This is a genomic window from Sphingopyxis indica, assembly GCF_032879645.1.
Taxonomy (GTDB): Bacteria; Pseudomonadota; Alphaproteobacteria; order Sphingomonadales; family Sphingomonadaceae; genus Sphingopyxis; species Sphingopyxis indica.
On sequence record NZ_CP076394.1, the window covers coordinates 2075734 to 2131736 of the forward strand.

The 56003-nt window shown below is 65.6% G+C and carries 55 protein-coding genes and 1 tRNA gene (2 of these 56 only partly in view); 30 read left to right on the plus strand and 26 right to left on the minus strand.

Annotation, left to right across the window (positions count from 1 at the left end; genetic code table 11):
* On the minus strand, positions 1-135 hold the beginning of the coding sequence (locus KNJ79_RS09800) for a helix-turn-helix domain-containing protein (protein WP_317153801.1). The gene continues 654 nt to the left of window position 1, outside the view; only the first 135 of its 789 coding nucleotides appear in the window; the start codon lies at positions 133-135; its stop codon lies beyond the left edge, outside the window.
* A 119-nt stretch (positions 136-254) separates the two neighbouring features.
* On the opposite strand from KNJ79_RS09800, the gene KNJ79_RS09805 reads away from it, so the two are divergent.
* Both KNJ79_RS09805 and KNJ79_RS09810 read left to right on the plus strand, forming a co-directional pair.
* Complete coding sequence (locus KNJ79_RS09805) at positions 255-650, plus strand: hypothetical protein (RefSeq protein ID WP_317153802.1); 396 nt, start codon at positions 255-257, stop codon at positions 648-650.
* Between the two features lie 146 nt (positions 651-796).
* Complete coding sequence (locus KNJ79_RS09810; protein ID WP_317153803.1) at positions 797-2746, plus strand: CocE/NonD family hydrolase; 1950 nt, start codon at positions 797-799, stop codon at positions 2744-2746.
* A gap of 230 nt (positions 2747-2976) precedes the next feature.
* Here the strand turns inward: KNJ79_RS09810 and KNJ79_RS09815 are convergent, their stop codons facing one another.
* Positions 2977-3432, minus strand: a complete 456-nt coding sequence (locus tag KNJ79_RS09815) for a universal stress protein (protein ID WP_089214405.1) — start codon at positions 3430-3432, stop codon at positions 2977-2979.
* Positions 3433-3590: 158 nt separating this feature from the next.
* Between KNJ79_RS09815 and KNJ79_RS09820 the strand changes: the two genes are divergently transcribed.
* The 6 genes from KNJ79_RS09820 to KNJ79_RS09845 all read left to right on the plus strand — a co-directional run bounded on the left by KNJ79_RS09820 (position 3591) and on the right by KNJ79_RS09845 (position 9546).
* Positions 3591-4880: a pyruvate dehydrogenase complex dihydrolipoamide acetyltransferase gene (locus KNJ79_RS09820; RefSeq protein ID WP_317153804.1), complete on the plus strand. Its 1290-nt coding sequence runs from the start codon at positions 3591-3593 to the stop codon at positions 4878-4880.
* A gap of 5 nt (positions 4881-4885) precedes the next feature.
* On the plus strand, positions 4886-5314 hold the full coding sequence (locus KNJ79_RS09825) for a hypothetical protein (RefSeq protein ID WP_317153805.1): 429 nt from the start codon (positions 4886-4888) through the stop codon (positions 5312-5314).
* Complete coding sequence (lpdA, locus tag KNJ79_RS09830; RefSeq protein WP_317153806.1) at positions 5311-6723, plus strand: dihydrolipoyl dehydrogenase; 1413 nt, start codon at positions 5311-5313, stop codon at positions 6721-6723. Before KNJ79_RS09825 ends, lpdA begins: the two co-directional genes overlap by 4 nt.
* Before the next feature lie 32 nt (positions 6724-6755).
* Entirely contained in the window at positions 6756-7439 is a 684-nt protein-coding gene (locus KNJ79_RS09835) for a hypothetical protein (protein ID WP_317153807.1), read from the plus strand.
* 41 nt (positions 7440-7480) lie between these two features.
* A complete protein-coding gene (locus tag KNJ79_RS09840) occupies positions 7481-8119 on the plus strand; it encodes a phosphatase PAP2 family protein (protein ID WP_317153808.1) in 639 nt (212 codons plus the stop codon).
* A 95-nt stretch (positions 8120-8214) separates the two neighbouring features.
* Entirely contained in the window at positions 8215-9546 is a 1332-nt protein-coding gene (locus KNJ79_RS09845) for a Xaa-Pro dipeptidase (protein WP_089214411.1), read from the plus strand.
* 70 nt (positions 9547-9616) lie between these two features.
* Here KNJ79_RS09845 and KNJ79_RS09850 read toward each other — a convergent pair whose 3' ends face one another.
* From KNJ79_RS09850 to KNJ79_RS09885, 8 genes are all read right to left on the minus strand, one after another.
* Complete coding sequence (locus KNJ79_RS09850) at positions 9617-10396, minus strand: tyrosine-protein phosphatase (protein WP_317153809.1); 780 nt, start codon at positions 10394-10396, stop codon at positions 9617-9619.
* 2 nt (positions 10397-10398) lie between these two features.
* Positions 10399-11202: a crotonase/enoyl-CoA hydratase family protein gene (locus KNJ79_RS09855; protein WP_317153810.1), complete on the minus strand. Its 804-nt coding sequence runs from the start codon at positions 11200-11202 to the stop codon at positions 10399-10401.
* A 25-nt stretch (positions 11203-11227) separates the two neighbouring features.
* Positions 11228-12358: a CaiB/BaiF CoA transferase family protein gene (locus KNJ79_RS09860; protein WP_317153811.1), complete on the minus strand. Its 1131-nt coding sequence runs from the start codon at positions 12356-12358 to the stop codon at positions 11228-11230.
* A 16-nt stretch (positions 12359-12374) separates the two neighbouring features.
* Positions 12375-13625, minus strand: a complete 1251-nt coding sequence (locus KNJ79_RS09865) for an acetyl-CoA C-acetyltransferase (protein ID WP_317153812.1) — start codon at positions 13623-13625, stop codon at positions 12375-12377.
* A 24-nt stretch (positions 13626-13649) separates the two neighbouring features.
* A complete protein-coding gene (locus KNJ79_RS09870) occupies positions 13650-14432 on the minus strand; it encodes an SDR family NAD(P)-dependent oxidoreductase (RefSeq protein ID WP_317153813.1) in 783 nt (260 codons plus the stop codon).
* Between the two features lie 12 nt (positions 14433-14444).
* Positions 14445-15650, minus strand: a complete 1206-nt coding sequence (locus KNJ79_RS09875) for an acyl-CoA dehydrogenase family protein (protein ID WP_317153814.1) — start codon at positions 15648-15650, stop codon at positions 14445-14447.
* Positions 15647-16741, minus strand: coding sequence for an acyl-CoA dehydrogenase family protein (locus KNJ79_RS09880; RefSeq protein WP_317153815.1), 1095 nt, complete (start codon positions 16739-16741; stop codon positions 15647-15649). Before KNJ79_RS09880 ends, KNJ79_RS09875 begins: the two co-directional genes overlap by 4 nt.
* A gap of 97 nt (positions 16742-16838) precedes the next feature.
* The gene (locus tag KNJ79_RS09885) at positions 16839-18008 is read right to left on the minus strand and encodes an acyl-CoA dehydrogenase family protein (protein ID WP_317153816.1); all 1170 of its coding nucleotides are present in this window, start codon (positions 18006-18008) and stop codon (positions 16839-16841) included.
* Positions 18009-18130: 122 nt separating this feature from the next.
* Here KNJ79_RS09885 and KNJ79_RS09890 point away from each other — a divergent pair, with 122 nt between their 5' ends.
* The 3 genes from KNJ79_RS09890 to KNJ79_RS09900 all read left to right on the plus strand — a co-directional run bounded on the left by KNJ79_RS09890 (position 18131) and on the right by KNJ79_RS09900 (position 20774).
* On the plus strand, positions 18131-19111 hold the full coding sequence (locus KNJ79_RS09890) for an NAD(P)H-dependent flavin oxidoreductase (RefSeq protein WP_317153817.1): 981 nt from the start codon (positions 18131-18133) through the stop codon (positions 19109-19111).
* Between the two features lie 82 nt (positions 19112-19193).
* Positions 19194-20417, plus strand: a complete 1224-nt coding sequence (locus KNJ79_RS09895) for an alpha/beta fold hydrolase (RefSeq protein ID WP_317153818.1) — start codon at positions 19194-19196, stop codon at positions 20415-20417.
* A gap of 117 nt (positions 20418-20534) precedes the next feature.
* Complete coding sequence (locus KNJ79_RS09900) at positions 20535-20774, plus strand: hypothetical protein (protein ID WP_317153819.1); 240 nt, start codon at positions 20535-20537, stop codon at positions 20772-20774.
* 34 nt (positions 20775-20808) lie between these two features.
* Here the strand turns inward: KNJ79_RS09900 and KNJ79_RS09905 are convergent, their stop codons facing one another.
* The 3 genes from KNJ79_RS09905 to folK all read right to left on the minus strand — a co-directional run bounded on the left by KNJ79_RS09905 (position 20809) and on the right by folK (position 22402).
* Entirely contained in the window at positions 20809-21693 is an 885-nt protein-coding gene (locus tag KNJ79_RS09905) for a Rossmann-like and DUF2520 domain-containing protein (RefSeq protein ID WP_317153820.1), read from the minus strand.
* Positions 21694-21760: 67 nt separating this feature from the next.
* Positions 21761-21836, minus strand: a tRNA-Lys gene (locus KNJ79_RS09910).
* A 44-nt stretch (positions 21837-21880) separates the two neighbouring features.
* Positions 21881-22402 carry a 2-amino-4-hydroxy-6-hydroxymethyldihydropteridine diphosphokinase gene (gene folK / locus KNJ79_RS09915; protein ID WP_317153821.1) on the minus strand — a complete coding sequence of 174 codons (522 nt, stop codon included), beginning with the start codon at positions 22400-22402 and terminating at the stop codon, positions 21881-21883.
* Between the two features lie 23 nt (positions 22403-22425).
* On the opposite strand from folK, the gene KNJ79_RS09920 reads away from it, so the two are divergent.
* The gene (locus KNJ79_RS09920; RefSeq protein WP_317153822.1) at positions 22426-23115 is read left to right on the plus strand and encodes a uracil-DNA glycosylase; all 690 of its coding nucleotides are present in this window, start codon (positions 22426-22428) and stop codon (positions 23113-23115) included.
* Here the strand turns inward: KNJ79_RS09920 and KNJ79_RS09925 are convergent.
* Positions 23076-23552 carry an RNA pyrophosphohydrolase gene (locus KNJ79_RS09925; RefSeq protein ID WP_089214437.1) on the minus strand — a complete coding sequence of 159 codons (477 nt, stop codon included), beginning with the start codon at positions 23550-23552 and terminating at the stop codon, positions 23076-23078. The two genes, KNJ79_RS09920 and KNJ79_RS09925, sit on opposite strands and share 40 nt — an antisense overlap.
* On the minus strand, positions 23549-24490 hold the full coding sequence (locus KNJ79_RS09930) for an alpha/beta hydrolase (protein WP_317153823.1): 942 nt from the start codon (positions 24488-24490) through the stop codon (positions 23549-23551). Before KNJ79_RS09930 ends, KNJ79_RS09925 begins: the two co-directional genes overlap by 4 nt.
* 200 nt (positions 24491-24690) lie before the next feature.
* Here KNJ79_RS09930 and KNJ79_RS09935 point away from each other — a divergent pair, with 200 nt between their 5' ends.
* The 6 genes from KNJ79_RS09935 (at position 24691) to KNJ79_RS09960 (ending at position 31585) form a co-directional block, all read left to right on the plus strand.
* Positions 24691-26553 carry a 2-oxoacid:acceptor oxidoreductase subunit alpha gene (locus tag KNJ79_RS09935; protein ID WP_317153824.1) on the plus strand — a complete coding sequence of 621 codons (1863 nt, stop codon included), beginning with the start codon at positions 24691-24693 and terminating at the stop codon, positions 26551-26553.
* The gene (locus KNJ79_RS09940; protein WP_089214440.1) at positions 26550-27596 is read left to right on the plus strand and encodes a 2-oxoacid:ferredoxin oxidoreductase subunit beta; all 1047 of its coding nucleotides are present in this window, start codon (positions 26550-26552) and stop codon (positions 27594-27596) included. Before KNJ79_RS09935 ends, KNJ79_RS09940 begins: the two co-directional genes overlap by 4 nt.
* A 6-nt stretch (positions 27597-27602) precedes the next feature.
* Entirely contained in the window at positions 27603-28040 is a 438-nt protein-coding gene (locus tag KNJ79_RS09945; RefSeq protein WP_317153825.1) for a GxxExxY protein, read from the plus strand.
* A gap of 38 nt (positions 28041-28078) precedes the next feature.
* On the plus strand, positions 28079-29026 hold the full coding sequence (locus KNJ79_RS09950; protein ID WP_317153826.1) for a metal-dependent hydrolase: 948 nt from the start codon (positions 28079-28081) through the stop codon (positions 29024-29026).
* Between the two features lie 86 nt (positions 29027-29112).
* On the plus strand, positions 29113-30393 hold the full coding sequence (locus KNJ79_RS09955; protein WP_089214442.1) for an SAM-dependent methyltransferase: 1281 nt from the start codon (positions 29113-29115) through the stop codon (positions 30391-30393).
* Positions 30394-30412: 19 nt separating this feature from the next.
* The gene (locus KNJ79_RS09960; RefSeq protein ID WP_317153827.1) at positions 30413-31585 is read left to right on the plus strand and encodes a serine hydrolase domain-containing protein; all 1173 of its coding nucleotides are present in this window, start codon (positions 30413-30415) and stop codon (positions 31583-31585) included.
* An 89-nt stretch (positions 31586-31674) separates the two neighbouring features.
* Here KNJ79_RS09960 and KNJ79_RS09965 read toward each other — a convergent pair whose 3' ends face one another.
* The 3 genes from KNJ79_RS09965 to purF form a co-directional block, all read right to left on the minus strand.
* Complete coding sequence (locus KNJ79_RS09965; protein ID WP_317153828.1) at positions 31675-32067, minus strand: hypothetical protein; 393 nt, start codon at positions 32065-32067, stop codon at positions 31675-31677.
* Between the two features lie 63 nt (positions 32068-32130).
* Complete coding sequence (locus KNJ79_RS09970) at positions 32131-32865, minus strand: SDR family NAD(P)-dependent oxidoreductase (protein ID WP_394357165.1); 735 nt, start codon at positions 32863-32865, stop codon at positions 32131-32133.
* Between the two features lie 4 nt (positions 32866-32869).
* The gene (gene purF, locus KNJ79_RS09975) at positions 32870-34327 is read right to left on the minus strand and encodes an amidophosphoribosyltransferase (protein WP_089214445.1); all 1458 of its coding nucleotides are present in this window, start codon (positions 34325-34327) and stop codon (positions 32870-32872) included.
* Positions 34328-34472: 145 nt separating this feature from the next.
* Between purF and hisI the strand changes: the two genes are divergently transcribed.
* The 5 genes from hisI to KNJ79_RS10000 all read left to right on the plus strand — a co-directional run bounded on the left by hisI (position 34473) and on the right by KNJ79_RS10000 (position 39556).
* A complete protein-coding gene (hisI, locus tag KNJ79_RS09980; RefSeq protein WP_317153829.1) occupies positions 34473-34853 on the plus strand; it encodes a phosphoribosyl-AMP cyclohydrolase in 381 nt (126 codons plus the stop codon).
* Complete coding sequence (locus KNJ79_RS09985; protein ID WP_089214447.1) at positions 34840-35379, plus strand: hypothetical protein; 540 nt, start codon at positions 34840-34842, stop codon at positions 35377-35379. The genes hisI and KNJ79_RS09985 overlap by 14 nt, the downstream gene beginning before the upstream one ends.
* A 68-nt stretch (positions 35380-35447) precedes the next feature.
* On the plus strand, positions 35448-35879 hold the full coding sequence (locus tag KNJ79_RS09990) for a MerR family transcriptional regulator (RefSeq protein WP_089214448.1): 432 nt from the start codon (positions 35448-35450) through the stop codon (positions 35877-35879).
* A 334-nt stretch (positions 35880-36213) separates the two neighbouring features.
* On the plus strand, positions 36214-38013 hold the full coding sequence (locus KNJ79_RS09995) for an acyl-CoA dehydrogenase C-terminal domain-containing protein (protein ID WP_317153830.1): 1800 nt from the start codon (positions 36214-36216) through the stop codon (positions 38011-38013).
* Between the two features lie 46 nt (positions 38014-38059).
* A complete protein-coding gene (locus KNJ79_RS10000; RefSeq protein ID WP_317153831.1) occupies positions 38060-39556 on the plus strand; it encodes a phospholipase D-like domain-containing protein in 1497 nt (498 codons plus the stop codon).
* 18 nt (positions 39557-39574) lie between these two features.
* Here the strand turns inward: KNJ79_RS10000 and KNJ79_RS10005 are convergent, their stop codons facing one another.
* The 5 genes from KNJ79_RS10005 to KNJ79_RS10025 form a co-directional block, all read right to left on the minus strand.
* Complete coding sequence (locus KNJ79_RS10005) at positions 39575-40426, minus strand: HpcH/HpaI aldolase/citrate lyase family protein (RefSeq protein WP_089214451.1); 852 nt, start codon at positions 40424-40426, stop codon at positions 39575-39577.
* Complete coding sequence (locus KNJ79_RS10010; protein ID WP_317153832.1) at positions 40426-40878, minus strand: MaoC family dehydratase; 453 nt, start codon at positions 40876-40878, stop codon at positions 40426-40428. Before KNJ79_RS10010 ends, KNJ79_RS10005 begins: the two co-directional genes overlap by 1 nt.
* Positions 40879-41047: 169 nt before the next feature.
* Positions 41048-42886, minus strand: a complete 1839-nt coding sequence (locus tag KNJ79_RS10015; RefSeq protein WP_317153833.1) for an acetyl/propionyl/methylcrotonyl-CoA carboxylase subunit alpha — start codon at positions 42884-42886, stop codon at positions 41048-41050.
* Positions 42883-43722, minus strand: a complete 840-nt coding sequence (locus tag KNJ79_RS10020; RefSeq protein ID WP_317153834.1) for a hypothetical protein — start codon at positions 43720-43722, stop codon at positions 42883-42885. Before KNJ79_RS10020 ends, KNJ79_RS10015 begins: the two co-directional genes overlap by 4 nt.
* A gap of 6 nt (positions 43723-43728) precedes the next feature.
* Positions 43729-45327: a carboxyl transferase domain-containing protein gene (locus KNJ79_RS10025; protein WP_317153835.1), complete on the minus strand. Its 1599-nt coding sequence runs from the start codon at positions 45325-45327 to the stop codon at positions 43729-43731.
* Between the two features lie 142 nt (positions 45328-45469).
* Between KNJ79_RS10025 and KNJ79_RS10030 the strand changes: the two genes are divergently transcribed.
* The gene (locus KNJ79_RS10030; RefSeq protein ID WP_317153836.1) at positions 45470-47560 is read left to right on the plus strand and encodes a M13 family metallopeptidase; all 2091 of its coding nucleotides are present in this window, start codon (positions 45470-45472) and stop codon (positions 47558-47560) included.
* 108 nt (positions 47561-47668) lie between these two features.
* Here KNJ79_RS10030 and KNJ79_RS10035 read toward each other — a convergent pair whose 3' ends face one another.
* Genes KNJ79_RS10035 through KNJ79_RS10045 form a run of 3 tightly spaced genes read right to left on the minus strand, consistent with a single transcriptional unit; the run spans position 47669 to position 49580 of the window.
* Complete coding sequence (locus KNJ79_RS10035) at positions 47669-48067, minus strand: VOC family protein (protein WP_317153837.1); 399 nt, start codon at positions 48065-48067, stop codon at positions 47669-47671.
* Positions 48064-48414: a hypothetical protein gene (locus tag KNJ79_RS10040; RefSeq protein WP_317153838.1), complete on the minus strand. Its 351-nt coding sequence runs from the start codon at positions 48412-48414 to the stop codon at positions 48064-48066. Before KNJ79_RS10040 ends, KNJ79_RS10035 begins: the two co-directional genes overlap by 4 nt.
* Positions 48411-49580, minus strand: coding sequence for an isovaleryl-CoA dehydrogenase (locus tag KNJ79_RS10045; RefSeq protein WP_317153902.1), 1170 nt, complete (start codon positions 49578-49580; stop codon positions 48411-48413). The genes KNJ79_RS10040 and KNJ79_RS10045 overlap by 4 nt, the downstream gene beginning before the upstream one ends.
* Before the next feature lie 103 nt (positions 49581-49683).
* Between KNJ79_RS10045 and KNJ79_RS10050 the strand changes: the two genes are divergently transcribed.
* From KNJ79_RS10050 to KNJ79_RS10075, 6 genes are all read left to right on the plus strand, one after another.
* On the plus strand, positions 49684-50586 hold the full coding sequence (locus tag KNJ79_RS10050; RefSeq protein ID WP_317153839.1) for a LysR family transcriptional regulator: 903 nt from the start codon (positions 49684-49686) through the stop codon (positions 50584-50586).
* 76 nt (positions 50587-50662) lie between these two features.
* Positions 50663-51568, plus strand: coding sequence for a sulfate adenylyltransferase subunit CysD (cysD, locus tag KNJ79_RS10055; RefSeq protein ID WP_089214461.1), 906 nt, complete (start codon positions 50663-50665; stop codon positions 51566-51568).
* Positions 51569-51698: 130 nt separating this feature from the next.
* Positions 51699-53633 (plus strand): sulfate adenylyltransferase subunit CysN, encoded by a 1935-nt coding sequence (gene cysN, locus KNJ79_RS10060; RefSeq protein ID WP_317153903.1) that lies wholly within the window; start codon positions 51699-51701, stop codon positions 53631-53633.
* A gap of 9 nt (positions 53634-53642) precedes the next feature.
* Positions 53643-53924 (plus strand): DUF2061 domain-containing protein, encoded by a 282-nt coding sequence (locus tag KNJ79_RS10065; protein ID WP_317153840.1) that lies wholly within the window; start codon positions 53643-53645, stop codon positions 53922-53924.
* Complete coding sequence (locus KNJ79_RS10070; protein WP_317153841.1) at positions 53917-54660, plus strand: 3'(2'),5'-bisphosphate nucleotidase CysQ; 744 nt, start codon at positions 53917-53919, stop codon at positions 54658-54660. The genes KNJ79_RS10065 and KNJ79_RS10070 overlap by 8 nt, the downstream gene beginning before the upstream one ends.
* Before the next feature lie 404 nt (positions 54661-55064).
* Positions 55065-56003, plus strand: the 5' portion of a protein-coding gene (locus KNJ79_RS10075; protein WP_317153842.1) for a zinc-binding dehydrogenase. The gene runs 198 nt beyond the window's last position; only the first 939 of its 1137 coding nucleotides appear in the window; its start codon is at positions 55065-55067; the stop codon falls past the right edge of the window.

A 56003-nucleotide genomic window follows, 5' to 3' on the forward strand; every position in this document is an offset into this window, starting at 1 on the left:
CGGCCGCGACCGTCCCGTTTCGATGAAGCTCAGATGACGCGTCGAGATGTCGGTTTCGAGCGCGAGGTCCATCTGGCTCATCCGGCGCCGCGTGCGCCATTCGCGCAGCTGTTCGCCCAGGGGTGCGACCTGCATTCCACGTCTCCTTCACCCTGTCGGCTAGCGCGCCAGCGTTCCGATTTCCATTACCTCGCGCGTAATCGACGCCATGTCGATTCGGGTTCAATTGGAACGGGTTCGAAAGGAGATCCGTCATGCCCAGCTTCAACCTCAAGACCACGCTGATCGTCGATGCCGTCACCTGCACGGCTCTTTTCCTGCTTTGCGTCTTCGCAACCGTCACGGTCGCCGCGCTGCTCGGCCTCCCCTCCGATGTGGTGACCGTGGCGGGATGGATCGGGCTGCCGTCGGCGGCGCTGATGCTGCTCGTCGCCTTTCAGAAGGAGCCGAGCAAGGGGCTCGCCAATCTGATCGCGGTCGGCAATCTGGGCTGGGTCGCGGCGAGTTTCGCCGTGATCGCCATTTTCGCCGCGCAGATGACGTGGCTCGGCATCGTCGTCGTCGCCGTTCAGGCGCTCGTCGTGCTCGAAATGGCGCTGCTCGAAGCGAAAGGCGCGGCGGCGCTGCCGCGCCCGGCGGCGACCGCCTGACCTCTCCCGGCCCTCGCCGGAACCTGACGGAGCGGTCGCGCGCCGCTCCGTTCCTCTTGCGTAATAACATTACATCGAACGGTTGCATTGCTTCGCGCGCCGCCCCAAAGTCCGCGCCTGCCAAATCGACACGCAAAGGGGTTCGCATGGTCCGCTCGTTCCTGTTCGTCACTTTGTCCGCGGTTGCGCTGACCGGCGCCTCGATCGCCGGCGCGACCACAAATGTGGCACCCAAGGCGGCGCAGATGCGGGCGGATATTCCCGACAAATTCTCGGTCCCGAACGAAGACGCCGACTATGACAAGCGCGTCGAAATGATCCCGATGCGCGACGGCACAAGGCTCTATACGGTGATCGTCGTGCCGAAGGGGGCGAAGAACGCCCCGATCGTGCTGACGCGCACCCCCTATAATGCGAAGGGCCGCGCGAACCGCATGGACAGTCCGAGCATGTTGTCGACGCTGCCGCTCTCCGACGAGATTTTCGTGAAGGACGGCTATATCCGCGTCTATCAGGACATTCGCGGCAAATATGGGTCGGAAGGTGACTATGTCGTCAATCGCCCGCCGGTCGGCCCGCTCAACCCGACCAAGGTCGATCACACCACCGACGCGTGGGACACGATCGACTGGCTGGTGAACAAGAAGAACCTGCCCGAATCGAACGGCCGCGTCGGCATGATCGGTTCGTCCTATGAAGGCTTCACCGTCGTGATGGCGCTGCTCCACCCGCACCCCGCGCTGAAAGTCGCGGCGCCCGAAAGCCCGATGGTCGACGGCTGGATGGGCGACGACTGGTTCCATTACGGCGCGTTCCGCCTCGCCAATATCGCGTGGATCGGCGCGCAGACCGGCTACAAGGGCGAAGGCAAGGCGCCGCCGACCGGGGGCTATGACGATTACGACAATTTCCGCCACGGATCGGCGAACGATTGGGCGCAGAAGCAGGGCTATGCCCAGCTTCCCTTCTGGCAGAAGATGCTCGACCACACCGCTTACGATGAATTCTGGCAGCAGCAGGCGCTCGACAAGCTCGTCGCCGCCAATCCCTCGAACGTCCCGACCTTGTGGGAGCAGGGTCTGTGGGACCAGGAGGATATGTACGGCGCGATCATGAGCTGGGAAGCGCTGAAGGCCAAGGGCAAGATGGGGAACAACTTTCTCGTCATGGGTCCGTGGCGGCACAGCCAGATCAATCGCGAAGGGCGCTCGCTCGGCCCGTTCGAGTGGAATGGCGACACTGCGGCGCAGTTCCGCAAGGAGATGGTGCTGCCGCTGTTCAACCAATATCTGAAGGACGGGCCGCCCGCGAACCTGCCCGCCGCGGCGATCTACAATAGCGGCGAGAACCGCTGGGATCGCTTCACCACCTGGCCGCTCGCGTGCGAGAGCGGATGCAGCGCACCGCTGACCCCGATCTATGTGGGTCCCGACGGCGACCTCGGCTTTGACAAGCCTGCTTCGAGCAGCACCAGCTATGTCTCCGACCCTGCGAAGCCGGTGCCGCACCTGCCGCGCCCGGTGAACTTCCGCGACGGGCGCTGGGGCGACTGGCTGGTCAGCGACCAGCGCCACGCCGACGGCCGCCCCGACGTGCTGACCTTCCAGACCGACGTGCTCAAGGAACCGGTGCGCGTGTCGGGTGCGCCGATCGCGAACATCTTTGCGAAGATCACGGGATCGGACGTCGATTTCGTCGTCAAACTGATCGACGTCCTGCCTGCCGAGAATGCGATCGATCCCGAAATGGGTGGCTATCAGCTGCCGATCAGCCTCGACATCTTCCGCGGCCGCTATCGCGACAGCTTCGCAAAGCCGACCGCGATTCCGTCGGGGGTGACGCAGAATTACAAATTCCGCCTGCCGACGGTGAATCATGTGTTCCAGCCGGGGCACCGGATCATGATCCAGATCCAGTCGAGCCTCTTCCCGCTCTATGACCGCAATCCGCAGACCTTCGTTCCCAACATCTTCCTCGCCAAGCCCGAGGATTACAAGAAGGAGGAGGTCACGATCCTGCAGGGCGGCGATACGCCGAGCGGCGTTTTGCTGCCGGTGGTGGCGGTCGACCAGTCGGCGGTGAAGGCGGGGCGGTAAACTTCCAAAGCTGTGTGCTCCCGTGGAGCCGAAGGCGGCGCGGGGACACACGGCTTCTTCGAAAATGGCGCTAGAACAAATTGCGCGAAATCTGAATCATCCGCATCCCCGAGCGAAGACGAGGGGCTCTGCCGAGCGAAGTCGAGGCGGCGACGCTGCGGTTCTCGCTCCGCTCGAACGAGCCCCTCGTCTTCGCTCGGGGAAACGGTGCAGATTTCCGGCACGATGCTCTAACTCACCGCATCGAGCCGTTCGATATCGATTCCGCCCGGCACCAGCATAACCGGGCAGGGCAGGGTGCCTGCATCATTCCCGGTGAAGTGCGAAACCAGCGGCCCCGGCGCGCCGCTCGGCGCGGTGGCGAGCACCAGCGCGGCGATGTCGTCGCTCGCGCCGATCACTTCGCGCACCACTTCGGCGGGCTTTCCCGATTTGACGAGGATTTTGGGCGAGACATTGGCTTCCTGCGCGATGGCGTTCGCCGCGGCTTCGGCGAGCGCCTCGGCCTGCTCGCGTGCCTCGGCCTCGATCGTCGCCTGAACGCCGCCGAAGGCAAGGAAATCCTGCGGCTCGACGATCGCAAGCACCATCACCCCGCCACCGGTGCGCGCGGCGCGCCGCGCCGCGAAGCGCAGCGCCAGCGTCGCTTCCGGACTGTCGTCGATCACGACCAGATATGTCCGCATAACCCCCGACCCCTCTCGTCATTTTCGCGCGAGAGTGCGTCACATTCGTATGAAAGGCAAGCGTGCCCCGCTGGACCTTGACCCGGCGAATGCTTATGGCGAGGGGGAATCCGTAGCGGCACATAATGCCTCCCCACGAGACAGGAACGAAAAGCCCGATGCCCATCGAACTCAAGATGCCCGCCCTCTCGCCGACGATGGAAGAGGGCACGCTCGCCAAATGGCTGGTCAAGGAAGGCGACAGCGTCCAGTCGGGCGACCTGCTCGCCGAGATCGAGACCGACAAGGCGACGATGGAGTTCGAAGCGGTCGACGAAGGCACGATCGCTCAGATCGTCGTTCCCGAAGGCACCGACAATGTGAAGGTCGGCACGGTGATCGCGGTCATCGCCGGCGAGGACGAGGATGCGAGCGCAGCCAAGGCAGCACCGGCGCCTGCACCGGCACCCGCCGAAGCGAAGAAAGAAGAGCCTAAGGCGGCTCCTGCGCCCGCCGCTCCGGCGCCTGCGCCTGCGCCGGCTCCCGCTCCCGCTCCCGTCGCTTCGGGCGAGCGCATCAAGGCCAGCCCGCTCGCCAAGCGCCTCGCCGCCGAGCAGGGCATCGACCTTGCGACGCTGACCGGCAGCGGTCCCGGTGGCCGCATCGTCAAGGCCGACCTCGAAGGCGCACCGACGGGCGCCGCTACCCCCGCGGCCGTGAGCGCCGCGCCGGCACCCGCACCTGCCGCCGCCGCTCCCGCGCAGCCCTTCGAAACCGAGATTCCGCACAGCGCCGACAAGCTCAGCAATATGCGCAAGACGATCGCCCGCCGCCTGACCGAAGCGAAGCAGACGATCCCGCACATCTATCTCACGGTCGATATTCAGCTCGACAAGCTGCTGAAACTGCGCGGCGAACTCAATGCCGCGCTCGAACCGCAGGGCGTCAAGCTCAGCGTCAACGACCTCTTGATCAAGGCGCTCGCCAAGTCGCTGATCCAGGTGCCCAAATGCAATGTCAGCTTCGCGGGCGACCAGCTCATCAGCTATCAGCGCGCCGATATTTCGGTCGCGGTCAGTGTTCCGGCAGGCCTGATCACCCCGATCATCGTCGGCGCCGACGAAAAATCGGTGAGCAAGATTTCGGTGGAGATGAAGGAACTTGCGGCGCGCGCCAAGGACGGCAAGCTCCAGCCGCACGAATATCAGGGCGGCACCGCCAGCATCAGCAATATGGGGATGTTCGGCATCAGCCAGTTCGACGCGGTGATCAACCCGCCGCAGGGCATGATCATGGCGATCGGCGCGGGCGAGAAACGGCCGTGGGTCGTCGACGACGCGCTCGCGATCGCAACCGTGATGTCGGCCACGGGCAGCTTCGACCATCGCGCGATCGACGGCGCCGACGGCGCGCAGTTGATGCAGGCGTTCAAGCAGATCGTCGAAAACCCGCTGGGGCTGGTGGCCTGATCGGCGTGAGTGCGCGAAAGGCGCCCTTTGCCCTCCGCATCCTCCGCCGCGTGCTGCTACCGGCGATCGTCGCGGGCGTGCTGTCGAACCTCGCGGTCTATCATATGCTCGGTGCCGAAGGCGCGCTGACCGACTGGAAATCGACCGGGGTGATGGCGGCGATCGCGCTCGTCGGCCTGCTTACCGGCGGCTGGATTGCGCTGCGGATCGCCGAGCGGCTGCCGCTGCCCGCGGCGGGACGGCTCGTGCTGTTCGCGGCGGCGGGGATCGTCACCGGGGGGCTGCTCGCGCTCGCGATCGCCAACATGATCGTCGACGAGGGGCAGCTTGGGTACATGAAATACGGGCTTGCCGCCGGTGCGGTCGGCGGGCTCGTCTGGATCTTGATCAATTTCGACCTGGCCGCAGCGCCGGGCAACAGGAGATTATCGTGAGCGACACCTACGACCTCATCGTCCTCGGTTCGGGCCCCGGCGGCTATGTCGCGGCGATCCGCGGCGCGCAGCTGGGCCTCAAGACCGCAATCGTCGAGCGCGAGAATCTGGGCGGCATCTGCCTCAACTGGGGTTGCATCCCGACGAAGGCGCTGCTGCGCTCGGCCGAAATCTATCATTATATGCAGCACGCCAAGGATTACGGCCTCGCCGCGGCGAGCATCAGCGCCGATTTGGACGCAGTGGTCAAGCGCTCGCGCGGCGTCGCGAAACAGCTCAATCAGGGCGTCACCCACCTGATGAAAAAGAACAAGATCGCGGTGCATATGGGCGAGGGCAAGCTCACCGGCGCGGGCAAGCTCGAGGTCAAGAGCGAGAAGGGGACCGAAACGCTCTCGGCCAAGCATATCATCGTCGCGACCGGCGCGCGCGCGCGCGACCTGCCCTTCGCCCCCGCCGACGGCAAGCGCATCTGGACCTATCGCCATGCGATGACCCCGCCCGAAATGCCGAAAAAGCTGCTCGTGATCGGATCGGGCGCGATCGGGATCGAATTTGCGAGCTTCTACAACGATATGGGCGCCGACGTTACGGTGGTCGAGATGCTCGACCGCATCGTCCCGGTCGAGGACGCCGATGTGTCGAGCTTCCTCGAAAAATCGCTTAAAAAACAAGGGATGACGATCCTGACCGGCGCCGGTGTCGAGGAACTGAAGGCGAACGCGAACGGCGTCTCGGCAAAGATCAAGACCAAGGACGGCAAGGTCGAGGCGGGCGACTACAGCCACGCGATCGTCGCGATCGGCATCGTCCCCAACACCGAGAATATCGGGCTCGACGCGCTCAAGGTGAAGACGACCAAGGGCCATATCGACACCGACCCCTGGTGCCGCACCAACATTCCCGGTCTGTGGGCGATCGGCGACGTCACCGCGCCGCCGTGGCTCGCGCACAAGGCGAGCCACGAGGGCGTGATCGCCGCCGAAGCGATCGCAAAGGAACTGGGCAACAAGGACGCGCATCCGCACCCGATGGACGCGAGGAACATCCCCGGCTGCACCTATTGCCACCCGCAGATCGCGAGCGTCGGCCTGACGGAGGCGAAGGCGAAGGAAGCGGGCTATGACGTCAAGGTCGGCAATTTCCCCTTCATCGGCAACGGCAAGGCGATCGCGCTCGGCGAGGTCGAGGGTTTCGTGAAGACGGTGTTCGACGCGAAAACCGGCGAACTGCTCGGCGCGCACATGGTCGGCGCCGAAGTCACCGAAATGATCCAGGGCTATACCGTCGGCAAGACCGCCGAGCTTGTAGAGGAAGACTTCATGCACAGCGTCTATCCGCATCCGACGATCAGCGAGACGATGCACGAGGCGGTGCTGGGCGCCTACGGCCGCGCGCTGCACATCTGACCCCGTCCGTCTTTTCTTAAACTTTCGTCCCTATGCTGCACGGCATGGGGGCGATGATGCGGACGATCAAATTCGGAACCGGAAAGCTGGCGCTCGGCGCGCTGATGGGCATCATGCTGCCGATCATCGGGATGCCGATGCTGTTCGGCGGCGTGATGCTGAAGGTCGTCGGCCTGATCTTCGTCGTCGGCGGCCCGCTGGCGTCGGCGGCGAGCATCAAGCGGCTGCTCGGCGACGGCGTCGCGCTGCAATATGACGCGATGCGGGTGCGGGTCGCGACGAACTGGTCGTCCGAAACTTTCCGCTGGACCGAGGTCAAGGGCGTCTCGCGCAGCCAGCTCGTCACCCGCATGTGGGGCTTCATCCCGATCAGTCGCCGGAATTTCATCGACTTCAAGGTCCAAGGCGGCGTATTCGGCACCCGCACCATCCGTCTTGCCGCCGCTGGGCTCGACCTCAGGAAGCGCGATCTCGACTCGCTCGTCGGCCAGTTACAGCTGATGCACGCGGCGCAGGCCGGATCGACCGAAACGCTCGCATCCTTGCAGGCCGCGGTGACTCCGCCCGATCGAGATCCGCTCGAGGGCGAGCCGCGCGACGACGGCTTCGACGCCGATGCCGCGCTCGCGCGCTATCTCGCGAACCGTCCGGCGCCCGCTCCGGAGGCTTCGCCGGCGCCGCCGGCCCGGCCGAGTTTCGGCCGCAAGATCGCCTGACCCGGCTTGCGCGCTTACCCAGCGTCGCTTAGGCGCCGGTCATGTCGGTGCGCGCTTCGCTTTTCTTCGCCGCCCTTTGCCTCGCAGCGACGCTGCTGCTGGGGCTGGCAGCCCCGGCGATGCAGCCGCTCGACGAGTGGATTTCGCGCGGCCTGTCGCTCCGCTCAGACACGTCGTCGTCGCTGCTGATTGCCGTCATGCAGGGAATAAGCTGGCTGGGGGGCGGCGTCGCGCGTTGGGCGATCGTCGTGCTGCTCTGCGCACTTCTCTGGCGCGGGCTTGGCCGGACGACGGCGCTGCGTCTGTTTGCGGCGGCGCTTACGGCCAATCTCGCCTCAACGTTCCTCAAAAATCTCTATGACCGGCCGCGCCCCGCGCTCGTGCCGCATCTCGATCATGTTTCGAGCTGGTCCTATCCCAGTGGCCACGCCGCGAGCGTCGCCGCGGTCGCCATTGCGCTCACGCTGCTTTTCCCACCTCGCTGGCGTCGCGGCGCGGCGGCGGGGGCGGCGCTTGCGATCCTGCTCACCGACCTGTCGCGCGTCACGCTCGGCGTTCACTGGGCGAGCGACGTCGTGGGCGGCACGCTGCTCGGCGCAGCCGCCGCGCTGGCGATCGCTGGACCTCGCCGGTCGGGTGGGAAACAAGGGTCGGTTCGAACCGCGGTCGATTCTCGTTGAGCCTCGCTACCGGTCGGCCGCGTGGCAGTTTTTTTGCTGTCCTACACCGCGCGATTTTGCCATGCCATTTCCGCACTGAGAAACGAGGGGGCGCTATGCGATACAGAGTTAAGTCCGGCAGTTTTCTGCGGCGTGTCGGATTCGCCGCGGCGGCGTTGGGCGCGACCGGCGCGATGGCGCAGGAGGACGTCGCGGGGCAGCAGACAGTCATCACCGCGGCGCACATGCTCGACGTGCAGAGCGGCAAGACGATCGACTATCCGGCGATCTTTGTTGGCGCCGACGGCCGCATCACCAACATCGCCGATGCGCGCACGGTGCGCTGGGGCGAGGGGGTCAAGCATATCGACCTTGGCGACAGGACCCTGCTGCCCGGCCTGATCGACATGCACGTCCACCTCGACGGCCCGGCCGACATCGGCGGCTATCGCGGGCTCGAGTTCACCGACAGCTTCTGGGGCATGACCGCGGTCAAGAATGCGCGCGACATGCTCGACGCCGGTTTCACGACGGTGCGCAACGTCGGGTCGGACAATCGCAACGACATCGGGCTCAAGCAGGCGATCGACGCGGGCTATGCGGTCGGGCCGCGCATCGTGCCCGCGGGCTATGCGCTCGGCGCGACCGGCGGGCATTGCGACAGCACCTTCCTGCCGCCCAGCCTGGAAAAGGCGGACGGCAAGGAGGAAGGGATCGGCGATACGCCCGACGAACTGCGCTATCAGGTGCGCCGCCAGCGCAAATATGGCGCCGAAGTGATCAAGGTATGCGCGACGGGCGGCGTCTTTTCGCGCAACACCGAACCGGGGCAGTTGCAGGTGCCGGAGAATGAACTGCGCGCGATCGCCGACGAAGCGCATCAGTGGGGGCTGCGCGTGGCGGCGCACGCGCACGGCGCCGCGGGCATCCGCACCGCGATCGCCGCGGGGATCGACACGATCGAACATGCCAGCCTTGTCGACGACGAAGGCATCCGCATGGCCGTGACGCGAAAGAGGCCCGTCTGGTTCGGGATGGACATCTATAACACCGAATATACGCAGGCCGAGGGCGCAAAAAACGGCGTTCTCGAGGATAATCTGCGCAAGGATCGCGAGATCGCCCAGATTCAGCGCGACAATTTTCGCAAGGCGCACCGCGCGGGGGTACGGATGGTCTTCGCATCCGATGCGGGGGTGATGCCGCATGGCGACGTCGGCAAGCAGTTCCGCGTCATGGTCGAATATGGAATGACCCCGATGCAGGCGATCCAGGCGGCAACGAAGAACGCCGCCGAGGCGCTGGGGCGCGAGGGCGATGTGGGCGCGATCGCGGTCGGCCGCTATGCCGACATCGTCGCGGTCGATGGCGATCCGCTGGCGAATATTCGCGAACTTGAAAGCGTCGATGCGGTGCTGAAGGGCGGGGTGCTGGTGAAGGGAGAATGAGAGGCGTCGCCCCAGCGAAAGCCGGGGCCGCTATCGCCGCCGCAGACTGCCAGCGGCCCCAGCTTTCGACCTATACCACCAGCCGGTCGATCAGCGCCTCGCGCATCGCCGGCGTGAAGTTCAGCACCGCTTCGGCATAGCCCGGTATGTCGCCATGATCGCGCCGCACCGTGGCGAGCGCGGCGTCGAGATAGGCGGGGTTGACCGACATCAGCGCGCGGATCGCATCGTCCTTGATCTCGGCGCCATAGCGCTGGCGGATATGCGCGGCGCCCTGGGCGATGCGTTCCTCGATCTTGCCCGCGCTGTTGGTGAGCAGATAGTCGTGCATCAGATCGTCCTCATGGACGCCGAGCAGGCGATGGACGATCGCGACGGCAAAACCCGTGCGATCCTTACCCGCGACGCAATGGACGAGGCTGGGCGTATCATATTCGACGAGCGCGGAGAGATAGAGCCGCAACGTTGCGACGAGTGCCGAGCGGTACGGCATACCGGCATAGGTGTCGATCATCCGCGCCCGCGCGGTCTCGACGTCGATCGCGCCGCCCGCCGCCTGCAAGTGCGGCGCGAGGCCCGCGGTGATGCCGCCCGCAAACAGCACGCGGCCCGCGAAATTTTCGCTGCGCCGGCACGGATGGATTTCGCGCTCGTCGTCGCCGCGCAGGTCGATGATCGTCTCGATCCCCAGCGCGTCGATCGCCGCCAGATCCGCGTCGACCGCCTCGACATGATGCGCCGAGCGCCACAGCATGCCGTCGCGCAGCCGTCCGCCGCCTTCGACCGCATAGCCGCCATAGTCGCGGAAATTATGGACGCCCGACAGGGGCAGGACGCGATCGGCGAGCATCGTCATTCTCCCGTAAAGACCGGCGCCCGTTTTTCCACAAAGGCGTCGATCGCCTCGCGATTGTCCGCGGTTTCGTGGACGATCGCCTGATAGGCCGCGCTGAGCTCGAGAATGTCGCTCATCCGGCTGTGCTGTGCCTCGCGCAGCAGTCGCTTGGTAAGGCGCAGCGCGCGCGGCGGGTTGCAGGTGATGCGCTCGGCGATCGCGATCGCGCGGTCGATGAGCGCCGCGTCGGGCACCACTTCGCTGACCAGACCATATCCCTTTGCCGTCGCCGCGTCGAATCGGTCGCCGGTCAGGAACAGCTCGGCGGCGCGCGGATAGCCGAGCACGCGCTGGAGCAGCCAGGCGCCGCCGTCGCCTGGGACGATCCCCACCTTGATGAAGCTGCATGCGAATTTGGCGCTCTCCGCCGCAATGCGGATGTCGCAGGTGCAGGCAAGGTCGCAGCCGAGCCCGATCGCATGGCCGTTGACCGCGGCGATCATCGGGATCTCGCAGTCCATCAGCGCGCGGATCACCGCCTGCACCCCGCGGCGATAATTGGCGCGGGTCGAATCGGGCTGATCGAGCACCCCGATGCCCTTGCGCTCCTGCATCGATTTGAGGTTCCCGCCGGCGCTGAACGCCTTGCCGCTGCCGGTCAGGATGATCGCGCTGACGCTGCGATCCTCGCCGAGCATGCGCAGCGTGTCGACGATGTCGTCGCAGTCGGCATGGGTGCCGATCGCATTCATGCTCTCGGGCTTTGCCATCGTCAGGATCGCGATCTTGTCCCGCCGCTCGACCTGCAGAAATTCGCCCACGCCTGCTCTCCTCTTTCAACCGCCGCTAGCGGACGGCGCCGCCGTCGCGCAAAGCCCCGATCCGCGACGCATCATAGCCGATATCGGCGAGCACCGCATCGGCGTCCGCGCCGACCTGTGGTGCGGCGTGCGGCGTGTCGTTGACGGTCGCCGAATAGCGCGGCGCCGGGGCCGGTTGCACCGCGCCGCCGATTTCGACGAAGGTCTTGCGCTCGACATTGTGCGGATGCCGCGGCGCTTCGGCGAGCGACAGCACCGGCGCGAAGCAGATGTCGGTCATTTCCATGAGCGCGCACCATTCGTCGCGCGTTCTGGTCGCGAACAGCGCGGCGAGCTTGTCCTTGAGCGGCCCCCATTGCGCCGGATCGAGCTGCGCGTCGAAATCGGGATCGGCGTCGAGCCCGGTCTTTTCGCGGAGCAGCGCATAGAATTGCGGTTCGATCGACCCGATCGAGATGAACTTGCCGTCGGCGCAAGCATAGGTGTCATAGAAATGCGCGCCGCCGTCGAGCATGTTGACCCCGGCCTCGTCCTTCAGCCGGCCCATCGCCTTGAACCCCCACGTCATGCCCGCGAGCAGCGCCGAGCCGTCGGTCATCGCGCAGTCGATCACCTGTCCCTCGCCGGTCTTTGCGGCGTGGAGCAAGGCGCTGGCCATGCCGAAGGCGAGCATCATCCCGCCGCCGCCGAAATCGCCGACATAGTTGACCGGCGGCACCGGCTTTTCGCCCGCGCGGCCGATGCCGTGGAGCACGCCCGAGAGCGCGATATAGTTGATGTCGTGCCCCGCGGCCTGCGCATAGGGGCCGAACTGGCCCCAGCCGGTCATGCGCCCGTAAACGAGCTTCGGATTGTCGGCGAGCAGCACCTCGGGGCCGAGGCCCAGCCGTTCCATCACGCCCGGACGATAGCCCTCGATCATCCCGTCCGCGCTCCTGCACAGGTCGCGGGCAACCTGCACCGCATCCGGCTTCTTCATGTCCAGCGCGATCGAGGTGCGGCCGCGCGAGAGCGGATCGCGCGGGTCCATGACGCCGCCGGGGCGGTCGATGCGGATCACCTCGGCGCCATGATCGGCGAGCATCATGCCGCAGAAGGGGCCGGGACCGATCCCGGCGAACTCGATGATCCTGATGCCCTTCAGCGGCCCGGCCATGATGCTCTCCTGTTCCTCAGATCCGTTCGATGATGATCGCGGGTGCCATGCCGCCTGCGGCGCACATGGTGACGAGGCCGTAGCGGCCGCCCGAGCGCTCGAGTTCGTCGAGCGCGGTGCCGATCAGGATCGAGCCGGTCGCGCCGATCGGATGGCCGAGCGCCATCGCGCCGCCGTTGATGTTCACCTTTTCGCGGGGCAAGTCGAGGTCGCGGATGAACTTTTCGGCGACCACGGCGAAAGCCTCGTTGATTTCCCAGACGTCGATATCGTCCTTGGTCAGCCCGGCCTTTTCGAGCACCTTTTTCGCCGCCGGCACCGGGGCGTTGAGCATCAGGGTCGGATCGTCGCCGATATTGGCATAGGCGACGACGCGCGCGCGGGGTTTCAGGCCATGCTTGTCGGCATAATCCTTCGAGGTCAGCAGCACCGCGGCGGCACCGTCAACGACCCCCGACGAATTTCCGGCGTGATGGAAATGCTGGATTTCGAGGTCGGGATAGCGGCGGTTGATCTGTTTCCTGAAGGTGAAGCCGCCGCCCATGTCGAAATCGGCGAGGGCGGCGAAGCTGGGCTTGAGCGCGGCGAGCCCCTCGGCGGTCGTTTCGGGCCGGGGAAATTCCTCATGGTCGAGTGCCACGCTGCCGTCGGGGTTGAGCACCGGGACGACCGATTTGTCGAAGCGGCCTTCCTTGATCGCGCGGTCGGCGCGCTGCTGGCTGACGAGTGCGAGCGCGTCGAGCGCCTCGCGGCTAATCCCCTCGATCGTCGCGATCGCGTCGCCGCAGATGCCCTGATGCGATTGCGGATGCAGTTCGTCGAGGGCTTCGTGGCCCGAGCCCATCAGGCGCGGCGGCAGGCCGGCATTCGCCTGTTCGGCGGCATAGGCGGTGGTATAGCTCATCATCTCCGTTCCGCCGGCGATGACGCAATCCTCCATGCCGCTCATCACGCTCGCGGCGGCGAAATTGACCGCGCTGATGCCGCCGCCGCAGAAGCGGTCGAGCGTCGTTCCCGACGCCTTGGTATCGTAACCGGCCGAAAGCGCCGCCATGCGGCCGAGATCGCCGCCCTGCTTGCCATTCTGCGACGAAGTCGACCAGACGATGTCATCGACCGTCGCGGTGTCGAGATGATTGCGGTCGCGGATCGCGGCGAGCACGGTCGCGGCGAGATGCTGCGGGTGGAGATGCGACAGCGCGCCCTTGCCGGGCTTGCCGATCCCGCGCGGCGTGCGGACGGCGTCGATGATATAGGCTTCGGCCATGGGGATATTCCTTCGCTGTGAGACTTAACGGGGGGCCATGCGGATCGCGCCGTCGAGGCGGACGGCCTGGCCGTTGAAATAGGTGTTGCGGACCATCTCCATCGCGAGGCTCGCATATTCCTCGGCCTTGCCGAGCCGCTTGGGGAAGGGCACCGATGCCTCGAGGCTTTCCTTCACCTTGGGGTTCATATTGCCGAGCAGCGGGGTGCCGAATACGCCGGGCATGATTGCATTGACCCGGATGCCGAGATCCATCAGGTCGCGCGCCATCGGCAGCACGAGCCCGTTCACGCCGGCCTTTGCCGAGCCATAGATGACCTGGCCGATCTGGGCGTCCTGCGCCGCGACCGAGGCGGTGAAGATGATCGCGCCGCGCTCGCCGTCCTCCAACTCGGGAAGCGTCGCCATGCCCTCGGCGGCGATCGAGCCGATGCGGTAGCTCGCGGTCAATATGCCCGCGACGCCATATTCATAATCTTCGGTCGGGGTGCGGCGATATGTGCCGCTTTCCTTGTCGAAGGCGAGCGTCTTGCCGCGGCGCGAGGTCATCGCGCAATGGACGCAGATGCGTTCCTGCCCATGCGCGCCGCGCGCTTTGGCAAAACCATCGAGCACCGATTGTTCGTCGGTGATGTCGACATGGACGAACAGCCCGCCGATCGACGTCGCCACCTCTTCGCCGAGCGCGTCGTTGATATCGAAAATGGCGACCTTGACCCCGGCGGCGGCGAGCGCTTCGGCGGTCGCGCGGCCGAGACCCGAAGCCCCGCCGGTCACGACGGCGGCGGTGGTGGAATCGATCTTCATGGGGGAGGCTCCTCAGGCGGGAATCTGGTTGAAGGGGATGCCCTTGTCGGGGCGGTGATCCTGCGGCAGGCCGAGGATGCGTTCGGCGATCGTGTTGAGCAACGTCTCGTCCGATCCACCGGCGATGCGGCCGGTCGGTGCGTTGATCCAGCTCGACGCCCAGTCGTCCTTCGGCGAGGCATGTTCGTCGAAGGCGAAGGCGGCGTTGCCCTGAAGGTCGAGCGCGAGTTCGGAGAGTTTCTGGCGCGATCGCACCGCGACGAGCTTGTTCAGCGACCCTTCGGGCCCCGGCGTCATGCCTGCCTGCATCATCAGCCGCGCGCGGCGGTTGATCGAGTCGAGTCCGGCGCGCATCGCATAGTTGCGCGCGATCTGCTGGCGGATGCGGCCGTCCTCGATCGCGGGCTTGCCATTGAGTTGCACGTCCTTGGCCAGTTCGATGAACAGGTCGAGGTGCGGGCCGAAGCCGGCGCTGTCGGTCGCGACATAGCGCTCGATCATCAAGGTCGCCATCGCGACCGCGAAGCCGCCGCCGACCGGCGACATGCGATGGTCGTCGCTGACCTTCACATCGTCGAAGAACACCTCGTTGACGTGGCTGTCACCGCCCGCGAGCCTGATCGGACGGACGGTGACCCCCGGCGCCTTCATGTCGACCCAGAAATAGGTCAGCCCCTTGTGCTTCGGGACGGTCGGGTCGGTGCGCACGACGATTACCCCATAGTCCGAATATTGCGCCCAGCTCGTCCATACTTTCTGCCCGTTGATCTTCCAGCCGTTGCCGTCGGTCTCGGCGCGGGTGCGCAGTCCGGCGAGGTCGGTGCCGCCCGAGGGTTCGGAGAAAAGCTGGCACCAGATTTCCTCGCCCTTGAGCGCCTTGAGCACGCGCTCGCGCACAAACTCGCGGTCGCTGCCGAACTGCATCAGCACCGGCACGGGCATGCCGAGCGAGATGCCGAAATAGACGTTGGGGAAACCGTGCTTCATCTCCTCGCCCTCGAAGGTGATTTTTTCGAGATGGCCGAGGCCCTGGCCGCCGAACTCGGTCGACCAGTTGATGCCGGCAAAGCCCGCGTCGAACTTCGCCTTCTGATACCGCCGGCCGAGCGCGAGATCCTCCTCGACCGAGAGGCCCTTGCGCGCCGCCTTGCCGAATTCTGGCACCATCGCTTCGCACCAGGCGGCGGCTTTCGCCCGATAGGCTTCGAGATCGCTCATGCAGCTTCTCCTGACAGGCGGTCGACAAGGACATCTTCCCAGAACAGGCTGCTGCCCTGTTCGATCGCGAGGCTGCGCGCGCGGCGCATGTGAAGGTGCAGGCCGATCTCCCACGTCACACCGATCCCGCCGTGGATCTGGACGCAGTCGCGCGCGGCACTGTCATAGGCGTCGGTCGCCGACAGCCGTGCCGCCGCGGCGGCGGTGACGAAATCGTCCTGGCCCTCGCGCGCTGCCGCGTGGATGCAGTTGGCGCGCGCCAGCTCGACGAGGCCATAGAGTTCGGCGATGCGATGCTTGATCGACTGAAAGGCGCCGATCGGCTGGCCGAATGCCTTGCGCGTCACGGCATAGTCGCGCGCAATTTCCATCAGCGCCTCGGCGCCGCCTGTCTGTTCGTGCGCGGTGATCACCGCCTGCAAGGCGAGGATGTGCAGCGCTGCATCGCGCGCAAGGTTGCCGGCGACCAGAGCGTCGGCGGGCGCGGCGGCAAAGTGCAGGTCGGCGATACAGCGGCTGTTGTCGAAGCTCGGCACCGCGACGCGTTCGACCGGTCCGAGTTCGGCGAGTGCGAGGACGGGCGCGCCGCCGTGCTCGGCGAAGACGACCGCGATGCCGGCTGCAAGGCCGCCGGTCACGCCGATTGCGGTGCCGTCGAGCCGCGCTCCGTCGAACGCGACGGGCGGGTGCAACGGCAGGGCGTCGGCGCCATGCGCGAAGGCGACGGCACCAATAATCTCGCCGCTGGCGAGGCCGGGTAGCCAGCGGCCCTTTTGCGCGTCGGTGCCGTACAGTTCGATTGCCTTCGCGGCGCCAAAGCTCGAGGTCAGGAAGGGCGCGCCGCTGAGGCTGCGCCCCGCCTGATGCGCAATCAGGCCCAGTTCGACGAGGCCGAGCGCGAGGCCGCCGTAGGTTTCGGGAAGGGCGAGCGCGGTCCAGCCCTGTTCCTTGGCGGTCGTCCAGAAGCCGTGATGATATTCGCCGGTCGTTTCGAGGAGCGGAAGCAGTTCGTCCTTGTTCACGCGCGCTTCGAGAACGCGCCGCGATTCGGTCGCGATCGCTTCCTGGCCTTCGTCGTACAAGATCGACATGCCGATTCCTCACCCTTGATAATTTTGACCCATCATCCCGACGTTAACGTAAACGTCAAGTGCTTTGACGCTACGGTTCGAGCGTGCGGTCCACGGCTCAGCCGTGCGCGCTTTTCCAGTCGCGTTTGATTTTCTTGGCGAGGCTCCATTTGTGAACCTCGGTCGGGCCGTCGTAGATGCGAAAGGCGCGGACTTCGCGGAACACCTGTTCGACGATCGTCTTGTCGGTGACGCCGGTGCCGCCCATCACCTGCACGCATCGGTCGGCAATGCGCATCAGCGCCTCGGACACCGCGACCTTCGCCATCGAGCTTTCGGCGGTGCCGAGCGATCCGGTGTCGAGCACGCCCGCGCACCAGTCGATCATCAGCTCGGCCTGCTTGATGTCGATCAGATTCTCGGCGAGCATGAAGCCGACGCCTTCGTGATCGACCAACGGCTTGCCGAACGCATGGCGGCGGTTGGCATAGTCGGTGGCAATCTCGTTCGCGCGGATGCACGCGCCCAGCCAGCGCATACAGTGCGACAGGCGCGCGGGCGAGAGGCGGATCTGCGCATATTTGAAGCCTTCGCCGGCTTCGCCCAGCATCTGGTCGGCGGGGACGCGCAGATTGTCGATGATCACCGTCGCATGGCCGCCGGGCATCGACGAATCGATCGTGTTCGGGACATGCTCGATGCGGATCGCGGGGTCGGGCAGGTCGACGAGGAACAGGCACGCCCCTTCCTCGGCCTTGGCCATCACGATGCCGACGCCCGCACCCTCGGCGCCGGTAATGAAGCATTTGCGGCCGTTCACGACCCAGTGATTGCCGTCCATACGGCACGTCGTCTGCATCATCGACGGGTCCGATCCCGCGCCGCCGTCTTCGGCGGGTTCGGTCATGAAAAAGGCCGACCGCGTCCGGCCCGCGACCAGCGGTTCGAGGAAGCGTTGCTTGAGGCCGGTGCTCCCGACCTTGCCGAGCAGATACATATTGCCCTCGTCGGGCGCCATCGTGTTGCAGGCGAGCGGGCCCAGCGGAGAGAGGCCGCTGGCGATCAGGACGATCGCGGTCTCGCGCTGGTTCAGATGGCTGCCGCCCTCCAGGATATGCGGCGTCAGCACCCCCGCCGCGCGCGCCTTTTCGCGCATCTCCATGACGAGTTCGTCGGTGGGCGCGCCATGATGGTCGCGCCGCGGATCGCTTTCATAGGGAATGACTTGCTCGCGGACGAAGGCTTCGACCTTTTCGGCGATGGCGCGGGCGCGGTCGGAGATGGTCATGCGATTCCCTTCGTTACCTAACTATCATCTCGACTCAACCCGACGTTGACGTAAGCGTCAAGTTAATTCATGGGCGGAGGCGAAGCGGCCGTAAGGGCAAGGATAGCAGGGAAAGGACGAGCATGGCATTCAGGACACGCATCACCGAGATGCTGGAGATCGAGCATCCGATCGTGCAGGGCGGGATGCAGAGCGTCGGCTATGCGGAGCTGGCGAGCGCGGTATCGAACGCGGGCGGGCTCGGCATATTGACCGCGCTGACCCAGCCGAGCCCCGAAGCGCTGCGCGACGAGATCGAGCGCTGCCGCGCGATGACCGGCAAGCCCTTCGGCGTGAACATGACCGTCTTTCCGACGATCAACGCCCCCGACTACAAGGCCTATGCCCAGGCGATCATCGACGGCGGGGTCAAGATCGTCGAGACCGCGGGCACGCAGGCGGTGCGCGAAATCTGGGAGATGCTGAAGCCCCATGGCGTCACCATCCTCCACAAATGCACCGCGGTGCGCCACGCGCTGTCGGCCGAGCGCGCAGGGTGCGATATCATCTCGATCGATGGCTTCGAATGCGCGGGCCATCCGGGCGAGGACGATATTCCGGGGCTGATCCTGATCCCCGCGGCCGCCGACAAGGTCAGGATTCCGCTGCTCGCGAGCGGCGGTTTCGGCGACGGGCGCGGGCTCGTCGCGGCGCTCTCCCTCGGCGCCGAGGGGATCAACATGGGCACGCGCTTCTGCGCGACGCAGGAAGCACCGATTCACGACAATGTGAAGCAGGCCTATGTCGACAATGACGAGCGCGGCAGCTTCCTGATCTTTCGCAGCTTCAAAAACACCGCGCGCGTCGGCAAGAGCGCGGTCAGCGAGGAGGTGGTGCGCCGCCTGTCGCAGCCCGATGCGCAGTTCAGCGACGTGCAGGAACTGGTCGCGGGCGCCGCGGGACGCGAACTGCTCCAGACCGGCGACCTTTCCAGGGGCGTCTTCTGGGCCGGCATGGTCCAGGGCCTGATCCACGACATTCCGACCTGCCAGCAGCTCATCGACCGCATCATCGCCGAAGCCGAAGCGATCATCGACCAGCGACTTGCTGGGATGCGGGCGTAACCGCTGCGATAAATTCCGCACGCGGGGTAGAACTGGCCCGCAAAGCGCGGCATGGATGAGGTCCTATGAAGGGCCGAAACGCATGAGCATCGTCGAATATCGCGGATTTGCCGGGGTTCGGCTCGAGGCCGAAGTGATCGGGTCGGCCGACGATCCGGCCGTGCTGCTCGTCCACGGCGCGGGCCAGACGCGCGGCGTGTGGGCCGGCGTCGCCGAAGCGCTCGAACAGGCGGGGCGCCGCGTGATCAGCCTCGACCTGCGCGGCCATGGCGGCAGCGAATGGCCCGCCGACGGACGCTATGATTTCGGCGCGATGGTCGAGGATCTGCGCGCGGTGCTCGCGCAGCTCGGGACGCGGCCCGTCGTCGTCGCCTCGACGCTCGGCGGCTGGATCGCGAGCGCGGCGCTCGAACGCGATGCGGCGCTGCTCGCTTCCGGGCTCGTGCTCGTCGATGTGCCGCTCGACCTCGATCGCGAAGTGGCACAGCGAATCGGTGCGCGGCTGCGCGAGGCGGCGGCGCTTACGCCGGGGCAGGCGGACTGGGACCCGCGCCTGCTCGATGCCTTCGACAGCGGAGCGGCGGCCGAGCGGCTCGCCGGCGCCCCCGCAGCGATCGCGCTGCCGACGCTCTATGTCCGCGGCGCGCTTTCCGAACTCGTGTCGCCCGCCGATGCCGCGGCCTTCGTCGCCGGGCTTCCCGATGGTGAACTCGCCGAGGTCGAGGACCGGTCGCTCGTCGTTACCGACCGCGGCGACGCGCTCGGCGGCTGGCTGATCGACTTCCTCGAACGCCGCGCCCCGCGCGCTTCGCCCGAATATCGCGAAGGTTCGGACGCGCGGACCTTTCGCGACGCGCTCGGCTGCTTCGCGACGGGAGTTACCGTCGTCACCGCGATGTGCCCCGACGGCACCCCGATCGGGCTGACCGCGAACAGCTTCACCTCGGTCTCGCTCGACCCGCCGCTGCTGCTCGTGTGCATTGCGAACAGCGCGGGTAGCGCGCCTCATTTGCGCGAGGCCGGGCGCTTCGCGGTCAACGTCCTCCAGATCGGCCAGCAGCCGACCTCGAACCGCTTCGCGGGCAAGGGCGAGGACCGCTTTGCCGCGACGCCGTGGATCAAAGGCGAGTTCGGCACGCCCGTGCTCACCGGTTCGCTCTCGAGCTTCGAATGCGCGCGCCACGCCGTCCACGACGGCGGCGACCATTTCCTGCTCGTCGGCCGCGTCCTCAAGGCCATCTTCGAACCCCGCCGCGACCCTTTGCTCTATTTCCGCGGCAAATACCGCAAACTGCATTTCGCCTGAGGCGTGAACATTTCGACCGGCCGTTTTTTCTCAGCGTTGAGCCGAGGGGCTGCGCAGGAACAATATCATGCAATCGGCGTTGGTTGAGCGGTGCAATGCAGCCACGGAGGAATTTTCATGACCCTGTTCAAGAAGGCCGCGCTCCTGCTCACCGGCGGCGCGATCGTGCTTGCCCCTGTGGCTGCGACAGCCGCGCAGTCTGTCGCCAAAGCGCGAGCCACCTCGGTTTCGGGCGGAGCGAACCAGCTGGACGGAAATTCGGGCTGGATCGTGGGCGCGCTGGGTCTGGCGGCGGGCATCACCGCGATGATCATCATCTTCGGCGATGATGACGAGGACGAACCCGTCAGCCCCTGAAGGGTTTTTTGAGGTTTCGAACAGAAGGGGCCGTCTATGGGCGGCCCTTGGCGTGGGCGTCGGCGCCCAATAGCGCGCGCAAGCGCGTGTCGGGTTCGACACCGGTACGGCGCAGGGTGGCGATCGTCGCGCGCGCCATATCCTGATAGGGCTCCAACTGCCGGGGGCATTCGCGTTCGAGCGCGCGCAAATGCTCTTGAACGGTCCTAGCGTCGCCCCGCAGCAGCGGCCCGGAAAGCGCCGAAAACCCTTCGGCAAGGCTGTTTTCGAGCGCTGCGCGCACGAGCGGCGCGACCAGTTCACGCGGGTTATCCGCGCCCGCCATGTCCAGCATATCGAAAGCCCCATCGAGCAGGGTGACGAGGTGGTTGGCAGCATGGCATAGGGCCGCATGATAGAGCGCGCGGTGTCGTTCCGCTATTTGCGTCGTTCGCCCCCCAAGCATATCCACGACCTCACCCGCCCGCTTCACGGCCTCGTCGCTCGAACCGGTAATCGCAAACCAGGCGCCGGCCATTCTTTCGACCTCGCGCGCAGCGTCGCCGGTAAAGGTCATCGCCGGATGGATCGCGGCGGTCGTGGCACCGGCCTCCCGGAGCGGATCGAGGATAGCGGCGCCGCTGCGCCCGCTGACGTGAAAAATGAACGGGGATGCGGCGCCGATGCCTGGGGCGATGCTCGTCACAAGACTTCCGAGGGCGTCGTCCGAAACGGCGATCGCGATCAGATCGCATCGTTCCGGAACCTCTGCGACGTCGCTTGCGGCAGTCGCCCGCCCGATGGTCGCGATCGCTTCCCGTGCGCGGTCGTCCGATCGACCCCAGACCAGCAAGGGCTTGTCCGAAAAGCGTGCGAGGGCAAGGCCGAGCGCGCGTGCCACACGTCCCGATCCGACGATGCCGATCTGTCGATACGTCATACCAGCCGCATAGGAGCGCGATCGCACGGGCGATAGCCGGAACATGCCGGATACCATATAGGGGAGATGGTGAGCCCTGCTGGGTTCGAACCAGCGACCTACTGATTAAAAGTCAGTTGCTCTACCGACTGAGCTAAGGGCCCATCGCGGCGACCCGAAGGGCGCCTTGCGACCGTGCGCCGCCGCCCTAGAGCGCCGCGGCGGTGCGGTCAACCGGCTTTGCCGCGGCAAGGCGCGCGGCGAGCTGGCGCACGGTGAGGCGGGTGAGCGGATGACGCCAGTTCGGGGCGATGGCGCGCAGCGGATCGAGGACGAAGCGGCGGATCGTCATCGCCGGATGCGGGACGGTGAGGCGCTCGTCCGCCCACGCGCCGCCCGACCAGAGCAATATGTCGAGGTCGAGCGTGCGCTCGCCCCAGCGCCGGCCGCGCCGCCGCCCGAAATCGGCCTCGATCGCCTTCAGCCGCGCGAGCATGTCGGGCGGCGCGAGCGGCGAGGCGACGAGCGCGACCGCATTGGCAAAACGCCGCCGCGACGGGCCGAGCGGCGCGCTCGCGATGATCGGGCTCGCATCGACGGGTTCGATATCGGCGCTCTCGAGCGCGGCGAGCGCTGCCATCAGCACATGCCGCGGATCGCCGAAACGCGCATGGCGGCGATTCGAGCCGAGCCCGATGACATAGAGAGGCAGGGGTGTTGCATCGTCCATGCCGCGGCGCCTATCGCAGCTGCGTGCCGATATCCAGCCCGCTCGCCGCCACCGAACCGCCGCGCGATTGCCCGCGCTGCCCGCGGCTCGTCGCGCTGCGCGGCGAATGCCGCGCCGAGCATCCCGACTGGTGGAACGCGCCGGTCCATGCCTTTGGCGATCCCGACGCCTGGCTGGCGCTGGTGGGCCTCGCGCCGGGGAAGCATGGCGCGAACCGCACGGGGCGCCCCTTCACCGGCGACTATGCGGGCGACCTGCTCTTCGCGACGCTCGCCGAATTCGGCTTGAGCAACGGGCGCTATGCCAGCCGGATCGACGACGGGCTGCGGCTCGACGGCGCGATCATCGTCAACAGCGTCAAATGCCTCCCGCCGCAGAACAAGCCGACGTCGCAGGAGATTGCGACCTGCCGGCCCTTTTTCGAAGCGCAGATGCGGGTGCTGCCCAAGGTTCGCGTGATGATCGCGCTGGGGCGGATCGCGCACGATGCCGCGGTGCGTGCCGCCGGCGAACGGCTCGCCGCCTGTCGCTTTGCACATGGCGCCGTCCATCGGCTGCCCGACGGGCGGGTGCTGGTCGATAGCTATCACTGCTCGCGCTACAACACGAATACGGGTCGGCTGACGCCCGATATGTTCGCCGATGTGTTCCGCGCGGCGCTGGCGCTGAGGGATCAGACCAGCGGGCCGAACTCCTCGACCAGCCCGCGATAGAGCGCGCGCTTGAAGGGGACGATGAGCTTTTCGAGCTCGTCGAGATCGGCCCAGCGCCACGCGCGGAATTCCTGATGTTCGGTGTGGATATTGACGTCCTCGTCGCCCCCCATGAAGCGCATCAGGAACCAGCGCTGGCGCTGGCCGCGATATTGGCCGCCCCACATCTTGCCGACCAGATGGTCGGGCAGGTCATAGAAATATTCCTCGCGGCTGCGCGCGATGATGTCGACGAGCCCGCCATGTACGCCCGTTTCCTCGCCGAGTTCGCGGATCGCGGCCTCTTCGGCGTCCTCGCCCGCGTCGATCCCGCCCTGCGGCATCTGCCACGCCTCGCTCGTCGTATCGAGCCGCTGGCCGACGAAGACGCGGCCGTCGCGGTTCGCGAGCATCACGCCGGCGCAGGGGCGATAGGGAAGGTGGCTGTGGTCGGTCATGCGGTCGCTTCGCCGATGATCGCCTTGAGCAGGGCCAAATTGCCCCGAATGTCCTGTCCGGCGCTCGGGATGCCCTGCGCGAGGCAGATATAGCCGTGGATCGTTCCCTTCGCCTCGCGATAAGTCGTCGGTACGCCCGCTTCGATCAGCTTCGCGGCATAGGCGCGTCCCTGATCGCGCAGCGGATCGAGGCTCGCGGTGACGAGCAACGTCGGCGGCAGGCCTTCGGCGGGGAAATCGATCGGCGACGCTCGATAGTCCGCAGGGTCGGCGGCATAATGATCGCTGAACCAGTTCATCCCGCTCGCCGTCAGCAGATGACCTTCGCCGAAATCGCGATAGCTCTGCCAGTCGTAGTGCGTGGTGACCGCGGGATAGATCGGGTGGATCGCGATCACCGGCTTCGACGCGGGCTTGTCGCGCAAGGTCAGTGCAGTCGCGATCGTCAGATTGCCGCCCGCACTGTCCCCCGACAGGACAAGGCCGGTGCAGGGGACATTGTCGGCGACCCAGCGCGTCGCCGCCTCGCAGTCCTCGGGCGCGGCAGGGAAGGGGTGTTCGGGGGCGAGGCGATAGTCGACCGCGATCACCGGCATGTCGAGCTGCCGCGCCGCCTCGGCGCAATAGGGATCGTGCGTTTCGAGGTCGCCGATCACCCAGCCGCCGCCGTGATAGAAGACCATCACCGGTCCCGCCGCGCGGTCGGGGCGGTTGTCATAGATGCGGATCGGAATATCCCCCGCCGGCCCCGGAATCGTGCGGTCCTCGACATGCGCGATGTCGCCGCGCGGCACATCGGCGAGCTGGCCCATCGCGCGCATCATCTCGCGCGCCGCGGCGGGGGGAAGCTCTTCCATCTTCGGACCTTCCTGTGCGTTGAGGAAGGCGAGAAAGCCCGCCACGTCGGGGCGGACAAAGGGGGGCGTGCCGTCGGTCATCCTGGATCATCCCTTGCAAGTTGTGCGTTGTTCTTGTCGGCGCAGCTATTCGGCATCGCTGCGGCATAATCAATCGCAAATCGAAACCGATCGGGTCGTTTCGCTTTGCGGCGCACAATTTTTTCTGAATTGCGGCTTGTCCCCGACAGGCCTAGGCCCATGTCACAGGTTCGCAAAGATTACGTAAGGCGGAATATAGAATGGCGACAGCGGTAGTGGACGAGGCGAAGACGCCCGACGTCCCCCTTTCGGATGCGGTGGTGGTGCGATTTGCCGGCGATTCCGGCGACGGGATGCAGCTGACCGGCGGTCAGTTCACGCTTTCGTCGGCCCTCGCGGGCAACGACTTTGCGACCTTCCCCGATTTTCCCGCGGAAATCCGCGCGCCGCAAGGGACGCTGTTCGGCGTCTCGGCGTTCCAGATCAATTTCGGGTCGAGCGAGATCGACACCGCGGGCGATGCCCCCGACGTGCTCGTCGCAATGAACCCCGCCGCGCTCAAGACCAATGTGCCGTCGCTCAAGACCGGCGGGCTCATCATTGCCGACGAGGGCGAGTTCAACGACCGCAATCTCGCCAAGGCGAAATATGAGTCGAACCCGCTCGAGGATGGCAGCCTCGCCAAATGGCAGCTCTTGAAGCTCAACATCAGCCAGGCGACGCTCGACGCGGTCAAGCCCTTCGGGCTCGGCAACAAGGAGGCGCTGCGCTGCAAGAATATGTGGACGCTGGGGCTCGCGCTCTGGATGTTCGACCGCGACCGCCAGCCGCTGATCGACTGGCTGAAGGCCAAGTTCGCCGAGGCGCCCGAGCTCGCCGACGCGAATATCGCCGCGCTCAACGCCGGCCATGCCTATGGCGAAACGGCCGAGCTCGCGGGGCCGCTCAAGCAGCATCATGTTGCGCCGGCGCCCGCCGAACCCGGCCTCTATCGCACGCTCACCGGTGCCGAAGCGATCGCACTCGGCCTCGTCGCGGGCGCGCAGCTCGCCGAGCTGCCGATGTTCTTCGGCGGCTATCCGATCACGCCGGCGTCGGCGATCCTGCATCATCTGTCGCGGCTCAAGGAATATGACGTCACGACTTTCCAGGCCGAGGACGAGATTGCCGCAATCTGCGCCGCGATCGGCGCGAGCTATGGCGGTTCGCTCGGCGTGACCTCGTCGTCGGGGCCGGGCATCGCGCTCAAGGGCGAGGCGATGGGCCTCGCGATCATGACCGAACTGCCGCTCGTCATCGTCAATTCGCAGCGCGGCGGCCCGTCGACCGGCCTGCCGACCAAGACCGAGCAGTCGGATCTCTATCAGGCGGTCTATGGCCGCAACGGCGACGCGCCGATGCCCGTGATCGCGGCGCGCTCGCCCGCCGATGCGTTCGAATGCGCGATCGAGGCGTGCCGCATCGCGGTGCAATATATGACCCCGGTGATGCTGCTCACCGATGGCTATATCGCCAACGCCGCCGAGCCGTGGCATGTGCCCGACCTGACCGCCTATGAACGCTTCCCCGTTCAGTTCCTGACCGAAGTGCCCGAAGGCGGCTTCAAGCCCTATGGCCGCGACGAAAAGCTCGCGCGTCCGTGGGTCAAGCCCGGCACGCCCGGCCTGCTTCACCGCATCGGCGGGATCGAGAAGGAGGTCGACACCGGACACATCAACTATGCCCCCGCCAACCACCAGGCGATGACCGACATCCGCAAGGCGAAGATCGACGGCGTCAAGGTTCCCGACCAGACCGTCGAACTCGGCGCCGAGGGCGGCAAGCTCGCGATCGTCGGCTGGGGCTCGACCTTCGGCCCGATCCACCAGGCGGTGCGCCGCAAGCGCGCCGAGGGCAGGGACGTCAGCCACGTCCATATCCGCCACATCTGGCCGCTGCCCGCCAACCTTGGTGAGCTGCTCAAGAGCTATGACAAGGTGATCGTGCCCGAGATGAACACCGGGCAATTGAAGACGGTGCTGCGCGATCAGTATCTGGTCGACGCAAAGCCGCTCAACAAAGTGTCGGGCCAGCCCTTCACCATCGCCGAAATCGAAGCCGCCATCGAGGAGGCCTTCCAGTGAACGAGATGACCACCATCGCCAAGACGACGCTCAAGGACTGGGAAAGCGACCAGGAGGTCCGCTGGTGCCCCGGCTGCGGCGATTATGCGATCCTCAAAGCCGTGCAGCGCACCATGCCCGACATCGGCACCGCGCCCGAAAACACCGTGTTCATCAGCGGCATCGGCTGCTCGTCGCGCTTTCCCTATTATATGGAGACCTATGGCTTCCACACGATCCACGGCCGCGCGCCGGCGTTCGCGACGGGGTTGAAGCTCGCCAATCCCGATCTCGACATCTGGATCGTCACCGGCGACGGCGACGGGCTTTCGATCGGCGGCAACCACACGATGCACCTGCTGCGTCGCAATCTCGATTGCCAGATCATGCTGTTCAACAACGAGATCTATGGCCTTACGAAAGGGCAATATTCGCCGACGAGCCGCGTCGGGACGACGACCCCCTCGACCCCCTATGGCTCGGTCGACCGTCCGGCGCAGCCCTGCGCCTTCGCGCTCGGTGCCGGCGCGCGTTTCGTCGCGCGCGGCTTCGACGTGTCGAAGGAATTGCCGAACGTGCTGAAGGCGGCGCACGCGCACAAGGGCGCGGCGTTCGTCGAGATTTTCCAGAACTGCATCGTCTATAACAAGGACGTGTTTCAGGACTTCGCCGCGCCGAAGGGCGCCGAGGACCGTCAGCTCTGGCTCCGGAACGGCGAACCGATGCTGTTCGGTAGCGAGAAGTCGGGGGGCACCAAGGGCATCACGCTCGACAAGGACGCGCTCGAACTCAAGGTCGTCGATGTGGTCGATGGCGACTGGCAGGCGGCGGGCGTGATCGTCCATGACGTCACCAACCGCAGCGTCGCGCACATGCTCGTCGAGATGCGCTTCGGCGAATTCCCGATGGCGCTCGGCGTCCTCTACGACGATCCGCGGCCGAGCTTCGAAGCCGACGTCGTGCGTCAGAACGCCGCCGCGCGCGAGGGCAAGACCGCCGACCTGCAAGGCCTGCTCAAGAAGGGGCAGACCTGGACCGTCAAGGAAGGCGGGCCGGAGCTTTAAGAAGAAGTGGACCTCACACAAAGGCACAAAGGCACAAATGGGTCATTCCATGACGTCGAAGATCTTGCGCGAATTGCAATCGATTGTGCCTTTCATCTTCATCGCGATCTTGGTCCCGGACTGCTCGAATCCGTGTATGAAATTTTGTTGGCGGAGGCGCTGCGCGAAGTTGGCTTGAACGTGGAGCGGCAGCTCGTTGTTCCCATCACGTATAAAGGCGCCGTGATCGACAATGCATTGCGACTCGACCTGCTGATCGAACAGAAGCTAGTCGTGGAGTTGAAATCAGTCGAACGATTCGCGCCGGTGCACGGCAAGCAGTTGCTGACCTATTTGCGCCTTCTCGATTTGCCGCTCGGGTTATTGATCAATTTTGGTCAAGAGTTGTTTCGCGATGGAGTGAAGCGCGTAGCCAACAATTACTACGCGCCTGTTCGCCGATAATTCTTTGTGCCTTCGTGCCTTTGTGTGAGGCGAATTTCATGGATAATCTGACTCACAGCCTTGTCGGCGCGGTGCTTGGCCAGATGGGGCTCAAGCGCAAGACCGGCCTGGCGATGCCGACGCTGATCCTTGCAGCGAACCTGCCCGATATCGACGCGGGCTGTGCGATTTATGGCGTCGAGTCGCTCGCGATGCGGCGTGGGATAACGCACGGGCCGATAGCCCTGCTGGTCCTGCCGCTGCTGCTCTGGGCGGCGATGCTTGCCTTCGATGCATGGCAGGCGCGGCGCGGCAAAAGGCCCGCGGCGCGCCTGCCCTTGCACAAGGGGTGGCTGCTCGCGCTCGCCTATGTCGGTTGCCTCAGCCATCCCGCGCTCGACTGGCTCAACAATTACGGCATCCGGCTGCTCGAGCCGTTCAGCCATCGCTGGTTCTATGGCGACACGCTGTTCATCATCGACCTGTGGATATGGATCGCGCTGGGAGCGTCGGTCTGGCTGTCGCTGCGGCGCGAACGCGGCGGCTCGGCGGACTGGACGCGCCCCGCGTGGATCGGATTTGCCGGGGTTTGCGCCTATATTTTCGCCAATGGCCTGATCACCGGCCGCGCCGAAGCGCAGGCGGCCGAGCTGTTGCGCCGTGCAGGACAGGACAGGGCACTGGTCGTGGCGAGCCCGCCGCCCTTTCAGTTCTGGAGACGCGATATTTTCTGGCGCGGCAGCGGCTATTACGGCAGCGGCGTCTTCGTGCTTGGTGCGGGCGCGACCGTCGAGCCGGGACGTCCGACCGGGATGGGCGACATGCGGCTCCGCCTGTGGGCGAAGGCCGATCCCGCCGCGCGCGCCTTTCTCTTCTGGGCACGGATGCCGGTCGCGACGCCCGACGGCGATGCGATCGTGCTGACCGACCAGCGTTTCGCGCAACCTTTGACGCGGGGCAGCTTTATGGTGCGGGTGACGGCGCCGCAAAATCCCCGCTCCGAATGACGGCGCCGCGCGGCTTGCGGGCATGACGCCATGACACCGCGCGACAGGTGATTGTCACGTCGAAAGCTTTGCGGCAGGAAGGCAATATGAACACGCATGTCAGTCCGAAACGCGGCAAGGGCTTGCTGCGCGCCGACCGGGCGTTCCGTTCGGGCGGCGGGTTCGCGTGGCTGATGAAACATGCGCCGAGCGGGCTTTTTCACCGCATGCTCGACCGCATCGACGCCGGCCTCGATTCGGGGACGATCGAGGGGCATTTGCCCGACGGCAGCGTCCGCCTGCTCGGCGGCCGTGGCAAAGGCCCGGTCGCGATCGTGCATCTTCACAGCTGGGCGGCGCTCGTGCGCCTTGCCCTGTCGGGATCGGTGGGATGGTATCGCGCGTGGGACAAGGGCGAATGGTCGTCGCCCGACCCGGTGCCGCTGTTCGACCTGTTCATGCGCAACGGCGAAGCGCTCGGCGAATCGGGACGCGCGCGCGGGCCGTGGCGCTGGATGAACCGCCTCGCGCACCGGCTCAATCGCAACGATCGCCGCGGGGCGAAGCGGAACATTCACGCTCATTATGATCTGGGCAATGATTTCTATCGCTTGTGGCTCGACGCGGGGATGAATTATTCGAGCGCGCGCTTTGCGGCGCCCGATCAGACGCTCGAAGAGGCGCAGGCCGCGAAGGTCGATGCCATCCTCGACCGGCTCGACCTCAGATCGGGCAGCCGGCTGCTCGAAATCGGTTGTGGCTGGGGCGCGCTCGCCGAGCGTGCGGTCGAGCGCCACGATGTGCTCTATACGGGTATCACCCTTTCGCCCGCGCAGGCGGAGATCGCCGCAGCGCGATTGCAGGCAGTCGATCTTGGCGGGCGTTCGCGGATCGAGCTTTGCGACTATCGCGATGCCCAGGGACCCTATGACGCGATTGCGAGCGTCGAAATGGTCGAAGCGGTGGGCCAGGGCTATTGGCCCGCCTATCTCGACGCGATCGCGCGCCTGCTGCGCCCGGGGGGCAAAGCGGCGATCCAGTATATCCTGATCGACGACGCGCTGTTCGAGCGCTACGCGCTGAGCAGCGACTTCATCCAGGCCTATATTTTTCCGGGCGGCTGCCTGATTTCGGAAAGCCGGTTTCGCGCGCTCGCCGAAGCGCGCGGCCTCAAGTGGCGCAACGTGCGGCGTTTCGGCGGCGACTATGCGGAAACGCTGCGCCAATGGCGCGAGCGTTTCGACGCCGCCGTCGCGGGCAATCAGCTGCCCGCGGGTTTCGACGAGCGCTTCGTGCGGCTCTGGCGCTATTATCTGCAATATTGCGAGGGCGGCTTTCGCGGCGGCGGCATCGACGTCGCGCAGGTCACGCTCGAAAAGACGGGCTGAAGCAGCAGGGGAGAGGATAGTGCGACGAATTTTGGCGGCGGCGCTTCTGTGCGCGGCGGCGGCGGGCGGTTCTGACCCCGCCTACACCCAGACGAACGATAAATTACCGGAGGATCTGAACGTGCTGTTTTGGAGCCAGGATCAACGCGACGCCGCTTTCCGCACGATGGAGAGCGTGCCGAAGGTGGTCGTCCATACCATCAAGGCGGGCGGCAACGCCTATCCGATGCCGCCGGGCGTGCCGATCGACCTCGGTGTCGATGTCGATGCCTATATGGCGAGCCAGCGCAACGCCGGGCTGATCATCGTTCAGGACGGGAAGATCCGGCTGGAAAAATATGCGCTCGGCTATGGGCCGGAAGGGCGCTGGACGAGCTTTTCGGTCGCGAAGAGCTTCACCTCGACGCTCGTCGGCGCGGCGGTGAAGGACGGCTATATCAAGAGCCTCGACGACAAGGTTTCGGCCTATATTCCGGGGCTTGAGGGTTCGGCCTATGACGATGTCAGCGTGCGCCAGCTGCTGACCATGACCTCGGGCGTCAAGTGGAACGAGGATTATACCGATCCCAAATCCGACGTCGCGCAGTTCAACCTGCAAAAGCCCGTGCCCGGCGAAGATATAACGGTCAGCTATATGAAGAGCTTGCCGCGCGAAGCTCCGGCAGGATCGAAATGGGTTTACAAGACCGGCGAGACAAATTTGATCGGGGTGCTCGTGTCGAGCGCGACCGGCAAGACGCTGTCCGATTATCTGTCTGAAAAGGTGTGGAAGCCGTTCGGGATGGAACAGGACGCGGTGTGGATGCTCGGCGCCACGGGGCACGAGATCAGCGGCTGCTGCATGTCGGCACGCCTGAAGGATTATGCGCGTTTCGGCCTGTTCATCCTCGGCGGCGGCGTCGCGGGCGGCGAGAAGGTACTGCCCGACGGCTGGCTCGCGGCGGCGACCACCAAGCAGGCCGATATCGACCAGCCGGGGCGCGGTTATGGCTATCAATGGTGGACCAACGACGACGGCAGCTTCGCCGCGCAGGGGATTTTCGGGCAGGGCATTTTCATCGACCCCAAGCGCCGGCTGGTGATCGCGTCGAACGGCAACTGGCCGACCGCGACCGACCCCGAAGGCGTCGGGTCGGCGCGTGAGGTCTTTTACAAGGCGGTGCAGGCGGCGGTCGACGCGGAAGCGCGATAGTTTCCATTCGTCGCCCCAGCGAAAGCTGGGGCCGCTGGAGAGATGGCGCAAGGTCGATGGCGGCCCCAGCTTTCGCTGGGGCGACGAGTTCAGGCGGTCGCCGGCACCGTCGCCGATACGCGCTGCGCCATCCACGCGGCGGCCAGCGGGACGATCACGCCCAGCGCTATCATCCACCAGCTGTCGCCGAGCGTGGCGGCGCGGTAGAGGCCCGCGCCGATCACCGCGCCGGCGACGATCCAGCCCGCGCCGGGGTTCGCCGAGGCGCGCATCGCGAGCCAGCCGCCGGCGAAGCTGCCGACAAACCAGCCGACAAGCAGCGCGATCGTCGCGCCCGCTGGGATCAATATCTCGCCGGTTTCGACGTCATAGACCTCGGGCGAAAGCTCGCCGCCTGCATATTGCGCGATCCAGATCAGCGCGAAGGCGACGAAAATGCCGACGACCGTCGCGACGAGAAAGCGCAGGAGTGTGCGGGCCATGGCTGAAATCCTTGCTGAAACGCGTTTGTGCGGCTCGCCTAACGCGGGAAGGCAAAGATCGCGTTAAGCCTCTTCCATCACCTTGGGAAGCTCGTGGAAATCGGTGCTGTCGAAGCCTTCGATCATCAGCTTCGCGACGAACGCACCGACCGTCTCCGGGTCCTTGATGCTCTGCGGGTCCTCGCCCGGATAGGCGCGCGCGCGCATCTGGGTGCGCGTCGCGCCGGGGTTGAGGATCGCGGTGCGGACGTTCGAGATGTTGCGCATCTCGGCGCCATAGCTCGTCACCAGCGCCTCGAGCGCCGCCTTCGACGCCCCATAGGCGCCCCAATAGGCGCGTGGGGCACGCGCGACGCTGCTCGACAGCGCGAGCAGGCGGCCGTGCGCGGCGCGGCGGAGCAGCGGGTCGAAATTGGCAATCAGCGCCTGCTGCGCGACGACATTGAGCGTCAACAGCCTGTTGAACTCCTTGCCGTCGATCGCTCCGACCGGCGTGAGCGTGCCGAGCATCGCGGCGTTGAGCACGAGCATGTCGAGCTGCTGCCAGCGCTCGGCCATCGCGCTGGCGAGCCGCGCGATGCTGTCGCCATCGGTCAGGTCGAGCGGGGCGATCGTCGCGCTGCCGCCGGCCGCATGGATGCGATCCTCGAGCTCTTCGAGCCCGCCCGCGGTGCGCGCGGTGATCACGACATGCGCGCCGCGCGTCGCGAGCGAATGGGCGATCGCGGCGCCGATGCCGCGGCTCGCGCCGGTGACGAGCGCGACCTGGCCGGCCAGTTCTTCAGACATTTTGGTCATTTGGTCAGACAACCCGTTCGGCAAGCAGCGAAAATTGATCCTCGAGCGCATGTTCCTCGAAATCGGTCAGCGTCGTCGGATAATCGCCGGTGAAACAGGCGTCGCAATATTGCGGGCAGCGTTCCTGGCGCTTGCTTTCGCCGAGCGCGCGGTAGAGGCCGTCGATGGTCAGGAAGGACAGGCTGTCGGCGTTGATGAAGTTCGCCATCTGGCCGACGGTCATCTGCGCCGCGAGCAGCTTCGCGCGTTCGGGCGTGTCGACGCCGTAGAAGCAGCTGTGCGAGGTCGGCGGGCTTGCGATGCGCATATGCACTTCGGCGGCGCCCGCTTCGCGCATCATCTGCACGATCTTGAGGCTGGTGGTGCCGCGCACGATCGAATCGTCGATCAGCACGATCCGCTTGCCCGCGATCAGCGCGCGGTTGGCGTTGTGCTTCAGCTTGACGCCAAGGTGGCGGACCTTGTCGCCGGGCTGGATGAAGGTGCGCCCGACATAGTGCGAGCGGATGATGCCGAGTTCGAACGGGATGCCCGATTCCTGCGCATAGCCGATCGCCGCGGGCGTGCCCGAATCCGGAACCGGGATGACGAGGTCGGCCTCGACCGGATTTTCGCGCGCCAGCTCGGCACCGATCGCCTTGCGCACCGAATAGACGCTTGTGCCGTCGACGATCGAATCGGGGCGCGAGAAATAGACATATTCAAAGATGCACGGCCGCGCCGGGCGCTCGGCAAAAGGATGATGCGAGGTCAGCTGTCCGTCGCGGATGATGACGAGTTCGCCGGGTTCGACCGAGCGCACGAATTCGGCGCCGACGACGTCGAGCGCGACGGTTTCGGAGGCGAGGATATGCGCATCGTTCAGCTTGCCGATGACGAGCGGGCGGATGCCGAGCGGGTCGCGGCAGCCGATCATGCCCTCGGCGGTCAGGCAGATCAGCGAATAGGCGCCCTCGACCTGTTTCAGCGCGTCGATGAAGCGGTCGATCAGCGTGCGATAGCTCGACGTCGCGACGAGGTGGATGATCACCTCGGTATCGCTGGTCGATTGGAAGATCGAGCCGCGACGGACCAGAATCTTGCGCAGCGCCGCGGCGTTCGAGATATTGCCGTTATGCGCGACCGCGAACCCGCCGGTCGCCAGGTCGGCGAACAGCGGCTGGACGTTGCGCAGCGCGGTTTCGCCCGTCGTCGAATAGCGGACATGACCGATCGCCGCGGCACCGGCGAGCTGCCGCATGATGTCGTCGCGGTCGAAATTGCCCGCGACATGACCCATCGCGCGGTGCGTGTGGAATTCCTTGCCGTCGAAGGCGGTAATGCCCGCGGCTTCCTGACCGCGATGCTGGAGCGCGTGGAGGCCGAGCGCGACGACCGCGGCGGCGCTGTCGGCGCCATGGATACCAAAGACGCCGCACTCCTCACGGAGTTTGTCGTCGTCGAAAGGGTGGGTCGTCAGCATGTCGATCCAGAATATGTTGGGGGCGGCAACTGCCGCGCATATAGGAGCGCCGAGGCCAAATGTCGCCCCCCCAATTTGGACTCTTTGATGACAGGCGTCATGTGAGGGGTGACAGCACCGCCATTGGTGCCGTAAAGCCGCGCGCATGGAGCAGAATAGGGACAGCACCGACCGTTTCCTGCCGCGCTTCGATGCCGCGGGTCTCGTCACCGCGATCGTCGTCGATGCGGATACGCGCGCGCTGTTGATGGTTGCGCATATGAACGCCGAGGCGATCGAGCGGACGCGCGCCACCGGTCAGGCGCATTTCTGGTCGCGATCGCGCCGGGCGCTGTGGCGCAAGGGCGAGACGTCGGGCAACGGGCTCAATGTGGCCGAAATGCGCGTCGATTGCGATCAGGACGCGCTGTTGCTCGTCGTGCATCCCGCGGGTCCTGCCTGCCACACGGGGCGCCGGTCCTGCTTCTATCGCCGGATCGACGCGGACGGGAGCCTGACCTTCCTCGACGACGATGTGCAGGGCTAGCCTGCCGTTTTTGGCTGCGGTGTTCCTGCTCGGCGGCTGCGACCGGGCTTCGACTGCGGATCGAGAAAAGGCGGTCGACGCGCGCAGCCCGCTGGAAATCGCGGCGCGCGAGCGCGGCGTCGTTCAGCCCGAGTCCGAGGAGCTTACGGGCGTTTTCGAGCGCGCCCACGATCTCGGCCGCGATGCGATGTGCGTCGTGCCCGACGGCGAGGGGCGGTGGCGCTTCGCACTGACCGCGGCATTCGGCTCGCGCCTTGCGTGCCGGGCACATGGGGACGTCACGCGCGACGGCGACGAATGGCGCCTGAGCTTTGCCGGCGTCGACGATTGTGCGGTGACGCTGCGCGAGGACGACGACGAGTTGCGATTGCCCGGACGCCTGCCCTCTCAGTGCGACAGCCTCTGTCCCGGGCGCACCACGCTTGCCGGGTTGCGTCTGCCGCGCGCGAGTTGGTCGGCCGCCGATGCGAGGGGCTTGCGGATGCGCGATGGACAGGGCAATATCGTGCAACCCTGTGCCGACTGAGCCGCGGCATTTCCCTTCATCCCTGCGAGCCTTGACGTTCACGTCAACGGAAACTAATCCTGATGCTTATGACCGAAGAATACGGCCACGCTCATATCGACACGCCCGATCATCTGGGACGCGAGCAGTACAGCATCACCGACCTGTCGACCGAATTCGGTGTCACGGCCCGGGCGCTGCGCTTCTATGAGGACGAAGGGCTGATCAGCCCGTCGCGCAAGGGGCTGTCGCGCATCTATTCGAAACGCGACCGCGCGCGGCTCGCGTGGATATTGCGCGCCAAGCGCACCGGTTTCAGCCTGGCCGACATTCGCGAGATGATCGACCTTTACGACGTCGGCGACAATCGCAAGCTGCAGCGGCAGGTGACAATCGAGAAATGCCAGGAGCGCATCGCGCTGCTGCGCCGCCAACGCGACGACATCGACAGTGCGGTCGAGGAATTGACGCGGTTCATCGAAACGGTGAAAAAGGTCGAGGCAAAGAGCCTGAAGCCATGAGTTTGAACTACCTTGACGGAGCCGATTTTAGCCCAGTGCAAGGCGCGAGGAGAGGTGCGATGCAGCCCATCGTGCCCGGCGAGCAACGCAGCAATGGGCCAAAAGCGGCCCGCCCCTCCGGGGTTGCACTGCGAAGCCCGCCGGACGTCGTCGCGGGTCCTGCACGGGCTCCCGGCCCGCGCGGCGCCCCGCTCCTCGCCGGCGGGCTTCGCAGTGCAATCAAGGTAGTTCAAACTCATGGCTTCAGGCTCTAAACAAAAGGCCGGCTGACCCCGGACCCTCCCCGGGCAAGAAGAGCGCATCCTATCCATCTGATTTATCGGAAAGATTTTTCATGCCCGTCTATCGCGCCCCCGTCAAAGACACGCTCTTTCTGTTGAACGAAGTGCTCGGCATCGAGCGCTATGCGAACCTCCCGGGTTTCGCCAATGCGACCCCCGACATGGTCGAGGCGGTGCTGACCGAGGCGGCGAAATTCTGTGAGGAAGTGCTGTTTCCGCTCAACTATTCGGGCGACCAGCAAGGCTGCACGCGCCACGACGACGGTTCGGTGACGACCCCCGAAGGGTTCAAACAGGCCTATAAGGCCTATTGCGAGGCCGGCTGGCCGCTGCTCAACCAGCCCGAGGCGTTCGGCGGGCAGGCGCTGCCGCACGTCGTCGGCTTTCCGGTCGAGGAATATCGGATGGCGGCGAATCAGGCCTTCGCCATGTATCCGGGGCTGACGCAGGCGGCAGTGTCGGCGCTGCTCGTCAAGGGATCGGACGAGCAAAAGGCCAAATATGTGCCGAAGATGGTGTCGGGCGAGTGGGGCGGGACGATGAACCTCACCGAGCCGCAGTGCGGCACCGACCTCGGCCTGATCCGCACCCGCGCCGAGCCGCAGGCCGACGGCAGCTATGCGATCAGCGGCACCAAGATCTTCATCTCGTCGGGCGAGCACGACCTCACCGACAATATCATCCACCTCGTGCTGGCGAAAACGCCGGGGGCACCCGACAGCTCGAAGGGGATTTCGCTGTTCATCGTGCCCAAGTTCCTGGTGAACGACGATGGTTCGCTCGGCGCGCGCAACGGTGTGTCGTGCGGGTCGATCGAGCACAAGATGGGCATCCACGCCAACGCGACCTGCGTGATGAACTACGACGGCGCGACCGGTTGGCTCGTCGGCGACGAGAATAAGGGGCTCGCCGCGATGTTCATCATGATGAACGCGGCGCGGCTCGGCGTCGGCATCCAGGGGCTGGGTCAGGCCGACATCGCCTTTCAGAACGCGGTGCAATATGCGCAGGACCGCCGCCAGGGCCGCGCGCTGACCGGGCCGCAGGACCCCGAAGCCAAAGCCGACCCGCTGTTCGTTCACCCCGACGTGCGCCGCATGTTGATGGACGGCAAGGCGGTGGTCGAAGGGCTGCGCGCGCTTTGCCTGTGGGGCGCGTTGCAGGTCGACCTGTCGCATATGGCCGAGAGCGAGGAGGAGCGGCAGCAGGCCGACGACCTCGTCAGCCTGCTGACCCCGGTGATCAAGGGCTATGGCACCGACAAGGGCTATGAGGTCGCGACCAACGCGCAGCAGGTGTTCGGCGGCCACGGCTACATCGAAGAGCAGGGGATGAGCCAATATGTCCGCGATGCCCGCATCACGATGATCTATGAAGGCGCGAACGGCGTGCAGGCGATGGACCTCGTCGGGCGCAAGCTCGCGCAGAATGGCGGGCGGGCGGTTCAGGCGCTGTTCGGACAAGTCGATGCCGAATGCGCCGCGGCGAAGGACGGCGCGCTCGGCGACTTCGCGACCCGGCTCGAAAAGGCGAATGGCGAGCTCAAGGCCGCGACGATGTGGTTCATGCAGAACGGCATGACGAACCCGAACAATGTCGGCGCCGGCGCGCATCACTATATGCACATCATGGGCATCGTCGCGCTGGGCCTGATGTGGCTGCGCATGGCCGAAGCCGCGCAGAAGGCGATTGCCGAGGGCCGCGGCGACAAGGCGTTTCTCGAGGCGAAGCTGGTTACGGCGCGGCATTTCGCCGAACGCTTCATGCCCGACGCGGGCGCGCTGCGCCGCAAGATCGAGGCGGGCAGCGAGGCGATGATGGAATTGGCGCCCGAGCAATTCTTCGCCGCCTGAGCCGTTTTTCACGCAACCATCGCCGCCGCCATGCGTGGCGTCGGCGATGAGCGAGGCCGAACTCACCCCCATTGTCGAAGCGGGGCGTAATTGCTGGCGGATCGAGCGCGCGAGCAAGGCGCGGATGATCGTCGATGCCGCCGACTATTATGCGCTGCTCGCGCGGCTGATGGCGGGCGCGAAGGAGCGCATCCTGCTTATCGGCTGGGATTTCGACCCGCGCATCGCGCTGACCCCCGATGCCGACGGCGGCGGCGAGGCGCTCGGCCATTATATGCTGCGGCTCGCGAAAAGCCGCCCCGACCGCGACATCGACATTCTCCGCTGGAATTTCGGCGGGCTGAAGCAACTCGCCGTGCCGGGCATCGTCGCGCTGATCCTGCGCTGGAAGATGACGCGCTCGATCAGCTTCCGCCTCGACAGCGCGCATCCGGCGGGGTGCAGCCATCACCAGAAGGTCGCGGTGTTCGACGATCATCTCGCGGTGTGCGGCGGGATCGACGTCGGCTTGCGGCGCTGGGACACGCGCGAGCACAAGGATGGCGATCCGTGCCGCGTCACGCCCCGTGGCGAACGCTATATGCCGTGGCACGATTCGACGATGATCCTTGCGGGGCCGGTGGGCGAAGCGCTCGCCGAACTCGGCAACGAGCGCTGGCAGCGCGCGACGAACAAGCGGCTTCGCGACCTGAGCGGCACCGGCGAGAATTGGCCGAACGATCTCGACCCCGACTTTCGCGATGTCGACGTCGCCATCTCGCGCACGCGCGCCGAATATGACGGCTATGGCGAGATCCGCGAGATAGAAAAGCTCTACCTCGACCTCATAGCGGGCGCCAAGCGTTTCATCTATTTCGAGAATCAATATTTCACATGCGCGAAGATCGCCGCGGCGATCGCCGAGCGGCTGAACGAGGACGACCCGCCCGAATTCGTGCTGGTCATGCCCCGCACGGCCGACGGCTGGCTCGAGCAGATGGCGATGGACGCCGCGCGCGTCGAACTGGTGCGCGAGATAGCCAAGGCGCGGCACGGCGACCGGCTGCGTGTCTATGTACCGCTTACCGCGGGCGGCGATCCGATTTACGTTCATTCCAAGACCGCGATCGTCGACGATCGGCTGATCCGCGTCGGATCGGCCAATCTCAACAACCGCTCGATGGGACTCGACAGCGAATGCGATGTGACGATCGACGCCGCGCTATCGGCCAATCGCGGTGTCGAACCGACGATCCGCAAGCTGCGCGAGTCGCTGATCGCCGAGCATCTGGGGGTCGAGCCCGACGCGGTCGCGCGCCATTTCGACCGCACGGGATCGCTGATCGACACGATCGAGGCGCTGCGCGGCGACGGCCGTTCGCTCGAACTGCTCGACCTGATCGCGCCGGGGCCGTTTGATGAATTTATCGCCGAGAATGAATTGCTCGACCCGACGCGCCCCAATGCGATGTTCGAGGGCATCGCCGGGCGCGGCCTCAAGAAAAGCTGGCACCGCGGCAAGGCGTGGATGAAGCGGCATCGGCCGTTTCGGACGCGCGCCTGACCTTTCCTCGAAGGCCGCTCAGTCCGCCAGCGACAGGATATGCCGTGCCTGCTTGAGGTGCGGCGCGTCGATCATCTTGCCGTCGATCTGCAGCACGCCGGCGCCGGGATTGGCGGCAAAGGCATCGACGATCGCCTGCGCTCGCGCCACTTCGTCGGCGGACGGAGTGAAGGCGGCGTTGATCGGCGCGACCTGCGATGGGTGGATCGCCATCATCCCGGTAAACCCGTCGCGCCGCGCGCGCGCCGCATAGGCGGAAAGCCCGCCCTCGTCCTTGATCGCCGGAAAGACGGTGTCGATCGCCGCGACCCCCGCGCCGTGCGCGGCGAACAGGGTCAGCGCGCGCGCGACCCGATAGGGTTCGGTATAGCTGCCGTCGGCCTCGCGGCTCGTCGCCGCGCCGATCGCGGCGGGCAGGTCCTCGGCGCCCCAGGTCAGCCCGACGAGCCGCTCGCGCGCCTCGCGATAGCTGCCGAGGGTGAAGATTGCCGCCGGGGTTTCGGTCGCGATCGGCAGGATGGGGGGCAGATGCCCCGCGTCGCCGCCCTCGCTGCGCAATATCGTGTCGAGCTGCGCGATGCTCGGCGCGCCTTCGGCCTTGGGCAGCATGATCGCGTCGGGGGCCGCGGCGGCCACCGCGGCGACGTCGGCGGCGGTCATATGCCCGTCGAGCGGGTTGACGCGCACCAGCGTGATGACCTCGCGCGTGCCGGCAAGGTAATCGGCGACGGCTTCGCGCGCCATGTCCTTATTGGCGGGCGACACCGAATCCTCGAGATCGAGGATGATCGCGTCGGCGCCCGATGCCGCGGCTTTGGCAAAGCGTTCGGGGCGGTCGCCGGGGACGAAGAGGAGGGAACGAAGTCGCATCAGCCGGCCTTTCGCTTGATAAGGGCCGAACGCTCGCACTGGCAGACGAGTTCATCGCGCTGGTTGAGGCAGCGATGCAGAAAGGTGACGATCCCCGCGTTCGGCCGCGATTTCGATTCCTTGAGCGCGATGACTTCGCTCTCCGCGCGCAGCGTGTCCCCTAGGAACACCGGTTTCGGCATTACCAGCTTGTCGTAGCCCAGATTGGCGACGAGCGTGCCGAGCGTCGTGTCGCCGACCGACAGCCCGACCATCAGGCTGAAGGTGAAGGTGCCGTTGACCAGGATTTGCCCGAACTCCGACGCCTTCGCCGCTTCGATGTCGAGGTGCAGCGGCTGCGGATTGTGCGTCATCGTCGTGAAGAGCAGATTGTCGGTCTCGGTCACCGTGCGGCGGATGTCGTGCGCGACGCGCTCGCCGACCTGCCATTCGTCGAAGTATTTTCCTGCCATTTATCCCTCTCCCTCGGGGAGAGGGTTGCGAAGACTTGCCGGCTTGCCGGCCAGTCGCAGCTGGGTGAGGGGCTGTGCCCTCACATTAGCTCGCAACCCCTCATCCAACTCCGCCTGGCCGCTGAAGCGGCAAGGCTCCAAATCCTTCTCCCTCGGGGGAGAAGGGGTGTTACTCCGCCGCCTCGATCCGCGCGAGCAGCGCTTCGACCTGCACCTGCGCCCCCGCTTGCGCGTTGAGTTCGGCGACCGTGCCGTCGAACGGCGCGACGAGGCTGTGTTCCATCTTCATCGCCTCGAGCGTCAGCAACTTCTGACCCTTGGTGACGGCATCGCCCGCAGAAACGTCGACCGCGATGATCTTGCCCGGCATGGGGGAGAGGATCGCGCCGTCGCCCGCCGCGCCGCCCGCGCCGCCCGCCGCGCGCCACGGCGCGAGCTGCCACACCGATCCGCGCTCGGCGACGAGCATAGCGGGAGCAGGCTCGGCGGTTCCGGGGCCGTGCAGCGCGATGTCGACGCGCTTGCCGTCGAGCAGGAACGGCGCCGAACGGACGTCGGGCGCGTTGAGGCGAAACCCCGAGAGAAGCGAGCGCGGCACCATCGCCATCGCCGCATTGGTAAGCGCCTGCGGTGAAGGTTCGGACGCGGCGGTCATCGCCTCGCCGTCGCGGCCGATCAGCCCGGTATCGACCGCGCCGGCGACGAAATCGGGATGGTCGAGCGCGTTGATGAGGAAGGCCGAATTACTCTTCACCGGCCACACTGCGCTGTCTTCGAGCATTTCGGACAGCGTTTCGCGCGCTTCCTCGCGGGTATCGCCGTGCGCGATGACCTTGGCGATCATCGGATCATAGAAGGGCGAGACCTCGGCGCCTTCATAGACGCCGGTGTCGACGCGGCCGATATGCTCGGGGAGCTGAAACAGTTCGAGCGGGCCGGTCGAGGGGAGGAAGCCCTTCGCCGGGTCCTCGGCATAGAGGCGCGCCTCCATCGCCCAGCCGTCGATCGCGAGTTCGTCCTGCTTCAGCGGGATCGGCTCACCCGACGCGACGCGCAGCTGCCATTCGACAAGGTCGACGCCGGTGATCTCCTCGGTCACCGGATGCTCGACCTGCAGCCGCGTGTTCATTTCCATGAACCAGATGCGATCGGCGCGCAGGCCTTCGGATGCGTCGGCGATGAACTCGATCGTGCCGGCCCCGACATAATCGACCGCCTTCGCGGCGCGCACCGCGGCGGCGCAGAGCTCGGCGCGCGTGGCTTCGTCCATGCCTGGGGCGGGGGCTTCCTCGATCACCTTCTGGTGGCGGCGCTGGAGCGAGCAGTCGCGCTCGAACAGGTGGACGACATTGCCGTGCGTGTCGCCGAATATCTGCACCTCGATATGGCGCGGGGTCAGGATATATTTCTCGATCAGCACATGCTCGTTGCCGAAGGAGGCGGCCGCTTCGCGCTGGCACGAGGCGAGCGCGTCGGCGAAGTCCGCCGGAGCATCGACCTTGCGCATCCCCTTGCCGCCGCCGCCCGCGACTGCCTTGATGAGCACCGGATAGCCGATCATGGCGGCTTGTTCGGCGAGGAAGGCTGGGTCCTGATTTGCGCCCATATAGCCCGGCGTCACCGGCACCCCGGCATCGGCCATCAGCCTCTTTGCGGCGTCCTTGAGCCCCATCGCGGTAATCGACGAAGGCTTGGGTCCGACCCACACCAGCCCGGCATCGGTCACGGCCTGCGCGAACTCGGCATTTTCGGAGAGGAAGCCATAACCCGGATGGATCGCCTCCGCGCCGGTCGCCTTGGCGGCGGCGATGATCTTTTCGCCGACCAGATAGGATTCACGCGCCGGCGACGGCCCGATATGCACGGCTTCGTCGGCCTCGCGCACATGCAGCGCCTTGGCATCGGCATCTGAGTAGACCGCAACGGTCCTGATACCCATTTCGCGCGCGGTGCGGATGATACGGCAGGCGATTTCGCCACGATTGGCGATGAGAAGGGAATTGATCATAGCGTTTTGCGCTTCCAGTTGGGATCGGAGCCAGGGGTTCGACGATGAAGATAGGCGGTCATCACATCCGTGAGTTGGGTTAGGCTCGCCTCGTATTTTCGGCGCTCGCTCAAGGATCCCTTCGGCAAGATCGCTTGGAAATGTCGCGCGGCACTACCCTCCCGCTTCTCCAAAACGTAATGATCTGCGTTTGAAAGAGCCTGTATATACTCGTCCGGCGCGAACTCCAGAACGGCAAAGTCGCCAATCGATAGCGCAGAAAGAGCTTCGCCTAATTGGTCAGCGGATACTTCGACACGCTCTTCACCATTCACGAAGAAGCGAACAGAGTTGGACTGCAAAGGCAACGAAGGCGTTGAACCGCGTACGCTTCTCTCGGTCGGCGATAATGTCTTACGGACAAAATGCACCAGCGGGTCGGCTTCATGGCGGTCGCTGGAATTGATCCAAAGTGTTAACGGCAGGCCAAGGCCAAAAATCGCGCCAATGACCAAATAGGCCCGCAGGGAGCCCTGACCGGCTTCGGCCATCTTGTAAGTCACCCAAGCCATGAAGGGGGCGAGCAAAATGAACATTGCCGTCCCATTCAAATCAGCGCCCGCGCGTCCCACGATTTTGCTTCCTAGGCCATCTTTCCTGACGATTCCGACAACCATCGGTCCGTATTGATTGAACGCGCTTAGCCACAGGCAAATAAATGGGCCGACGATCCAACCTCGCGCACCGTTCTGCGGATCGAACCACCCTTTTTTCTTCTGCCGAATCCTGCTCTTCGCTTTTTCGAGCGAAAGCGTTGAGGTGATTTCAAACCTATAGCCGAGAGGCTGGAACACCATGATAATTCACATCCTGAACACACCGAACCCGCGGTCCTCGACCGGCGCATTCAGCGTTGCCGCAAAAGCCAGTCCCAGCACGTCGCGCGTCTGGGCGGGGTCGATGATGCCATCGTCCCAGAGGCGCGCGGTCGCGTGATAGGGATTGCCTTCATCTTCGTATTTCTGGCGGATCGGCGCCTTGAAGGCTTCGGCCTCTTCCGCCGTCCATGTGTCGGCGTCGCGGTGGACGGTCGCCAGCACGCTTGCCGCCTGCTCGCCGCCCATCACGCTGATCCGCGCATTGGGCCAGGTGAAGAGGAAACGCGGGGAGTAAGCGCGCCCGCACATGCCGTAATTGCCCGCGCCGAAGCTGCCGCCGATCAGCACCGTGATTTTCGGCACCGTCGCCGTCGCGACCGCGGTCACCAACTTTGCCCCATGTTTCGCAATGCCTTCGGCCTCATATTTCCCACCGACCATGAAGCCAGAGATGTTCTGGAGGAAGAGCAGGGGGATGCGCCGCTGCTGCACCAGTTCGATGAAATGCGCACCCTTGACCGCGCTTTCGCTGAACAGCACGCCGTTATTGGCGAGGATCGCCACCGGGATGCCCCAGATATGCGCAAAGCCGCAGACGAGCGTGCTGCCATAATGCGCCTTGAATTCGTGGAATTCGCTGCCATCGACGATGCGCGCGATGACTTCGTGGACGTCATAGGGCGCGCGGACGTCCTGCGGGATGATGCCGTATAGCTCCTCGGCGTCATATTTCGGCGGGCGCGGGTCTTTCATCGCTACTTCGAAGCCGTCATCGCCCCCGAAGGTCGAGACGATATCGCGCACGATCGTCAGCGCATGTTCGTCATTCTCGGCCAGATGATCGACGACGCCCGATTTCTTCGCATGCAGATCGCCGCCGCCGAGGTCCTCGGCGCTGATCTCCTCGCCCGTCGCCGCCTTCACCAGCGGCGGGCCGGCGAGGAAGATCGTGCCCTGACCCCGGACGATCACCGTCTCGTCGCTCATCGCGGGAACATAGGCGCCGCCGGCGGTGCAGCTTCCCATCACGCAGGCGATCTGCGGGATGCGCTTGGCCGACATATTCGCCTGGTTGAAGAAGATGCGGCCGAAATGGTCGCGGTCGGGGAAGACTTCGGCCTGGTGCGGCAGATTGGCGCCGCCCGAGTCGACGAGGTAGATGCAGGGCAGGCGGTTCGCCTCGGCAATCTCCTGCGCGCGGAGATGCTTCTTCACCGTCATCGGATAGTAAGTGCCGCCCTTCACCGTCGCGTCGTTGCAGACGATCATCGCCTGCCTGCCCGACACATGGCCGATACCCGCGATCATCCCCGCGCCCGGCACTTCACCCCCATACATGTCGCACGCCGCGAGCTGGCCGATTTCGAGGAAAGGCGAGCCGGGGTCCAGCAGCCGTTCGACGCGCTCGCGCGGGAGCAGCTTGCCGCGGCTCGTATGCCGCTCGCGCGCTTTCTCGCTGCCGCCGCGCGCCGCTTCGGCGACCCGCGCCCAAAGCTCGTCCTTCAGCGCGCGGTTGTGCGCGGCGTTGCTGCGAAAGGCCTCGCTCTCCGGCTGGACCATGGTTTGCAGGACCGGTGCGCTCACTTGGCTGTCTCTCCTCGCTGGTTGCCTAGTTGGTCGCTCGTCGAATGAAAAGCGCCGCAGGCCGAAATTGGTTGGCATTGAAACCGGGCGGTCACAGGCGTATCCCCCCTTCACATTCCCCCGAAGTCGAGGTTGCAAACCCATGAAGAAGAAGATTTTCGCCGTCCTCTTGTCTACCGCCGCGGTGCTCGCCGGCCCGGTCGCCTGCTCGGGCGGCGGCGAGGACAAGGCGGCCGCGAGCTACTCGATCGGGACCGAGATCGGCATCAACAAGGCCGCAATGGACACGAGCGTCAATCCGGGCGACGATTTCTATGCCTATGCGAACGGTAACTGGCAGAAAACGACCGAGATTCCCGCCGACCGCTCGTCGACCGGCGCCTTTTATACCGCCTTCCTCGAGACCGAGAAGCGTAACCGCGAGCTGATCGACGCGATCGTCAAGGGGCCGGTCGAGAAGGGCACCGACCAGGCGCGGATCGCCAATTTCTACAAGGCCTATATCGACACGCCGTCGATCGACAAGGCGGGCATGAAGCCCGTCGAGCCCGACCTCGCGCGCTTCGCCGCGATCACCGACAAGGCCGAGCTGTCGAAGATATTGGGCGAGGAAGTCCGCGCCGACGTCGACCCGCTCAACGCGACCGACTTCAACACCGAAAATCTGTTCGGCGTCTTCGTGACGCAGGGCCTCGCCACGCCGGGCGAGGTGATCCCCTATCTGCTGCAGGGCGGCCTCGGCATGCCCGAGCGCGAATATTATCTGTCGTCCGACCCGAAGATGGCGAGCATCCGCACCGCCTATCAGGCCTATATCGCCACGCTTCTGACCGCGGCGGGCGTTGCCGACGCCGATGCGAAAGCGAAGCGCATCTTCGATCTCGAAACGAAGATCGCCAGGGCGCATGCCAGCCGCGAAGAGAGTGAGGATTTTACCAAATCGGCCGACGTCTGGACCAAGGCCGATTTCTCGAAAAAGGCGCCCGGCATCGACTGGCCGGCTTTCTTTTCCGCGGCGCAACTCGACGGCGCGGACAAGTTCGGCGCCTACCATGCCAAGGCGATCGCGGGCCTGTCGGCGCTCGTCGCCTCGCAACCGCTCGAAGCCTGGAAAGACTGGCTGGCCTTCCACCAGATCAACAGCCACGCCGACGTGCTGCCGAGCGCGATCGACAATGCGCATTTCGCCTTTTACGGCTCCATTCTGTCGGGAACGCCCGAGCAGCGCAGCCGCGACAAGCGCGCGATCGCGGCGGTGAACCAGTATCTCGGCGATGCGGTCGGCCGCGTCTATGCGGAGAAATATTTCCCCGCCTCGGCGAAGGCCGAAGTCAGCGACATGGTCGATGGCATCAAGGCCGCCTTTGCGAAGCGGGTGCAGGCGATCGACTGGATGGCGCCCGAGACCAAGAAGGAAGCGCTGAAGAAGGTCGAAACGATCCAGGTCGGCGTCGGCTATCCCGAGACGTGGCGCGACTATGGCAGCTATCAGGTCAGCGCCGATGCCGCCTATGCCAACGAAGTCGCGGGCGAAAAGGCCGAATATGCGCATCAGCTCGCCAAGATCGGCAAGCCTTTCGACAAGGGCGAATGGTGGATGACGCCGCAGACGGTCAATGCGGTGAACCTGCCGGTGCAGAATGCGCTCAATTTCCCCGCCGCGATTCTGCAGCCGCCCTTCTTCGACCCCAAGGCCGATCCCGCCTATAATTACGGCGCGATCGGCGCGGTGATCGGGCACGAGATCAGCCACAGCTTCGACAATAATGGCGCGGCGTTCGATTCGACCGGCGCGCTGCGCAACTGGTGGACCGACGCGGACCTCAAGAAGTTCGAGGAAGCCGGAAAGGCGCTCGCCGAGCAATATGACCAGTATAAGCCGTTCCCCGACCTGGCGGTGAACGGCAAGCTGACGCTGGGCGAGAATATCGCCGACGTGGCGGGGCTGCAGGCGGCCTACGATGCCTATCGGGCGTCGCTGAAGGGCAAGGAAGCGCCGGTGATCGACGGTTTTACCGGCGACCAGCGCTTTTTCATCGCCTATGCGCAGACGTGGGCGACGAAGATGCGCGACGAAGCGCTGCGCGCGCGGATCGCGACCGACGGCCACGCGCCGGGCATGTATCGCGCGCTGACGGTGCGCAACCTCGACGCATGGTACAAGGCGTTCGACGTCAAGCCGACCGACAAGCTGTACCTGCCGCCCGAAAAGCGCGTGCGCGTCTGGGGTTGATTGGGGAAGCATGGCGGGGCGGTCAGTCCGTCCCGCCGCCGTTCGGCGCAGCGGCAGACGTCGGGGCACCCGCGCCATAATATTGCAGTGCGTCGAGGGCGAACTCGCTCATCGCGCCGCCACGATATTGCTCACTTCGACCAGATTGCCGTCGGGGTCGTGGAAATAGAGCGAGTCGATCGTTCCGGTGGCGCCGTGGCGGTGCCCGCTGTCGATGATTTCTACACCTTGCTCGGCCAGATGGCCGCGCCACTCGGCCACCGGAACATCGCTGAGCAGGCAGAAATTGCCGCTGCCGGGCACGGTGTCGCGCGCGATCGAGGGGGCGGTGCGGGCGTCCTGCAGGCTGATCTTGTGGGCGCCGAACTGCAGCGACCATTTGCCGGGCCGCTCCTCGCGCGAGGTCATGCCGAGCACGCGCTCGTAAAAGGCGCGCGTCGCATTGACGTCGTTCACGCAGAGGACGATGTGGTCGAGGGCGGTGACCGAAAAGCGCGTGTCGCTCATGCAAAGACCCCGATCAGTGCAAGCGCACCCGCGGTGCTCAGGAACAGCCACACGATATGGCGGCCGCTCAGATAGGCTGCGTTGACAAGGCCGGTTGCCAGCCAGCCGCCGCCGATGATCGCGACGACCGCGCGCGGCGTTCCGGGCCAGGCGACGGTGATGGCGCTCAGCAGCATCAGCACCGACGTCGCGTGCCAGGCGAAACGGATGATCCGGCGGATGCGTGGATCGGTGGTCACGCCCGCGTTCAGCGCGAGCAGGGGGCGCACCATCCGCTTTTCGCCGAGCCGCGAATGGAAAAAGGCCGTCGCTGCCATCGCGGCGGCCGACAGCCACAGCCAGGTCACGCGCCGGCGCCGATAAGCTCGCGGCCGATCAGCATCCGGCGGATCTCGTTGGTCCCCGCGCCGATGTCGAGCAGCTTGGCGTCGCGCCAATAGCGCTCGACCGGCCAGTCCTTGGTATAGCCCGCGCCGCCCAGCGCCTGGATCGCCTCGCCCGCGACCTTCACCGCGCTCTCGCTCGCGAGCAGGATCGCGCCGGCGGCGTCGAAGCGCGTCGTCTGCCCCGCGTCGCATGCCCTGGCGACATTATAGACATAGGATCGCGCCGAATTGAGCGCGACATACATGTCGGCGACCTTCGCCTGCATCAGCTGGAACGAGCCGATCGGCTTGCCGAACTGCTTGCGCTCGCGCACGTAAGGAATGACGGTGTCGAGACACGCCTGCATGATGCCGAGCTGAAGCCCCGCGAGCACCACGCGCTCATAATCGAGCCCCGACATCAGCACGCCGACGCCTCCGTTCTCCGGCCCCATCACCTGTTCTTCACTGACTTCGCAATCGGTGAAGACGAGTTCGGCGGTCGGGGAGCCGCGCATCCCGACCTTGTCGATCTTTTGCCCGATGCTGAACCCCGGCATGTCCTTTTCGATCAGGAAGGCGGTGATGCCGCGCGATCCCGCCTCGGGCGAGGTCTTGGCATAGACGACGAGCGTGTCGGCACAGGTCGCGTTGGTGATCCAGAACTTCGTGCCGTTGAGGACATAGCCGCCCTGAACCTTCTCGGCCTTGAGCTTCATCGAGACGACGTCGCTGCCCGCGCCGGCTTCGGACATGGCGAGGCTTCCGACATGCTCGCCCGAGATCAGCCGGGGCAGATATTTGCGCTTCTGCTCGTCATTGCCCCAGCGGCGGATCTGGTTGACGCAGAGGTTCGAGTGCGCCCCGTAGGAGAGGCCGATCGCACCCGACGCACGCGATACCTCCTCGACCGCGATCACATGCTGAAGATAGCCGAGCCCGAGCCCGCCCCATTCTTCCTCGACGGTGATGCCGTGAAGTCCGAGCACTCCCATCTGCGTCCACAGTTCGTCGCGCGGGAACCAGTCCTCGGCGTCGGCCTTGGCGGCGAGCGGCGCGATCTGTTCGTCGGCGAAGCGGGCGGTGGTCTCGCGGATCATGTCGGCGGTCTCGCCGAGCGCGAAATCGAAGTCGGGGGTGGCGCGCATGGTCAGCCTTTCGCAGTCCGGGCGGTGAGGATGTCCCACTCTTGCACGAAAGTCGAACCATATGAAAATTGAAATCCGATGCGATAGATCATAAGAAATATTTATGATCAAGCGCGCGCATATCCGGCAGTTTCTCGCGGTCGTCGATGCTGGCAGCTTCACGCAGGCGGCGCAGCAGATCCGCGTGACGCAGCCGGCCTTGTCGACCGGCGTCGCCGAACTCGAGCGGCTCGTCGGGGCACAGCTCTTCATAAGAAACCGGCGCAAGATCCGCCTGACCGAAGCGGGCGGGCGGTTCCTCCCCATCGCGCGCGAGCTCGAACGCGCCTTTCGCGCCGCCGATGGCTTCGGCCGCGACGAAACGGCGACCGCGCCCCTGCTGCGGATTGGCGTGATCCGGTCGGCACCGGGCGAATTTCTCCAGCGGATCGTCGCCGAGTTCGCCCGATCCTTCTCGATCGAAATCGTCGAAGGAAGCGATTCCGAGCTGCGCACCGCGCTCGCGAGCGGCCGCATCCAGATCGCGCTCGTTCCGCTCAAGGCCGGGGAAGGTGAGGGCGAGGCGCTGGCGCTTTATGAAGAGCCCTTGGTCATGCTGGTTCCGCAGGATCATCCGCTGGCGTCGCGAGGCGAAGTGTCGCCCGAGGAACTGGCGCCCGAAACGATGATCGCGCGGCGCTCGTGCGAATTTCTCGACGCAACGAGCCGCTTCTTTACCCGCCACGGCGTGCGTCCCCGCTTTTCGCTGCGCAGCGACAGCGACGATCGCTGCATCCGGATGGTCGCCGCCGGGATCGGCATCACCACGGCGCCGCTGTCGCTGGCCGGCGAGGACACGGTGGCGCTACACGTCACCGGCTATGATTTTCGCCGCGAGCTGGGATTGCTGTTCGCATCGGACTGGAGCGGGCTTCCCGACATCGCCCGGCGGCTGGAGGCGCCGCTCAAGGCGATCGACGCGATCGCACGCGACTGGCAGCGCGCGAGGGTTGCGATGATCGCCTGACCCTGCAAGTCTGGCTTGGCAGGGCAAAAGGCCATACAGTTTGCCTGTTGCGGGCGGTGGCGGCAATGGCGGGGACATGACGAAGACGCTTACCCATCTGGACCGATTGGAGGCTGAGAGCCTTCATATCATGCGTGAGGTGATGGCGGACGCGGCGCGGCCTGTGATGCTGTACAGCGTCGGCAAGGACAGCGCGGTGATGCTGCATCTGGCGCGCAAGGCCTTTTATCCTTCGCCGCCGCCGTTTCCGCTGCTGCACGTCGACACGACGTGGAAGTTCCGGGCGATGTACGAAATGCGCGACCGCATGGCCGAAGAGGCGGGGATGGAGCTGATCGTGCACCAGAACCCCGAGGCGCAGGCGCGCGGGATCAACCCGTTCGACCATGGCGCGCTGCACACCGACATGTGGAAGACCGAGGGGCTGAAGCAGGCGCTCGACAAATATGGCTTCGACGTCGCCTTCGGCGGCGCGCGGCGGGACGAGGAGAAGAGCCGGGCGAAGGAACGCATCTTCTCCTTCCGCACCCAGTCGCACGGCTGGGACCCGAAGAAGCAGCGGCCCGAGCTTTGGAATCTCTACAATGCGAAGAAGGCGAAGGGCGAGAGCATCCGCGTCTTCCCGCTGTCGAACTGGACCGAGCTCGACATCTGGCAATATATCGCGCGCGAGACTATTCCGATCGTGCCGCTCTATTTTGCGGCGCCGCGGCCGACGGTGGAGCGCGACGGGCTGTTGCTGATGGTCGACGACGACCGCTTTCCGCTCAAGGACGGCGAGGTTCCTGCCCTTCGCTCGATCCGCTTTCGCACGCTCGGCTGCTATCCGCTGACCGGTGCGGTCGAAAGCACCGCTGCGACGTTGAGCGAGGTCATCCAGGAAATGCTGCTGACGACGACGAGCGAGCGCCAGGGGCGCGCGATCGACAAGGATGGCGGCGATGCGTCGATGGAGAAGAAGAAGCAGGAGGGGTACTTCTGATGGTGCGGTTCACGCCGATCCTTCCCGGCACGGGTAGGGGGACCACCGCAGGTGGTGGAGGGGCACGTGCGTCAGGGCGCTCCCTCGCGATAGCAGGATATGACGAGGGTGCCCCTCCACCATGCTTCGCATGGTCCCCCTCCCCGTGCCGGGGAGGAATCTTGTGACCGACCCCGTCTATGTCACCGATGCGCTGATTGCCGAGGATATCGACGCCTATCTGGCCAGCCATGAGCAGAAGTCGCTGCTGCGCTTCATCACCTGCGGCAGCGTCGACGACGGCAAGTCGACCTTGATCGGGCGGCTGCTTTACGACAGCAAGATGATTTTCGAGGACCAGCTCGCCGCGCTCGAGGCGGACTCGAAGCGGGTGGGCACGCAAGGTGGCGAGATCGACTTCGCGCTGCTCGTCGACGGCCTCGCCGCCGAGCGCGAGCAGGGGATCACGATCGACGTCGCCTATCGCTTCTTCACCACCGGGAAGCGCAAGTTCATCGTCGCCGACACGCCGGGGCACGAGCAATATACGCGTAACATGGTCACCGGCGCCTCGACCGCCGATCTTGCGGTGATCCTGATCGACGCGCGCAAGGGGGTGCTCACCCAGACGCGGCGGCACAGCTTTCTCGCGCATCTGCTCGGGATCCGGCATATCGTGCTCGCGGTGAACAAGATGGACCTCGTCGGTTACGACAAGGGCGTGTTCGAGCGCATCGTGCTCGCCTATCGCGCCTTTGCGAGCGAGATCGGCATCACCCATTTCACGCCGATCCCGATTTCGGGCTTTCGCGGCGACAATATCACCGCGCTGTCGCCGAACACGCCGTGGTTCAAGGGGCCGGCGTTGATCGAGCATCTCGAAAATGTCGATCTCGGAGCGCGCGTCGAGGAAGCCAAACCCTTCCGCATGCCGGTGCAGTGGGTCAACCGCCCCAACCTCGATTTCCGGGGCTTTGCGGGCCAGGTCGCGAGCGGACGCATCGCGCCGGGCGACCCGGTGCGCATCCTGCCGAGCGGCAAGACGACCAGCGTGGCGCGTATCGTGACGCTGAACGGCGATCTCGACGAGGCGGTCGCGGGGCAGTCGGTCACGCTGACGCTCGCCGACGAGGTCGATTGCTCGCGCGGCGACGTGATCGCCGCGGCGGCCGCGCCGCCCGAGGCTGCCGACCGCTTCGAGGCGACGCTGGTGTGGATGGCCGACGAGGCGATGATCCCGGGGCGCGGCTATTGGCTCAAGCTGGGGGCGCAGACGGTGTCGGCGACGGTGCAGGCCCCGAAATACGAGATCAACGTCAACACGCTCGACCATCTCGCGGCGAAGACGCTCGATTTGAATGGCATCGGCGTCGTCGAGCTGTCGACCGACAAGCCGATCGTGTTCGAGGCCTATGCCGACAATCACGCGCTCGGCGGCTTCATCCTGATCGACAAGCTGACCAATGCGACGGTCGGCGCGGGGATGCTGCACTTCAGCCTGCGCCGCGCGCAGAATGTCCATTGGCAGGCGACCGACATCAGCCGCGAGGCGCGCGCCGACCTCAAGAATCAGAAGCCCGCGCTGCTCTGGTTCACGGGATTGTCGGGATCGGGCAAGTCGACGATCGCCAACCTCGTCGAAAAGAAGCTCTTTCGGATGAACCGCCACAGCTTCCTGCTCGACGGCGACAATGTGCGTCACGGGCTCAACAAGGATCTCGGCTTTACCGAGGCCGACCGCATCGAGAATATCCGCCGCGTCGGCGAGGTCGCGAAGCTGATGACCGACGCCGGGCTGATCGTCATCACCGCCTTCATCTCGCCGTTCAAGGCCGAGCGCGACATGGTGCGCGCGATGCTGCCGGAGGGCGAGTTCCTCGAAATCTTCATCGACACGCCGCTCGAGGAAGCCGAACGGCGCGACGTGAAGGGCCTCTACAAGAAGGCGCGCAGCGGCCAGCTCAAGAATTTCACCGGTATCGACAGCCCCTATGAGGCGCCCGAAAATCCCGAGATCCGCATCGACACGACGACGATGACCGCCGAAGCCGCGGCCGACCTGATCGTCGACCGGTTGCTCGGATAGCCGCGGGACATGCTGCTGTTCCGGGGGAGGGAGGCGCATAGCCGGTCGCTGTTGAAGGCGATCAGCTGGCGCGTGCTCGGCAGCATCGACACCTTCCTGCTGAGCTATCTCTTCACCGCGAACGTCAAGGCGGCGAGCGCGATCGCGAGCACCGAGGTGCTGACCAAGATGCTGCTCTATTATCTCCACGAGCGCGCCTGGGCGCGGATCGGCTGGGGCGTGGACAAGCGCGGCGCGGCGGGCGACAAGGCCGGGGCCGAGGAAGAAGGACTGATTGTCGATCATGGCTGAAACGGACGCAGAACTCGCCGCGCGCCTCGCCGCAGCGGCGGGGGAGATATTGCTCGGCCTGCGCACCGCGGGCGAGCTTGCGGGCAAGGCGCTCGGGCAGGCGGGCGATGACGCCGCCAATGCGATGCTGTGCCGCGAGATCCGCGCCGCGCGCCCCGATGACGGCCTGCTCTCCGAAGAGGAAAAGGACAATGTCGCGCGGCTCGCGCAGTCGCGCGTGTGGATCGTCGACCCGCTCGACGGCACCCGCGAATATGGCGAAGGGCGCAGCGACTGGGCGGTGCATGTCGCGCTCGCGATCGACGGCGTCGCGGCGGTCGGCGCGGTCGCGCTTCCGGGGCTCGGGCTGACCTTGACCTCGGGCGCGCCCATCCCGCTCGGCGCCGCGAATATCCCGCCAAAGATGCTCGTCAGCCGCACCCGCCCCGCCGCCGAAGCCGTGTTCGTCGCCGAACGCCTCGGCGCCGAGCTGCTCGCCATGGGGTCGGCGGGCGCCAAGGCAATGGCGGTCGTGCGCGGCGAAGCCGACATCTACCTCCACACCGGCGGCCAATATGAATGGGACAATTGCGCCCCCGCCGCCGTCGCCGCCGCCGCCGGCCTCCACGTCAGCCGCATCGACGGAGCGCCGCTACGCTACAACAATGCCGACACCTATCTGCCCGACCTGTTGATCTGCCGACAGGAATTCGCCGCCGACGTGCTGCGGATCGCGGGGGAATTTGTGAAGCCCTGATTGGGCGATAGGCCGACCTTCCTCTTTTCGTCACCCCGGACTTGATCGGCCCTTATCCCGTTCGCATCCGTATGGCGTCATTGCGAGCGGAGCGAAGCAATCTCCAGCTATCGTCCAAACCGACCGATGGCTGGAGATTGCTTCGTCGCTGCGCTCCTCGCAATGACGGATCAAAGATTACGGACGGTGTGAGGATAAACGCCGACTTGATCCAAGGCCCATTAGGCGCAGCGTCGGAGGGAATGGCTCCCGGATCAAGTCCGGGATGACGAAGAAGGCAAACGTCCGCTTCCAACCCCAACGCCAACCCCGGGCTCTCACATTTCGCGCGCTTCGCCATTGCCAGCGCCTTCGCTGCGCCCTAACCCGTTGCATCGAGAAACCGAACGCATGGGAGACCCGCGATGACCGACCTGCCCGATACCAATCTGACGATGCTCACGCTGGTCAAGCCCGAGGGCGAGCTCGAAGTCTTCTTCGAGCGGCGGCCGATGCCCGAACCCGCGCCGCACGAGGTATTGGTGAAGATTCTCGCGACGCCGATCAATCCGTCGGACCTTGGCCTGTTGTTCGGCGCGGCCGACATGGCGAGCGCGCGCGCGTCGGAGCGCGACGGCCTGCCCGTCGTGACCGCCGATATTCCGGCGCCGGGAATGCGCGCGATGGCGCCGCGCGTCGGGCAGGCGCTGCCGATCGGCAACGAAGGGTGCGGTCTCGTGGTCAAGGCGGGCGCGTCGCCCGAAGCGCAGGCGCTGCTCGGCAAGACCGTCGCGGTGCTCGGCGGCGAAATTTACGCCGAATATCGCTGTCTGCCGGCGCAGATGTGCATGGAACTGCCCGAAGGCACCGATCCGAAGGACGGAGCCTCCTGCTTCGTCAATCCGCTCACCAGCCTTGCCTTCACCGAAACGATGCGGATGGAGGGGCACAGCGCGCTCGTCCACACCGCGGCGGCGTCGAACCTCGGCCAGATGCTCGTGAAGATCTGCGCCAAGGATGGCATCCCGCTCGTCAATATCGTGCGCAGCGCGGCGCAGGCCGAACTGCTGAAGGGCATCGGCGCGAAATATGTGGTCAACAGCAGCGACGAGGATTTCCTCGACAAGCTGACGGCTGCGCTCGTCGAAACGGGCGCGACTTGCGGCTTCGACGCGATCGGCGGCGGCAAGCTTGCGGGGCAGATTCTCGCGTGCATGGAGGCTGCGGCGGTCAAGCGGATGACGACCTACAGCCGCTATGGGTCGGATACGTTCAAGCAGGTCTATATCTATGGTGCGCTCGATGTCGGGCCAACCGTGCTCAACCGCAGCTTCGGCTTTTCCTGGTCGCTGTCGGGCTTCCTG

Excerpts from the sequence above, each read along its gene's own strand:
- KNJ79_RS10035 (WP_317153837.1), bottom strand. The coding sequence starts at position 48,067 with ATGAGCGACACGCGCTTTTCGGTCACCGCCCTCGACCACATCGTCCTC.
- cysN (WP_317153903.1), top strand. The coding sequence starts at position 51,699 with ATGGTCCCCCTCCCCGTGCCGGGGAGGAATCTTGTGACCGACCCCGTC.
- KNJ79_RS09840 (WP_317153808.1), top strand. The coding sequence starts at position 7,481 with ATGTCGGTGCGCGCTTCGCTTTTCTTCGCCGCCCTTTGCCTCGCAGCG.
- KNJ79_RS09845 (WP_089214411.1), top strand. The coding sequence starts at position 8,215 with ATGCGATACAGAGTTAAGTCCGGCAGTTTTCTGCGGCGTGTCGGATTC.
- KNJ79_RS09895 (WP_317153818.1), top strand. The coding sequence starts at position 19,194 with ATGAGCATCGTCGAATATCGCGGATTTGCCGGGGTTCGGCTCGAGGCC.
- KNJ79_RS09905 (WP_317153820.1), bottom strand. The coding sequence starts at position 21,693 with ATGACGTATCGACAGATCGGCATCGTCGGATCGGGACGTGTGGCACGC.
- KNJ79_RS09990 (WP_089214448.1), top strand. The coding sequence starts at position 35,448 with ATGACCGAAGAATACGGCCACGCTCATATCGACACGCCCGATCATCTG.
- KNJ79_RS09955 (WP_089214442.1), top strand. The coding sequence starts at position 29,113 with ATGAACACGCATGTCAGTCCGAAACGCGGCAAGGGCTTGCTGCGCGCC.
- KNJ79_RS09970 (WP_394357165.1), bottom strand. The coding sequence starts at position 32,865 with ATGACCAAAATGTCTGAAGAACTGGCCGGCCAGGTCGCGCTCGTCACC.
- KNJ79_RS10005 (WP_089214451.1), bottom strand. The coding sequence starts at position 40,426 with ATGCGACTTCGTTCCCTCCTCTTCGTCCCCGGCGACCGCCCCGAACGC.
- KNJ79_RS09850 (WP_317153809.1), bottom strand. The coding sequence starts at position 10,396 with ATGCTCGCCGATCGCGTCCTGCCCCTGTCGGGCGTCCATAATTTCCGC.
- KNJ79_RS10030 (WP_317153836.1), top strand. The coding sequence starts at position 45,470 with ATGAAGAAGAAGATTTTCGCCGTCCTCTTGTCTACCGCCGCGGTGCTC.
- KNJ79_RS09985 (WP_089214447.1), top strand. The coding sequence starts at position 34,840 with ATGTGCAGGGCTAGCCTGCCGTTTTTGGCTGCGGTGTTCCTGCTCGGC.
- KNJ79_RS09815 (WP_089214405.1), bottom strand. The coding sequence starts at position 3,432 with ATGCGGACATATCTGGTCGTGATCGACGACAGTCCGGAAGCGACGCTG.
- KNJ79_RS10015 (WP_317153833.1), bottom strand. The coding sequence starts at position 42,886 with ATGATCAATTCCCTTCTCATCGCCAATCGTGGCGAAATCGCCTGCCGT.
- KNJ79_RS09890 (WP_317153817.1), top strand. The coding sequence starts at position 18,131 with ATGGCATTCAGGACACGCATCACCGAGATGCTGGAGATCGAGCATCCG.
- KNJ79_RS09995 (WP_317153830.1), top strand. The coding sequence starts at position 36,214 with ATGCCCGTCTATCGCGCCCCCGTCAAAGACACGCTCTTTCTGTTGAAC.
- KNJ79_RS09880 (WP_317153815.1), bottom strand. The coding sequence starts at position 16,741 with ATGTCGATCTTGTACGACGAAGGCCAGGAAGCGATCGCGACCGAATCG.
- KNJ79_RS09835 (WP_317153807.1), top strand. The coding sequence starts at position 6,756 with ATGCTGCACGGCATGGGGGCGATGATGCGGACGATCAAATTCGGAACC.
- KNJ79_RS09865 (WP_317153812.1), bottom strand. The coding sequence starts at position 13,625 with ATGGCCGAAGCCTATATCATCGACGCCGTCCGCACGCCGCGCGGGATC.
- KNJ79_RS10045 (WP_317153902.1), bottom strand. The coding sequence starts at position 49,580 with ATGCGCGCCACCCCCGACTTCGATTTCGCGCTCGGCGAGACCGCCGAC.
- KNJ79_RS10065 (WP_317153840.1), top strand. The coding sequence starts at position 53,643 with ATGCTGCTGTTCCGGGGGAGGGAGGCGCATAGCCGGTCGCTGTTGAAG.
- folK (WP_317153821.1), bottom strand. The coding sequence starts at position 22,402 with ATGGACGATGCAACACCCCTGCCTCTCTATGTCATCGGGCTCGGCTCG.
- KNJ79_RS09965 (WP_317153828.1), bottom strand. The coding sequence starts at position 32,067 with ATGGCCCGCACACTCCTGCGCTTTCTCGTCGCGACGGTCGTCGGCATT.
- KNJ79_RS09870 (WP_317153813.1), bottom strand. The coding sequence starts at position 14,432 with ATGAAGATCGATTCCACCACCGCCGCCGTCGTGACCGGCGGGGCTTCG.
- KNJ79_RS09860 (WP_317153811.1), bottom strand. The coding sequence starts at position 12,358 with ATGGCCGGGCCGCTGAAGGGCATCAGGATCATCGAGTTCGCCGGGATC.
- KNJ79_RS10050 (WP_317153839.1), top strand. The coding sequence starts at position 49,684 with ATGATCAAGCGCGCGCATATCCGGCAGTTTCTCGCGGTCGTCGATGCT.
- KNJ79_RS10000 (WP_317153831.1), top strand. The coding sequence starts at position 38,060 with ATGAGCGAGGCCGAACTCACCCCCATTGTCGAAGCGGGGCGTAATTGC.
- KNJ79_RS09925 (WP_089214437.1), bottom strand. The coding sequence starts at position 23,552 with ATGACCGACCACAGCCACCTTCCCTATCGCCCCTGCGCCGGCGTGATG.
- hisI (WP_317153829.1), top strand. The coding sequence starts at position 34,473 with ATGGAGCAGAATAGGGACAGCACCGACCGTTTCCTGCCGCGCTTCGAT.
- KNJ79_RS09950 (WP_317153826.1), top strand. The coding sequence starts at position 28,079 with ATGGATAATCTGACTCACAGCCTTGTCGGCGCGGTGCTTGGCCAGATG.
- KNJ79_RS10020 (WP_317153834.1), bottom strand. The coding sequence starts at position 43,722 with ATGGTGTTCCAGCCTCTCGGCTATAGGTTTGAAATCACCTCAACGCTT.
- KNJ79_RS10010 (WP_317153832.1), bottom strand. The coding sequence starts at position 40,878 with ATGGCAGGAAAATACTTCGACGAATGGCAGGTCGGCGAGCGCGTCGCG.
- KNJ79_RS10070 (WP_317153841.1), top strand. The coding sequence starts at position 53,917 with ATGGCTGAAACGGACGCAGAACTCGCCGCGCGCCTCGCCGCAGCGGCG.
- KNJ79_RS09875 (WP_317153814.1), bottom strand. The coding sequence starts at position 15,650 with ATGAGCGATCTCGAAGCCTATCGGGCGAAAGCCGCCGCCTGGTGCGAA.
- cysD (WP_089214461.1), top strand. The coding sequence starts at position 50,663 with ATGACGAAGACGCTTACCCATCTGGACCGATTGGAGGCTGAGAGCCTT.
- KNJ79_RS09885 (WP_317153816.1), bottom strand. The coding sequence starts at position 18,008 with ATGACCATCTCCGACCGCGCCCGCGCCATCGCCGAAAAGGTCGAAGCC.
- KNJ79_RS09935 (WP_317153824.1), top strand. The coding sequence starts at position 24,691 with ATGGCGACAGCGGTAGTGGACGAGGCGAAGACGCCCGACGTCCCCCTT.
- KNJ79_RS09805 (WP_317153802.1), top strand. The coding sequence starts at position 255 with ATGCCCAGCTTCAACCTCAAGACCACGCTGATCGTCGATGCCGTCACC.
- KNJ79_RS09810 (WP_317153803.1), top strand. The coding sequence starts at position 797 with ATGGTCCGCTCGTTCCTGTTCGTCACTTTGTCCGCGGTTGCGCTGACC.
- KNJ79_RS09900 (WP_317153819.1), top strand. The coding sequence starts at position 20,535 with ATGACCCTGTTCAAGAAGGCCGCGCTCCTGCTCACCGGCGGCGCGATC.
- KNJ79_RS09820 (WP_317153804.1), top strand. The coding sequence starts at position 3,591 with ATGCCCATCGAACTCAAGATGCCCGCCCTCTCGCCGACGATGGAAGAG.
- purF (WP_089214445.1), bottom strand. The coding sequence starts at position 34,327 with ATGCTGACGACCCACCCTTTCGACGACGACAAACTCCGTGAGGAGTGC.
- KNJ79_RS09930 (WP_317153823.1), bottom strand. The coding sequence starts at position 24,490 with ATGACCGACGGCACGCCCCCCTTTGTCCGCCCCGACGTGGCGGGCTTT.